The 57,671-nt window shown below is 44.2% G+C and carries 59 protein-coding genes, 1 tRNA gene and 1 riboswitch; of the genes, 33 read left to right on the top strand and 27 right to left on the bottom strand.

Annotated elements, in window-relative coordinates; genetic code table 11:
* Positions 1–487 precede the first annotated feature (487 nt).
* The 3 genes from L4B77_RS05045 to L4B77_RS05055 all read right to left on the bottom strand — a co-directional run bounded on the left by L4B77_RS05045 (position 488) and on the right by L4B77_RS05055 (position 2,699).
* The gene (locus L4B77_RS05045; RefSeq protein ID WP_102506520.1) at positions 488–1,318 is read right to left on the bottom strand and encodes a BsaWI family type II restriction enzyme; all 831 of its coding nucleotides are present in this window, start codon (positions 1,316–1,318) and stop codon (positions 488–490) included.
* A 6-nt stretch (positions 1,319–1,324) separates the two neighbouring features.
* A complete protein-coding gene (locus L4B77_RS05050; RefSeq protein WP_429748892.1) occupies positions 1,325–2,497 on the bottom strand; it encodes a DNA cytosine methyltransferase in 1,173 nt (390 codons plus the stop codon).
* A gap of 117 nt (positions 2,498–2,614) precedes the next feature.
* Positions 2,615–2,699, bottom strand: a tRNA-Leu gene (locus tag L4B77_RS05055).
* Positions 2,700–3,038: 339 nt separating this feature from the next.
* On the opposite strand from L4B77_RS05055, the gene L4B77_RS05060 reads away from it, so the two are divergent.
* Positions 3,039–3,515: an RDD family protein gene (locus L4B77_RS05060; protein WP_429748894.1), complete on the top strand. Its 477-nt coding sequence runs from the start codon at positions 3,039–3,041 to the stop codon at positions 3,513–3,515.
* A 64-nt stretch (positions 3,516–3,579) separates the two neighbouring features.
* Here L4B77_RS05060 and lptG read toward each other — a convergent pair whose 3' ends face one another.
* Together lptG and lptF are read right to left on the bottom strand one after the other, a co-directional pair.
* Positions 3,580–4,650, bottom strand: coding sequence for an LPS export ABC transporter permease LptG (lptG, locus tag L4B77_RS05065; RefSeq protein WP_372040570.1), 1,071 nt, complete (start codon positions 4,648–4,650; stop codon positions 3,580–3,582).
* Positions 4,651–4,653: 3 nt separating this feature from the next.
* Entirely contained in the window at positions 4,654–5,754 is a 1,101-nt protein-coding gene (lptF, locus tag L4B77_RS05070; protein ID WP_261838166.1) for an LPS export ABC transporter permease LptF, read from the bottom strand.
* A gap of 191 nt (positions 5,755–5,945) precedes the next feature.
* Between lptF and pepA the strand changes: the two genes are divergently transcribed.
* The 5 genes from pepA (at position 5,946) to L4B77_RS05095 (ending at position 12,647) form a co-directional block, all read left to right on the top strand.
* Positions 5,946–7,466, top strand: coding sequence for a leucyl aminopeptidase (gene pepA / locus L4B77_RS05075; protein WP_261838167.1), 1,521 nt, complete (start codon positions 5,946–5,948; stop codon positions 7,464–7,466).
* Positions 7,467–7,550: 84 nt separating this feature from the next.
* Positions 7,551–8,000: a DNA polymerase III subunit chi gene (locus L4B77_RS05080; RefSeq protein WP_429748897.1), complete on the top strand. Its 450-nt coding sequence runs from the start codon at positions 7,551–7,553 to the stop codon at positions 7,998–8,000.
* Between the two features lie 102 nt (positions 8,001–8,102).
* A complete protein-coding gene (locus tag L4B77_RS05085; RefSeq protein WP_429748900.1) occupies positions 8,103–10,976 on the top strand; it encodes a valine--tRNA ligase in 2,874 nt (957 codons plus the stop codon).
* Between the two features lie 227 nt (positions 10,977–11,203).
* Positions 11,204–11,608: a DUF2061 domain-containing protein gene (locus L4B77_RS05090; protein ID WP_372040574.1), complete on the top strand. Its 405-nt coding sequence runs from the start codon at positions 11,204–11,206 to the stop codon at positions 11,606–11,608.
* A 133-nt stretch (positions 11,609–11,741) separates the two neighbouring features.
* Positions 11,742–12,647 (top strand): bifunctional helix-turn-helix transcriptional regulator/GNAT family N-acetyltransferase, encoded by a 906-nt coding sequence (locus L4B77_RS05095; protein WP_261838171.1) that lies wholly within the window; start codon positions 11,742–11,744, stop codon positions 12,645–12,647.
* Between the two features lie 61 nt (positions 12,648–12,708).
* Here L4B77_RS05095 and L4B77_RS05100 read toward each other — a convergent pair whose 3' ends face one another.
* Together L4B77_RS05100 and rraB are read right to left on the bottom strand one after the other, a co-directional pair.
* Positions 12,709–13,506, bottom strand: coding sequence for a glycosyl hydrolase 2 galactose-binding domain-containing protein (locus tag L4B77_RS05100; RefSeq protein WP_429748903.1), 798 nt, complete (start codon positions 13,504–13,506; stop codon positions 12,709–12,711).
* A gap of 126 nt (positions 13,507–13,632) precedes the next feature.
* Complete coding sequence (gene rraB, locus L4B77_RS05105; RefSeq protein WP_261838173.1) at positions 13,633–14,049, bottom strand: ribonuclease E inhibitor RraB; 417 nt, start codon at positions 14,047–14,049, stop codon at positions 13,633–13,635.
* A gap of 576 nt (positions 14,050–14,625) precedes the next feature.
* Here rraB and arcA point away from each other — a divergent pair.
* From arcA to L4B77_RS05130, 5 genes are all read left to right on the top strand, one after another.
* Positions 14,626–15,846 carry an arginine deiminase gene (arcA, locus tag L4B77_RS05110; protein WP_429748906.1) on the top strand — a complete coding sequence of 407 codons (1,221 nt, stop codon included), beginning with the start codon at positions 14,626–14,628 and terminating at the stop codon, positions 15,844–15,846.
* 156 nt (positions 15,847–16,002) lie between these two features.
* On the top strand, positions 16,003–17,007 hold the full coding sequence (locus L4B77_RS05115) for an ornithine carbamoyltransferase (protein ID WP_372092590.1): 1,005 nt from the start codon (positions 16,003–16,005) through the stop codon (positions 17,005–17,007).
* A 266-nt stretch (positions 17,008–17,273) separates the two neighbouring features.
* Positions 17,274–18,203 (top strand): aspartate carbamoyltransferase, encoded by a 930-nt coding sequence (pyrB, locus tag L4B77_RS05120; protein ID WP_429748908.1) that lies wholly within the window; start codon positions 17,274–17,276, stop codon positions 18,201–18,203.
* A gap of 12 nt (positions 18,204–18,215) precedes the next feature.
* Positions 18,216–18,677: an aspartate carbamoyltransferase regulatory subunit gene (gene pyrI, locus L4B77_RS05125; protein WP_429748910.1), complete on the top strand. Its 462-nt coding sequence runs from the start codon at positions 18,216–18,218 to the stop codon at positions 18,675–18,677.
* A 136-nt stretch (positions 18,678–18,813) separates the two neighbouring features.
* Positions 18,814–19,203: a RidA family protein gene (locus tag L4B77_RS05130; protein WP_429748912.1), complete on the top strand. Its 390-nt coding sequence runs from the start codon at positions 18,814–18,816 to the stop codon at positions 19,201–19,203.
* A 179-nt stretch (positions 19,204–19,382) separates the two neighbouring features.
* Here the strand turns inward: L4B77_RS05130 and L4B77_RS05135 are convergent, their stop codons facing one another.
* From L4B77_RS05135 to mlaF, 8 genes are all read right to left on the bottom strand, one after another.
* Complete coding sequence (locus tag L4B77_RS05135) at positions 19,383–20,108, bottom strand: 1-acylglycerol-3-phosphate O-acyltransferase (RefSeq protein ID WP_429748914.1); 726 nt, start codon at positions 20,106–20,108, stop codon at positions 19,383–19,385.
* Positions 20,109–20,258: 150 nt separating this feature from the next.
* Positions 20,259–21,524 carry a UDP-N-acetylglucosamine 1-carboxyvinyltransferase gene (murA, locus tag L4B77_RS05140; protein ID WP_429748916.1) on the bottom strand — a complete coding sequence of 422 codons (1,266 nt, stop codon included), beginning with the start codon at positions 21,522–21,524 and terminating at the stop codon, positions 20,259–20,261.
* An 8-nt stretch (positions 21,525–21,532) separates the two neighbouring features.
* A complete protein-coding gene (ibaG, locus tag L4B77_RS05145) occupies positions 21,533–21,787 on the bottom strand; it encodes a BolA family iron metabolism protein IbaG (RefSeq protein WP_261838179.1) in 255 nt (84 codons plus the stop codon).
* Positions 21,788–21,800: 13 nt separating this feature from the next.
* Positions 21,801–22,109 (bottom strand): STAS domain-containing protein, encoded by a 309-nt coding sequence (locus tag L4B77_RS05150; protein ID WP_429748919.1) that lies wholly within the window; start codon positions 22,107–22,109, stop codon positions 21,801–21,803.
* Positions 22,110–22,715: an ABC transporter substrate-binding protein gene (locus L4B77_RS05155; protein ID WP_429748975.1), complete on the bottom strand. Its 606-nt coding sequence runs from the start codon at positions 22,713–22,715 to the stop codon at positions 22,110–22,112.
* A 76-nt stretch (positions 22,716–22,791) separates the two neighbouring features.
* The gene (gene mlaD, locus L4B77_RS05160; RefSeq protein ID WP_261838181.1) at positions 22,792–23,283 is read right to left on the bottom strand and encodes an outer membrane lipid asymmetry maintenance protein MlaD; all 492 of its coding nucleotides are present in this window, start codon (positions 23,281–23,283) and stop codon (positions 22,792–22,794) included.
* A gap of 2 nt (positions 23,284–23,285) precedes the next feature.
* A complete protein-coding gene (gene mlaE, locus L4B77_RS05165; RefSeq protein WP_429748921.1) occupies positions 23,286–24,065 on the bottom strand; it encodes a lipid asymmetry maintenance ABC transporter permease subunit MlaE in 780 nt (259 codons plus the stop codon).
* 1 nt (position 24,066) lies between these two features.
* Entirely contained in the window at positions 24,067–24,861 is a 795-nt protein-coding gene (gene mlaF / locus L4B77_RS05170; RefSeq protein WP_372092585.1) for a phospholipid ABC transporter ATP-binding protein MlaF, read from the bottom strand.
* Between the two features lie 264 nt (positions 24,862–25,125).
* Between mlaF and L4B77_RS05175 the strand changes: the two genes are divergently transcribed.
* From L4B77_RS05175 to mgtE, 12 genes are all read left to right on the top strand, one after another.
* Positions 25,126–26,094 carry a calcium/sodium antiporter gene (locus tag L4B77_RS05175; RefSeq protein ID WP_429748923.1) on the top strand — a complete coding sequence of 323 codons (969 nt, stop codon included), beginning with the start codon at positions 25,126–25,128 and terminating at the stop codon, positions 26,092–26,094.
* Between the two features lie 34 nt (positions 26,095–26,128).
* Positions 26,129–27,100 carry an arabinose-5-phosphate isomerase KdsD gene (gene kdsD / locus L4B77_RS05180; protein ID WP_429748925.1) on the top strand — a complete coding sequence of 324 codons (972 nt, stop codon included), beginning with the start codon at positions 26,129–26,131 and terminating at the stop codon, positions 27,098–27,100.
* On the top strand, positions 27,100–27,657 hold the full coding sequence (kdsC, locus tag L4B77_RS05185) for a 3-deoxy-manno-octulosonate-8-phosphatase KdsC (protein ID WP_261838186.1): 558 nt from the start codon (positions 27,100–27,102) through the stop codon (positions 27,655–27,657). Before kdsD ends, kdsC begins: the two co-directional genes overlap by 1 nt.
* Complete coding sequence (gene lptC, locus L4B77_RS05190; RefSeq protein ID WP_261838187.1) at positions 27,654–28,217, top strand: LPS export ABC transporter periplasmic protein LptC; 564 nt, start codon at positions 27,654–27,656, stop codon at positions 28,215–28,217. The genes kdsC and lptC overlap by 4 nt, the downstream gene beginning before the upstream one ends.
* On the top strand, positions 28,198–28,692 hold the full coding sequence (gene lptA, locus L4B77_RS05195) for a lipopolysaccharide transport periplasmic protein LptA (RefSeq protein WP_261838188.1): 495 nt from the start codon (positions 28,198–28,200) through the stop codon (positions 28,690–28,692). The genes lptC and lptA overlap by 20 nt, the downstream gene beginning before the upstream one ends.
* Before the next feature lie 2 nt (positions 28,693–28,694).
* On the top strand, positions 28,695–29,420 hold the full coding sequence (lptB, locus tag L4B77_RS05200) for an LPS export ABC transporter ATP-binding protein (RefSeq protein ID WP_261838189.1): 726 nt from the start codon (positions 28,695–28,697) through the stop codon (positions 29,418–29,420).
* 54 nt (positions 29,421–29,474) lie between these two features.
* Positions 29,475–30,935: an RNA polymerase factor sigma-54 gene (locus tag L4B77_RS05205; protein WP_429748929.1), complete on the top strand. Its 1,461-nt coding sequence runs from the start codon at positions 29,475–29,477 to the stop codon at positions 30,933–30,935.
* 72 nt (positions 30,936–31,007) lie between these two features.
* Positions 31,008–31,295: a ribosome hibernation promoting factor gene (hpf, locus tag L4B77_RS05210; protein WP_261838191.1), complete on the top strand. Its 288-nt coding sequence runs from the start codon at positions 31,008–31,010 to the stop codon at positions 31,293–31,295.
* Position 31,296: 1 nt separating this feature from the next.
* On the top strand, positions 31,297–31,758 hold the full coding sequence (gene ptsN, locus L4B77_RS05215) for a PTS IIA-like nitrogen regulatory protein PtsN (protein WP_261838192.1): 462 nt from the start codon (positions 31,297–31,299) through the stop codon (positions 31,756–31,758).
* A gap of 1 nt (position 31,759) precedes the next feature.
* The gene (rapZ, locus tag L4B77_RS05220) at positions 31,760–32,620 is read left to right on the top strand and encodes an RNase adapter RapZ (RefSeq protein ID WP_372092577.1); all 861 of its coding nucleotides are present in this window, start codon (positions 31,760–31,762) and stop codon (positions 32,618–32,620) included.
* Positions 32,621–32,631: 11 nt separating this feature from the next.
* Positions 32,632–32,907 (top strand): HPr family phosphocarrier protein, encoded by a 276-nt coding sequence (locus L4B77_RS05225; protein WP_261838194.1) that lies wholly within the window; start codon positions 32,632–32,634, stop codon positions 32,905–32,907.
* A gap of 148 nt (positions 32,908–33,055) precedes the next feature.
* Positions 33,056–34,411 (top strand): magnesium transporter, encoded by a 1,356-nt coding sequence (gene mgtE / locus L4B77_RS05230; RefSeq protein ID WP_429748933.1) that lies wholly within the window; start codon positions 33,056–33,058, stop codon positions 34,409–34,411.
* A 97-nt stretch (positions 34,412–34,508) separates the two neighbouring features.
* Here the strand turns inward: mgtE and pmbA are convergent, their stop codons facing one another.
* On the bottom strand, positions 34,509–35,852 hold the full coding sequence (pmbA, locus tag L4B77_RS05235; RefSeq protein WP_261838196.1) for a metalloprotease PmbA: 1,344 nt from the start codon (positions 35,850–35,852) through the stop codon (positions 34,509–34,511).
* 118 nt (positions 35,853–35,970) lie between these two features.
* Here pmbA and yjgA point away from each other — a divergent pair, with 118 nt between their 5' ends.
* A complete protein-coding gene (gene yjgA, locus L4B77_RS05240) occupies positions 35,971–36,495 on the top strand; it encodes a ribosome biogenesis factor YjgA (RefSeq protein ID WP_261838197.1) in 525 nt (174 codons plus the stop codon).
* Positions 36,496–36,620: 125 nt separating this feature from the next.
* On the opposite strand, the gene thiQ is transcribed toward yjgA, so the two are convergent.
* From thiQ to mpl, 5 genes are all read right to left on the bottom strand, one after another.
* Complete coding sequence (thiQ, locus tag L4B77_RS05245) at positions 36,621–37,325, bottom strand: thiamine ABC transporter ATP-binding protein (RefSeq protein WP_429748936.1); 705 nt, start codon at positions 37,323–37,325, stop codon at positions 36,621–36,623.
* A complete protein-coding gene (gene thiP, locus L4B77_RS05250) occupies positions 37,325–38,938 on the bottom strand; it encodes a thiamine/thiamine pyrophosphate ABC transporter permease ThiP (protein ID WP_261838198.1) in 1,614 nt (537 codons plus the stop codon). The genes thiQ and thiP overlap by 1 nt, the downstream gene beginning before the upstream one ends.
* Before the next feature lie 119 nt (positions 38,939–39,057).
* Positions 39,058–40,050, bottom strand: a complete 993-nt coding sequence (gene thiB, locus L4B77_RS05255) for a thiamine ABC transporter substrate binding subunit (RefSeq protein WP_429748938.1) — start codon at positions 40,048–40,050, stop codon at positions 39,058–39,060.
* 53 nt (positions 40,051–40,103) lie between these two features.
* A riboswitch (TPP riboswitch) is annotated at positions 40,104–40,223 on the bottom strand.
* 43 nt (positions 40,224–40,266) lie between these two features.
* Positions 40,267–40,890, bottom strand: a complete 624-nt coding sequence (locus L4B77_RS05260) for a flavin prenyltransferase UbiX (RefSeq protein ID WP_261838200.1) — start codon at positions 40,888–40,890, stop codon at positions 40,267–40,269.
* 37 nt (positions 40,891–40,927) lie between these two features.
* A complete protein-coding gene (mpl, locus tag L4B77_RS05265) occupies positions 40,928–42,286 on the bottom strand; it encodes a UDP-N-acetylmuramate:L-alanyl-gamma-D-glutamyl-meso-diaminopimelate ligase (protein WP_429748941.1) in 1,359 nt (452 codons plus the stop codon).
* A 271-nt stretch (positions 42,287–42,557) separates the two neighbouring features.
* Here mpl and fbp point away from each other — a divergent pair, with 271 nt between their 5' ends.
* The gene (fbp, locus tag L4B77_RS05270; RefSeq protein WP_429748943.1) at positions 42,558–43,568 is read left to right on the top strand and encodes a class 1 fructose-bisphosphatase; all 1,011 of its coding nucleotides are present in this window, start codon (positions 42,558–42,560) and stop codon (positions 43,566–43,568) included.
* A gap of 98 nt (positions 43,569–43,666) precedes the next feature.
* On the opposite strand, the gene L4B77_RS05275 is transcribed toward fbp, so the two are convergent.
* The 4 genes from L4B77_RS05275 to tamA form a co-directional block, all read right to left on the bottom strand.
* Positions 43,667–44,023, bottom strand: a complete 357-nt coding sequence (locus tag L4B77_RS05275) for a DUF2799 domain-containing protein (protein ID WP_429748945.1) — start codon at positions 44,021–44,023, stop codon at positions 43,667–43,669.
* Between the two features lie 77 nt (positions 44,024–44,100).
* On the bottom strand, positions 44,101–44,460 hold the full coding sequence (locus L4B77_RS05280; RefSeq protein ID WP_261838204.1) for a gamma-glutamylcyclotransferase family protein: 360 nt from the start codon (positions 44,458–44,460) through the stop codon (positions 44,101–44,103).
* Positions 44,461–44,513: 53 nt separating this feature from the next.
* Positions 44,514–48,266, bottom strand: a complete 3,753-nt coding sequence (tamB, locus tag L4B77_RS05285) for an autotransporter assembly complex protein TamB (protein WP_429748948.1) — start codon at positions 48,264–48,266, stop codon at positions 44,514–44,516.
* The gene (gene tamA, locus L4B77_RS05290; RefSeq protein WP_429748950.1) at positions 48,263–49,975 is read right to left on the bottom strand and encodes an autotransporter assembly complex protein TamA; all 1,713 of its coding nucleotides are present in this window, start codon (positions 49,973–49,975) and stop codon (positions 48,263–48,265) included. The genes tamB and tamA overlap by 4 nt, the downstream gene beginning before the upstream one ends.
* A 195-nt stretch (positions 49,976–50,170) precedes the next feature.
* Here tamA and msrA point away from each other — a divergent pair, with 195 nt between their 5' ends.
* A complete protein-coding gene (msrA, locus tag L4B77_RS05295; protein WP_429748952.1) occupies positions 50,171–50,800 on the top strand; it encodes a peptide-methionine (S)-S-oxide reductase MsrA in 630 nt (209 codons plus the stop codon).
* A gap of 108 nt (positions 50,801–50,908) precedes the next feature.
* Here msrA and L4B77_RS05300 read toward each other — a convergent pair whose 3' ends face one another.
* Positions 50,909–51,109: a DUF1107 family protein gene (locus L4B77_RS05300; protein ID WP_429748954.1), complete on the bottom strand. Its 201-nt coding sequence runs from the start codon at positions 51,107–51,109 to the stop codon at positions 50,909–50,911.
* A gap of 252 nt (positions 51,110–51,361) precedes the next feature.
* On the opposite strand from L4B77_RS05300, the gene L4B77_RS05305 reads away from it, so the two are divergent.
* The 7 genes from L4B77_RS05305 (at position 51,362) to L4B77_RS05335 (ending at position 56,866) form a co-directional block, all read left to right on the top strand.
* Positions 51,362–51,913 carry a YtfJ family protein gene (locus L4B77_RS05305; RefSeq protein ID WP_372040596.1) on the top strand — a complete coding sequence of 184 codons (552 nt, stop codon included), beginning with the start codon at positions 51,362–51,364 and terminating at the stop codon, positions 51,911–51,913.
* A gap of 90 nt (positions 51,914–52,003) precedes the next feature.
* Positions 52,004–52,294 carry a DUF2607 domain-containing protein gene (locus L4B77_RS05310; RefSeq protein ID WP_261838209.1) on the top strand — a complete coding sequence of 97 codons (291 nt, stop codon included), beginning with the start codon at positions 52,004–52,006 and terminating at the stop codon, positions 52,292–52,294.
* 41 nt (positions 52,295–52,335) lie between these two features.
* Positions 52,336–52,965, top strand: coding sequence for a zinc uptake protein ZrgA (gene zrgA, locus L4B77_RS05315; protein ID WP_429748957.1), 630 nt, complete (start codon positions 52,336–52,338; stop codon positions 52,963–52,965).
* Positions 52,966–53,104: 139 nt separating this feature from the next.
* Positions 53,105–53,821: an ABC transporter ATP-binding protein gene (locus L4B77_RS05320; RefSeq protein WP_429748959.1), complete on the top strand. Its 717-nt coding sequence runs from the start codon at positions 53,105–53,107 to the stop codon at positions 53,819–53,821.
* Positions 53,818–55,077, top strand: coding sequence for an ABC transporter permease (locus tag L4B77_RS05325; RefSeq protein WP_429748961.1), 1,260 nt, complete (start codon positions 53,818–53,820; stop codon positions 55,075–55,077). The genes L4B77_RS05320 and L4B77_RS05325 overlap by 4 nt, the downstream gene beginning before the upstream one ends.
* 14 nt (positions 55,078–55,091) lie before the next feature.
* Positions 55,092–55,607, top strand: coding sequence for a DUF3299 domain-containing protein (locus tag L4B77_RS05330; RefSeq protein WP_261838213.1), 516 nt, complete (start codon positions 55,092–55,094; stop codon positions 55,605–55,607).
* Between the two features lie 350 nt (positions 55,608–55,957).
* Positions 55,958–56,866 carry a TIGR03899 family protein gene (locus L4B77_RS05335; RefSeq protein WP_429748963.1) on the top strand — a complete coding sequence of 303 codons (909 nt, stop codon included), beginning with the start codon at positions 55,958–55,960 and terminating at the stop codon, positions 56,864–56,866.
* A 164-nt stretch (positions 56,867–57,030) separates the two neighbouring features.
* On the opposite strand, the gene cysC is transcribed toward L4B77_RS05335, so the two are convergent.
* Positions 57,031–57,651 (bottom strand): adenylyl-sulfate kinase, encoded by a 621-nt coding sequence (gene cysC / locus L4B77_RS05340; RefSeq protein WP_261838215.1) that lies wholly within the window; start codon positions 57,649–57,651, stop codon positions 57,031–57,033.
* Between the last annotated feature and the right edge of the window lie 20 nt (positions 57,652–57,671).

The raw sequence follows: 57,671 nt of genomic DNA on the forward strand, positions 1-57,671 counted from the left end.
ATAATATACTTACTTTACAAATTGTAATTTTGATGTTATATAATTAATATTCTTCTTGGCGGAAGTTTAATTTTAAAAAGTCGCAAATCATTATGCGGCTTTTTTTGTATCTGTAATATATCAAATCACAATTGAAAGCTTTGTCAAATTGTAACAAAATGCAGGGGACTAATGTGTCAAAATGCAGGGGACTAATGTATCAAAGTGCAGGTGGCAAATGTTTCAAAGTGTAGTCCTAATAATATATATACAAAACTAATTTAAATTTTTTAATATAGATTCTTTTTATATATGTAAATTTATAGCTTCAATTTTTTATTTTTATCGGCCTCAGGCCAAAGCATAAAAAACTTGCTGATTTTCCGAAGGAGCTTGCGAATGAGGATATAAAAACCATTTTAAGCCAATCAAATAAAAAGCCTATCCAAATGGATAGGCTCGTAATAATTTAAGTCAAAACCTGTATTATCGCTATATAATTAATGCACTACGGCTTCCAATCAGAATTAATCCATTGTCGTTGTGTTAACCAACTTTTAGATCCTTTAACCATATCATTGGTAAATGTTTCCATATCTAAATTAATAATTTTAATTCGGTCATCGGCAATATTTTCATTTGTTAAAACATAAACTGAGTGCCAGCCATTTGTTGGGAACTCTTGACTTCCACCATTAACCATATGATTAAATTTAGGTAACTTTAGAAATTCACCATCCAATACTAGAGCTATTGAAACAAAGAAAGCATTCATAGCATTCATTGAAGGTTCTCTATCCCTTGTGACTCGATCTCTTACTGAAGTTTTAGATTGAATACAACCATAAACATAGCGTTTTTCATCTTGAATAACCGAAATATACAGATCAAATATACTTGTTTTAACTTGTTCTTTTAACCAAGAAATATCTCTTACTTCATTAGATATCTCATTGGCTTTAAGAAGAGTATTCAGATCTTTCTGAAGTAATATCTCTATATTATGTTCTTTTAAATATAGATTACCTAATTCCTTTATCATTTCTTCAAATGCGTGACCACTTGATTTTTTCCAACTATTATCTGCTGATATAACAAGGTTAATAACGTCAGGATCGTTAATACCTGAAAAATTGTTAACGTGAGCGATGTATATAACCTTCCAAATGTCTTTAGGTTCAACATTCGGATACTTATTCATAGCTGACAATGAGGTTTCTAAAATGGAGCGTTTCTGTGCTTCTCTTCGCTTATCATCATTTTTTTTCTTCTCACTCTCATCATAAAATTTAATGAAGTTATTTTTATACTCTTGTATACTGTAATCTTTATAATCCATATAAACCTACCAACCTAATATATCTATAATTGTTCTACCCCAGTTATACGATAATATAGGAGGAACTGCATCACCAATTTGTTCGTATTTATCTTGGGTTTCATACATATGTGGACATATATAAGGTCCACCAAAAAAATCATAATGATCAGGAAAACTTTGTAACCTTGCTACTTCTCGCACTGTTAATGCCCGATCTAAATGCGGGTGTATTAACTCATCAAGGCAATGTGAAGTAACGGTCTTAGATGGCTTATTTGGCGTTAACCTCATATTTCTTTGTATAAACCATTTTTTAGGCAATATTTTCCTTTCTTGTAAGTCTCGTAATTCTTCATCCGTATGCTTAGTAAAAGCATCCTTTAAATTCTCACCATGATTTATTAATTTAAATCTTTCCAGTGTGTTTTCTCTATGGTTAGGTGCTTTATGATATGTTAAATTTTCATTTGAAACATTTTTTGCTTTCCAAAATTTAGTATCTCTCAACAAGTCAACATATGGAGAAGATTCATTATGATTATAACCAGAATGTTCCTCCTGACAGTTCGCACCAATTATTGGTAATTTAGAAAATGCCTCATCAACTGTAACTATATTTTCATGAGTAGACACGGGGACTTTTAATTGCAACTTCTCATCGTTTGTTGCAATTAGAAAGTAACGTTTTCTTGTTTGAGGTATGCCAAAATCTGTTGAATCTAATACTGTGTCAATAAAATGCGTATAGCCAATTTCCGCAAGATCATCGTGAATATCATCAATAATTAACCTATCCGATCCCTTGACTACTTTTTTAGACAAAATACCCGTGACATTTTCAAATAAAATTAATTTGGGTTTTAATAATACAGCTAATCTTAAGGTTTCAAAATAAAGTTGCTGTCGATGATCGTAAGAACTTCTAGACTTAGAACCTGCTGTGCTAAAAGTTTCACAAGGCATACCTGACGTTATCAAGTCGATACTCTGCCCATTTAAAAAGTCAAAGTCACTGGCAGTAACTTCTCTAATATCTTTGTTTATAACCTTAACTTCAGGGTGATTTGCTCTATAAGTATCAACACAGCTTTCTACTTTTTCAACCGCAGCAAGCGTTTGAAAACCAGCCGCTTTAAGTCCAGTACAAAAGCCTCCCGGACCAGAGAAAAAATCAATATGTGTTAACTTATTGTTCACTTTACTACTTCTCACTTCAAGCAACTCTTTCAATAGTTTTTATGATAGAAGAGTATACAATTTTATGAATCACAGATACAAAAAAAGCCGTTCCGAAGAACAGCTTTTCTTTAAATTTGGTACAGGTGGTGGGACTTGAACCCACACATCTTTCGATATTGGATTTTGAATCCAACGTGTCTACCGATTCCACCACACCTGCATTATTTTTTATACAACTCTATACAACTTTTTGAAAGAGTGTAAAAGAGCTTTAAGCCCTTGTATCTCCAGCATATTAATTGATTTTAGACGTAGAGACAAGCAATTTTGAATCCGTCGTGTATACCAATTTCACCATACCGGCATTATCTTGGGGCTTTGCCCTTTCGATGTTTGGCATTATACGTATGCGAACTGATGTGGCAAGTATAAAAACTTGAATTCATGTGTGTTTGCCGATAATTTCGCCACTAAGTGATAAGCTGTGCGTTATGTCTCTTTTCACGCCAAGCCTTAGACTATATTCTGACGCCTAAATTTTTGAAGAAGTAATAACACCATGACATCAACAAACACAATGCCACCCGCAGGAGTCATGCGCCGATTTGGTGCTTTGTTCTATGACGCCCTTATCGTAATCGCTATTGAGATGTTGGCGGCTGGCTTTATTGTCGCTCTATTACACGCTCTCATGGCTCTTGGCATTTTTAACCATAGTGGTTATGTCGATGTCAGTGACTTCTTAACCAACCACCCGATTTGGAGCCCTGCTTACACCTTTTATTTAGTGGTCGTTTGGATGTCTTTCTTTGTTTTCTTTTGGACAAGAGCTGGCCAAACACTTGGAATGAGAGCTTGGAAGCTTCGCGTTCAAAATAAAGATGGCTCCGCGATTACCGTAACCCAAGCGCTGATTCGTTTAGGAACCTCAGGATTTGGACTGGCAAACTTATGTGTACCATTCGACCCTCAAAAACGTGGCTTCCACGATATCTGGGCGAAAACGGAAGTGGTCGTATTAGCTCAACCTCACTAGTTCGATGCAAGCAAATAATTAATAAGATCAAAAAAGGAAGGTGTTATGCCTTCCTTTTTTCTATTTACAGTTTGCGTCTCAACAATAGGACCGCAATTCCGAGGAACACCACACTCGGGGCGAGCGCGCCAAAGGCTGGAGGTATCTGATAAACCAAACTGACGGGACCGAAAAACTCACTGGATATATAGAAGGTAAAACCTGCAATAACACCAGACAAAATCCTAGCCCCCATCGTCACACTACGCAAAGGCCCAAAGATAAACGACAATGCCATCAACATCATGACCGCTATCGAGATCGGTTGAGTTATTTTTCGCCATAACGCCAATTCATAACGCGAAGCGTCTTGCTCTGACGCTTTCAGGTAAGAAACATAATCATACAACCCACTTAACGACAGCTCTTCTGGTTTAACAGTCACTATCGCTAACTTATCTGGAGCCAGTGACGTTTCCCAAGTGTAAGTCGGTAGACTCTCTTTAGTAATTTGAATTTCATTTTCGAACGACGTGATTTCGACCTCCTTCATCGTCCAAACGTTATCTCCAACATAGTCGACTTCTTTTGAATATATTGCCTTCTTCAATACCTTATTTTCATCAAAGCGCCACATGTTTAGACCATATAGTTTTTCATTGTCAATTTTGACAATGAATATAAAGTCATTGGCATCACGTGCCCATACCCCACTTTGGGTAGAGATAATATTACCACCAGCAATCGATATGGTTCTTAAATCACGAGCCATTTTTTGTGCTTGAGGAGCCCCCCACTGACCAAGCAGTGTTACAACTATCATTAGTGGTATCGCGGTTTTGAGAACCGATAGACCAATATCTAACTTAGAAAAACCCGCCGCCTGCATGACCACGAGTTCAGAACTCGCTGCTAGCATACCTAGCCCAATCAGAGCACCAAGCAGGGCCGCCATTGGAAAAAACATTTCGATATCACGAGGGACACTCAATAGAACGAAATACAGCGCTTGTAATAGATCATAGGTACCACGACCAACCTTTCTCAGCTGTTCTACATACTTGATGATCCCAGAGAGGCCAACAAACGTCACCAATACTAATGACGTCGTTGCGATGATGGTTCTGCCTATATATAAATCGAGAATCTTAAACACGGCTTAAGCCAACCTCTTATTCTTAAATTTTTCTTTCAAATTTCTGACCGGCAAGCTATCCATAAAATTGGCACCAATCGCGACACATAATAATAACGCATTGATTGGCCACATGCCGACGACCGCCGGGATACTCCCCTCCTCGATCGCAGATTTGGTTGCACTAATGGCTAAGAAGTAAGTCAGATAAATCAGTATTGCTGGGCCGATTTTTGCGAAACGACCTTGTCGAGGGTTCACTGCTGACAAGGGTACAACGAGCATGGTTAACAATGGAATACAAAGTACTAAGGACATACGCCACTGCAACTCAGCTTTCGCCCTATTATCAGGGTTACCAATAAGGTCTAGGGTTGGAATCGCTTCCCAGTCTCGACCTTTTTTCTCAACTTCGCGTTGCCCTATCAGACCTTCGTATTCTTTAAAATGCGTCACCATATAATCTAAACGAGTAGGGACACCCTCATGGCGAATCCCATCGTACATAACAATCACTTGTCGGCCATCACTGAGTTCTTTTACGTCTCCCGACTGAGAAAACATTACACTAGGAAGTACCGATCCTCTAGGGCGCATTTGAGCAACAAATACATTTTCTAACTTATTGCCGTCAATATCATCAATGAAGACCACAGAGGAACCATCGGGAGTACCTTCGAACTTCCCCTTAGGCAGCAAGTCAACACTGTTCTGTGCAGCCACCTCCTCGTACATTTGCTCAACTTTATCCTGTGACCAGGGAGATAACCAAAATGAGTTAAATGCAGCAATCGATGCGGTAATCAAAGCCAAGTAAAGCGCAGATTGGATCAGGAATTTATTACCAATACCTGTCGCGTTCATTACCACTATTTCACTTTCGGCATAAAGGCGCCCAAAAGTCAGCAAAATACCAATATAGATACTGAGAGGAAGCATCAATAAACCCATTGCTGGCATATTAAGACCAACAATCGATAATATGAGACGCGCCGGAATATCACCATCAGACGCATCCGCTAAAACACTGATGAATTTTTGGCTGAGAAACACGAGAAAAAGAACAAAAAAGATCGCAAATTGGCTCTTGATTGTCTCTCGGATCAAATATCTAACAATAATCACACTCAAATTACCTATACAAAACTTGTTTTTTTGATTGAATCACTATAATTTCCCGTTGAACCTTTTATTTTTTTAATTTCTAGCTAAGTGTTAGCGCTCTTCATTAAGGTTAGTTCCATTATAGGATCCAACAAGTAAGAGTCTATTATCTAACATTTAGTTTGATTTGTCTTCAGGATGTAGGAGTACGCATGGAGTTCAGTGTAAAAAGTGGCAGCCCAGAGAAGCAGCGCAGCGCATGTATCGTTGTTGGTGTGTTCGAACCGCGCCGCCTTTCTCCAGTAGCCGAGCAATTAGATAAGATTAGCGATGGCTACATTAGCTCACTGCTTCGTCGCGGTGATCTAGAGGGTAAACCTGGCCAGATGCTACTACTGCATCAAGTACCGGGTGTACTTTCAGAACGAGTTTTACTGGTTGGTTGTGGTAAAGAACGTGAGCTCGGTGAACGTCAATACAAAGAAATCATCCAAAAAACCATCAGCACACTCAACGAAACAGGTTCTATGGAAGCGGTATGTTTCCTGACTGAACTGCACGTTAAAGGTCGCGACACTTATTGGAAAGTTCGTCAAGCCGTTGAAGCAACGAAAGATGGTCTTTACACATTCGACCAATTCAAGAGCAATAAACCAGAGACTCGTCGTCCACTGCGTAAATTGGTATTCAACGTACCGACGCGTCGTGAATTGAGCCTGGGTGAGAAAGCGATTTCTCACGGCCTCGCGATTGCTTCCGGTGTCAAAGCGTCTAAAGACTTAGGCAATATGCCACCGAACATCGCAAACCCGGCTTACCTTGCATCTCAAGCTCGTCGTTTAGCCGACGATTACGAGACAGTGAAGACTAAGATCATTGGCGAAGAAGAGATGGAAAAACTGGGTATGACATCATACCTAGCGGTTGGCCGTGGCTCGAAGAACGAATCTATGATGTCTATCATGGAATACAAAGGTGCTGCTGACCCAGATGCAAAACCTATCGTCCTCGTCGGTAAAGGTCTGACTTTTGATTCAGGCGGTATCTCACTCAAGCCAGGAGAAGGCATGGATGAGATGAAGTACGACATGTGTGGTGCTGCGTCTGTATTTGGTACAATGAAAGCATTGGCAAAACTTAACTTGCCGATCAACGTTGTCGGTGTTTTAGCCGGTTGTGAAAACATGCCAGGTAGCAACGCCTATCGTCCGGGTGATATCCTAACGACAATGTCAGGTCAAACGGTTGAAGTACTCAATACTGATGCTGAAGGTCGCTTAGTTCTGTGTGATGCTCTAACGTACGTCGAGCGTTTTGAACCAGATTGTGTTGTCGACGTTGCAACACTAACTGGCGCGTGTGTTATTGCTCTAGGTCACCACATCAGTGGCGTTCTATCAAACCACAACCCACTTTCTCATGAACTGGTTAATGCTTCAGAGCAAGCAAGCGACCGCGCATGGCGTCTACCTATGGCAGACGAGTACCATGAGCAACTGAACAGCCCATTTGCTGATATGGCAAACATCGGCGGCCGTCCTGGCGGTACGATTACTGCGGGTTGTTTCCTGTCTAAATTCACTAAAAAGTACCATTGGGCACATATAGATAGTGCAGGTACGGCGTGGAAATCAGGCGCTGCAAAAGGCTCGACAGGTCGCCCTGTCTCAATGCTAGTCCAATTCTTATTGAACCGCAGCGGCCAAGAAACTGAAGAGCAATCTTCAAAATAATGAGAAGGGCCTACGGGCCCTTTTTTCATAACCACTATTGCTGAGTAAGATTGGTATCCACGATTTTCAGTTAGAGTATTCAAGATGCAGACTGCCACGTTTTACATAGTGTCTTCAGACAGCCCACAAGCAAGTGAAGCCGGTCTCGCTCACTATGTACTGTTTCTTGCGCAGCACTTTGCAAAACAAGGCGCTAAACTTTACCTCAACTGTAACGATCAAGCTCATGCTGAGCGTATCGCTGAAGTTTTTTGGCAGGCAGAGCCTAATGAATTCATCGCGCATAACTTAGTTGGCGAAGGCCCAAAGTATTCAACAAATATTGAGATAGGCCATCAAGGTGTCAAACCAAATTGGAACCGCCAATTGGTAATAAATCTGGCCGATAATCATACAACCTTTGCGAACGCCTTTGCTCAGGTGATAGACTTCGTCCCTTACGAAGAAAAACCTAAGCAACTCGCTCGAGAAAGGTATAAAATTTACCGTCAGGCTGGATATCAGCTACAAACTATCGAGATTCAACATCCATAGTCAAACCTCATAGTTAAAGCTATCTTTGGATTTAGATTCAAGAAGCTTCACTTATGAAGTTTGACCACGATTAACCATTCACAGTATCCGTTTAAGAGCACTATGGAAAAGACATACAACCCAACATCAATCGAACAAGCTCTGTATAAGACTTGGGAAGAGAAAGGCTACTTTAAGCCACACGGTGACACATCAAAAGAAGCTTACAGCATCATGATCCCGCCACCGAACGTCACTGGTAGCCTACACATGGGTCACGCGTTCCAAGATACGATCATGGATACGCTTATCCGTGCTCAACGTATGAAAGGTAAAAATACGCTTTGGCAAGTCGGTACTGATCACGCTGGTATCGCCACTCAAATGGTGGTTGAGCGTAAGATCGCCGCTGAAGAAGGCAAAACTAAGCACGACTACGGCCGTGAAGCTTTCATCGACAAGATCTGGGAATGGAAGAACGAGTCTGGTGGCACTATCACTCAACAGCTTCGTCGCCTTGGGGCATCGGTAGACTGGGACCGTGAACGCTTCACGATGGATGATGGCCTATCTAATGCCGTTCAAGAGGTGTTTGTTCGTCTATACGAAGATGACCTCATCTACCGCGGTAAACGTCTAGTTAACTGGGATCCAAAACTGCACACGGCGATTTCAGATCTTGAAGTTGAAAACAAAGACAAAAAAGGTTTCATGTGGCACTTCCGCTACCCGCTAGCAAATGGTGTGAAAACCGCTGAAGGTAAAGACTACATCGTTGTGGCGACGACACGTCCTGAAACCATGCTGGGTGATACCGGTGTTGCGGTAAACCCAGAAGATCCTCGTTATAAAGATCTTATTGGTAAAGAGATCCTATTACCTATCGTGAACCGCCTAATTCCTATCGTAGGCGATGAGCACGCTGATATGGAGAAAGGTACGGGTTGTGTGAAGATCACACCGGCTCACGACTTTAACGACTACGAAGTTGGTAAACGTAATAACCTACCAATGATCAACATCCTAACGTTCAACGCTGATATCCGTGATGCAGCCGAAGTCTTCACCACCAACGGCGAAGAAAGCGACGTTTACTCAACAGATATCCCTGCTAAGTATCAAGGCATGGAGCGTTTTGCTGCGCGTAAGGCTATCGTTGCTGAATTCGACGAGCTTGGTCTTCTTGAGGAGATTAAAGATCACGACTTAACAGTACCATACGGCGACCGTGGCGGCGTGGTTATCGAACCCATGCTAACTGATCAATGGTACGTACGCGCTGCACCTCTTGCAGAACCAGCGGTGAAAGCAGTTGAAGATGGCGACATTCAGTTTGTTCCTAAGCAGTACGAAAACATGTACTTCTCTTGGATGCGTGACATTCAAGACTGGTGTATCTCACGTCAACTGTGGTGGGGTCACCGTATCCCAGCATGGTACGACAACGATGGCAACGTGTACGTAGGCCGTACTGAAGAAGAAGTACGTGCTAACAACAACCTTGCTCCAGTAATCGTTCTACGCCAAGACAACGACGTGTTAGACACATGGTTCTCTTCGGCACTCTGGACTTTCGGTACACAAGGCTGGCCTGAGCAAACTGAAGATCTGAAGACATTCCACCCTTCAGACGTTCTAGTCACAGGTTTCGACATCATCTTCTTCTGGGTTGCACGTATGATCATGATGACCATGCACTTCAACAAAGATGAAAATGGTAAAGCACAAGTCCCATTCAAGACAGTTTACGTAACGGGCCTAATCCGTGACGAAAACGGCGACAAGATGTCTAAGTCTAAAGGTAACGTGCTTGACCCTATCGACATGATCGATGGTATCGACCTTGAGTCTCTAGTTGAAAAACGTTGTGGCAACATGATGCAGCCTCAGCTTGCGAAGAAGATCGAGAAAAACACACGTAAGACTTTCGAAAATGGTATCGAACCCTACGGTACTGATGCACTGCGTTTCACACTTGCCGCTATGGCTTCAACTGGCCGTGACATCAACTGGGATATGAAGCGTCTTGAAGGTTACCGTAACTTCTGTAACAAGCTATGGAACGCAAGCCGTTACGTACTGATGAACACAGAAGAGCACGATTGTGGCATGTCACTGTCTGCTGAAGACCGTGCAAACATGGAATTCTCTCTAGCAGATAAGTGGATTGAATCTCAGTTTGAACTCGCAGCGAAAGAGTTTAACGCCCACCTAGACAACTACCGTCTAGACATGGCGGCAAACACGCTTTACGAATTCATCTGGAACCAATTCTGTGATTGGTACCTAGAGCTAACTAAGCCTGTTCTTTGGAAAGGTACTGAAGCTCAGCAACAAGCGACACGTTACACATTGATCACGGTTCTTGAGAAGACACTGCGTCTTGCTCACCCAGTGCTGCCTTACATCACTGAATCTATCTGGCAGAGCGTTAAGCCACTCGTCGACGGTGTTGAAGGTGAGACGATCATGACTCAAGCGCTTCCTCAGTTTAACGAAGCTAACTTCAATGCTGAGATCGTAGAAGACATCGAATGGGTGAAGACTTTCATTACTGCTATCCGTAACCTACGTGCGGAATACGACATTGCACCAAGCAAAGGTCTAGAAGTCATGATCAAGGTTACTAATGAGAAAGACGCTACGCGTATCGAAGCAAACAAGATCGTTTTGACTTCGCTAGCGAAACTAGATGATATTAACGTTCTCGCTGATGGTAAAGAGACTCCACTTTGTGCAACTAAACTGGTTGGCAAATCTGAGCTGATGATCCCAATGGCGGGTCTTATCGACAAAGATGCTGAACTTGCTCGTCTAGATAAAGAAGTCGCTAAAATCCAAGGCGAAATCAAACGTATCGAAGGTAAGCTAGCTAACGAAGGTTTCGTAGCTAAAGCCCCTGAAGTTGTTATCGCCAAAGAGCGTGAAAAGCTTGAAGGCTACCAAGAGACTCTTGTGAAGCTTGAAGAGCAAAAAGCGACCATCGCTGCGCTTTAAAGCTGATGGAATGAGAAGGCTTCGAACTTCTTGCTCTCACTAGAAAGGTTGGTCCTCGTGACCAACCTTTTTTTATACCTCTGATTCCAATATTCCAATGCTTCTCACTCTAGCCTCACTTATTGATAGGTTTCATCTATCAAATTAATCTCCACTTCCCATTACACTTAATGATAATAATTCTCAATAATAGAACTATCAAAACAACACAAGCTCGAGTCATTATCATGAAAAAGACACTCACCTTTGCTGCATTACATTTTACTATCGCATTTAGTGTCGCTTATCTACTAACCGGCGACATCTTAATTGGTAGCTTAATCGCGATGATTGAGCCCTCTGTGAATACTGTTGCCTTCTATTTTCATGAAAAGGCGTGGGCTCAAGTTCCGGCTCTTAAAGCTCGTCAGTGGATGACCAAATTAAAAACAGCAAGCTTTGCTAGCATCCACTTTAGTGTTGCCTTTACCGTTGTCTACTTGTTGACTGGGGATGCCTTTATCGGCGGTGTAATGGCTTTGCTCGAACCCAGTTTGAATACCATTGCATACTACTTCCACGAAAAAATTTGGTTAAAAAGAGCAGAAAGCCCGAATGCACCACCTCAGTTTTGTGGACACCAACATGCGTAATCTCAAGCGCGCTGAGCCATCAAGGTAAACCGCATCGAATAACAAAATTCAGCTAACTATTGACAAAGTTGCGCAGCGCAATTAAATTAATTGCGGTACGCAACTTTATTTCTTAATCCAAAGGTAGGTAGTTATGAATTCTCAACAGTTAAGAGACTATTCTCGTCAAACGGTTCGTTTACTTGGCATGCTTGATAAGCAGTGTGGTGATGTCGACCTCACTCCAGTTCAGGCTCATGCTCTTGGTGAGATCCAGTTGCAGCCAGTCACCATCAACCAATTGGCGCAGCAACTCAACGTCGATAAATCGAATGCAAGCCGCACTATCACAGGGCTAATCAAACTTGGCTTAGTTGAAAGCCTAGAGAATCCAACCGACAAACGTAGCCAATTAATCGCTCTGACCACTCAAGGTGTGGATGCGTTATCTCAACTCGACCAACAGCAAAGCCTTTTCTTTGAAAAAGTACTGTCGACTCTGAATGACAGCGAACAACAACGACTGAAACAAGGGCTCGAGAGTTACTTAAAAGGGCTAACGAAAGTATGCCAAGCCGATGAGTTTGTATTACGCCCACTCACCGAGTCAGATAACCAACAATTAGCAGAAGTCATTCGCCAAGTTTCAGCAGAACATGGCTTAACTGAAGATAAAGGTTATGGCGTGGCCGATCCAACCCTCGATGATATGTACTCTGTCTATAGCCAAGCGAATGCTATGTACTGGGTTATCGAACACAATGGAAAAATCGTCGGAGGAGGTGGCTTTGCCCCTTTAGCTGGGAAACCTAATGTATGTGAGCTACAAAAAATGTACTTCTTACCGCAAACTCGCGGGCATGGCCTAGCTAAGCGAATTGTAGGTTTGAGCTTAAAGCAAGCGAAACAACTTGGGTATCAACACATGTATTTAGAAACAACAGAGTGCTTAGGTGCTGCGGTCAAACTCTATGAAAAGCTAGGATTTGAGCACCTTGAGTCAGCTTGGGGTGATACAGGCCACGACGCTTGTGAGGTTGTCATGGCCAAAACGCTATAATGTGTCTTAAAATTGGGGTTAGCGTTGGGGTTAATTAATTGAAAAACCTATTGAAAACAAGCTAACAACGTAAAAAATTGCTGACGCAAGAAGCAGGGTTCAAGGCAACAAAGGAACTCTCTTCTTGTCCATCAAGTACCACTTCTAACGAATATAAATGTGTAGGGTTAGGATTCTCAATATCAAAAAGGATCGGCGCCTCAACCTGGAACACAACACCGGTATGGTCTGCGCGCACATCTATCGGCATCACTAATGTCATGCCATTAAACTTGATAGAGGCAGACACCAGTCCCGGCTTTAGTGTCTGATAAATAACATCCACTTTAAACTCACACCCCCCACCGTGGTGCCAGATTTGCTCTGTGACAACTTGCTCTAGCTTGACGTTTCGAACGAACTGCAAATATGGCACTTGCCAGATCCCGATACGAGAATCAGATTTAGCGACCGCCGATGAAGAGACTGACTTATCTATATCCTCTTCAAGCAATAGGCTCTCCTCCTCTTCAAGGAAAAGGATTTCAAAACGGTTACGGCCTAGCTGCATGTAAGGTCGAATATCTTTACAGTATTTAGCTTGGCTACCATCACAATCAAATACAGCGACACCATTGAGTCGCACTTCAGCAAAATAATCAATGCCAGCCATCACTAACTCAACAAACGGACACGCCAACATCGCATCATCCACTTCGATATCATGCATCAGATGCCACTCTTGCTCTGCAATCTCACTTTCACTCAAGTTATCAGGAAGCTTGGAACTTAACGGAGCCGGAAAGGTAATATCATCTTGTGGAATAGAGAGATCCGTCAATGGCGATATTTGCCAAAGACCATCGAGAGGTAATCGCATAGCATTCCTTGAGCTAGATCAATTTTGAACGCATTATAATGAATGAATGCCGATAAAGACATTCATTTTTCTGAGGATAAAAAAAATGCCAGCTCATGGCCGGCATTCTTAAAAACAGGGAAGAAATTACTCTTCGTCTTCATCATCTTCGTCTGGGTAGATAGCATCTTCACCTTCGTAGTAAGTGCCCCATCCGTCATAGATAATGTCAAACTTCTCAGCAAGATTGACAAGCTTCTCAACTTGCTCATCAATCACTTCGGCATTCAGAGTACATTGCATCGTTGCATCACAGCAAAGTAGCTTGTTGCCATCTTCGTCTTCTGTCTCTTCAGCTTCAAGCACTTCAAAACCCATTTTGAAGGCTTCAACAACAGCTTTCTCAAGTACTGAGAAATCTTCAGCAAATAGATGATGCTCGATATCGTATAGAGCTTCAGGATCGCTACCATCTTCAATGAGTGCTTCAATGATGTCGCGAGTCTCTCCTTTTTGAAATTCAATTAATTCCGCTACTGATAGATATTCATCTTCGTGAGACATGTGTCTGCTCCAGAGTGTTGACTATGAAAAGATCAAATTTGATTGCCACGAAATATGGCATGGATCGCTCAAAAAAGCCACCCAGAACAGCCCTTGAAAGGTAAGTTTATCGCGGGATAACAGGCGTATTATCAATTAAAAAGTGAAATCAAAATCACAGAAACAAATCTTCAACATTTTATTAACCAAGGCGTGTTTTAGCATTTCGTTTTTATTGCCACTTGAAGACTTATTGAATAAAACTTGCGTGATTAGTCAAGTTAGATGCATATGCTCAATCGGTTTGGGGGTGCATAAATGCTCAGGTTACTATCGGAAAATGCATAATAGCGCATAATAAGTCACGATTAATAAGCAAAATCCAATTCTACCGCCCCTTAGGTTGGGCATAGATAGTCAAAAATTCAGTTCCATTCGCAATGACCATAATTGGAGTTTGCTATCTAAATTTTCGAAAAATACAGTATTTATCACCAAAAAAAGGAGAAACACCTTGTATTAACTCAAGCCGAGAAACTTGCATATTACCAACAAGCTTGTCATAAATAGACGCTGGATTAATAGTAAGGATGCAAAATGAGTAAGCTGTACGTTGGCTCCGAAGTCGGTCAATTAAGACGAGTTCTCCTAAATCGACCTGAAAGGGCACTCACCCACCTCACCCCTTCTAACTGTCATGAGCTGCTTTTTGATGATGTACTTGCAGTAGAAGCGGCAGGTGAAGAACACGATGCCTTTGCAACAACACTTCGTAATCAAGATGTTGAAGTGTTGCTACTGCATGACCTACTGGTTGAGACGCTCACTGTTGCTCAAGCTCGTGAGTGGCTGCTTAATACTCAAATCTCAGATTTCCGTTACGGTCCTACATTTGCTCGTGATTTAAAAGCGTACCTTGCTCAAATGGACAATGAGCACTTGGCCACGATCCTACTTGGTGGTTTAGCTTATTCAGAGCTTCCGATTAAATCTTCTTCAATGCTACCGAAAATGCACCGCCCGCTCGATTTCGTTATTGAGCCGCTCCCCAACCATCTATTTACCCGTGATACGTCTTGCTGGGTTTATGGCGGTGTCTCTCTAAACCCTATGATGATGCCAGCTCGTCAACGAGAAACGAATCACTTGCGAGCAATATACCGCTGGCACCCTGTATTCGCAGGTCAAGATTTCATTAAGTATTTTGGTGATGAAGATCTTCACTATGACAATGCAAACATTGAAGGTGGTGATGTACTGGTTATCGGTAAAGGTGCCGTTCTTATCGGTATTTCAGAACGAACGAAACCACAAGGGGTCGAAAATCTAGCGGCCAGTTTATTCAAATCCGGTCAAGCGAAAGAAGTGATTGCAATAGATTTACCCAAGCATCGCTCTTGTATGCACCTTGATACAGTGATGACGCACATGGATATCGACACTTTCTCTGTCTATCCAGAAATCGTTCGTAAAGATCTCGACACGTGGCGCTTAACGCCGCAAGAAAAGGGTGAAATGCGAGTTGAAAAAGCCGACAACTACCTATCCGCGATTGAAGGCGCTCTTGGGCTCGATCAACTGACGATCATTACGACCGGTGGTGATAATTACGAAGCTGAACGCGAACAGTGGAATGACGCTAACAACGTACTGACCGTGAAACCCGGTACCGTAATCAGTTATGAGCGCAATGTTTATACCAATGAAAAATATGACAAAGCGGGTATCGAAGTTCTGACGATTCCAGGTAACGAACTCGGCCGTGGTCGTGGTGGCGCTCGCTGTATGAGCTGCCCTATCGAAAGAGACGGTATCTAAGTCAAAGAGCTCAGTTAGACAGACGCAAAAACTCATCTAAGCCAGTACCATCATACTGGCCTTTTATATCAAACCAATAAAATAAGTATTCACAAATACAGCATTTTTATGTTTAACTAAGTTCTTCTTTGATTCTATATACGCAAGGAGCGAGAGATGGCCTTTAATCTTCGCAATCGTAACTTTCTAAAACTTCTCGACTTTACCCCTAAAGAGATTCAGTTTTTACTCGACCTGTCTGCCGACTTAAAAAAAGCAAAGTATGCAGGTACAGAACAGAAGAAACTCAACGGCAAGAACATTGCTTTGATCTTCGAGAAAGCATCAACTCGAACACGATGTGCGTTTGAAGTGGCCGCCTTTGATCAAGGTGCTCAAGTCTCTTACCTTGGCCCTTCTGGCTCCCAGATTGGTCAAAAAGAATCAATGAAAGATACGGCGCGTGTTTTGGGGCGTATGTACGATGGTATCGAATACCGTGGTTTTGGCCAGAGTATCGTTGAAGACTTGGGCGCTTATGCGGGCGTGCCGGTTTGGAATGGCTTAACCGATGAGTTCCACCCTACTCAGATCTTAGCTGATTTCCTTACGATGCTTGAGCATGGTCGTGGTAAACATCTACACCAAATCCGCTTTGCTTATCTAGGTGATGCACGCAATAACATGGGTAACTCTCTGTTAGTCGGTGCTGCGAAAATGGGCATGGATATTCGCTTGGTCGCGCCAAAAGCGTTCTGGCCAGAAGAACAGCTCGTTGAAGAGTGCCAAGCTATCGCACAAAGTTCAGGGGCTAAAATCACTCTAACGGAAGACGTGGCGAAAGGCGTGAAAGGATGTGACTTCCTATACACCGATGTTTGGGTTTCGATGGGTGAAGCGCCAGAAGCTTGGGACCAACGAGTTGCGCTGATGACTCCTTACCAAGTAAATATGGATGTCATTAAGCTCACCGGTAATCCTCAAGTAAAATTCATGCACTGCTTACCCGCTTTCCACAACAATGAAACCGTGATCGGCCAGCAAGTCGCAGACAAGTATGGAATGAACGGTTTAGAAGTGACGGATGAAGTCTTTGAATCGGATTACTCGATTGTGTTTGATGAAGCAGAAAATCGCATGCATACCATCAAAGCAATAATGGTGGCGACATTAGGTCAATAGAGAATCACTTACATCAATAAAAGCTTGATGTAATCGCTTGCGCTCACAAATTGAAAGCGTATAATTCTCGGCAATTTGTCTGAGAGTAGTGAAAATGGCGCCAACCAATATTGTAAAAACACATAATAACATTGTGAAAACACCCAATATTGCTCGTAAGCTAAGATGCTTATCAGGCCGTCTATTCTGCTTTTCAGCACTTTTTTAAAGCCTCCCATTATGGGGGGCTTTTTTATGGCCAATACATTATTGTGAGGAAGAAGATCATGGCGAATTCGCTCTATCAAAAGCACATCATCTCAATTCCAGAGCTTTCTCGTGAAGAGCTAGAATTAATTGTTCAAACGGCAGGTCAGCTGAAAGCTGAACCAAACCCAGAACTCATCAAGAACAAAGTTGTTGCCAGCTGCTTCTTCGAACCTTCAACGCGAACTCGTCTCTCTTTTGAAACGGCGATTCAACGCATCGGTGGTGATGTGATTGGTTTCGACAGTGGCGGTAACACTTCTTTAGCAAAGAAAGGTGAAACGCTAGCAGACTCGGTACGGGTTATCTCTTCCTACGTTGACGCTTACGTGATGCGTCACCCTCAAGAAGGTGCAGCACGTCTGGCTTCGGAGTTCTCAAACGGTGTACCGGTTATTAACGCGGGCGACGGCGCAAACCAACACCCAACACAAACGTTATTAGACCTGTTCTCTATCGCTGAAACGCAAGGCCGCCTCGACAACCTAAACGTAGCCTTCGTTGGTGACCTTAAGTACGGCCGTACGGTTCACTCGCTGACTCAAGCACTCGCGAAGTTCGACAACATCTGTTTCTACTTCATCGCTCCAGAAGCACTGGCGATGCCTGACTACATTTGCGAAGAGCTTGATGAAGCGGGCATCAAATACCAACTGTTGACGGAGATGGAAGATGTCATTCCTGAACTGGATGTCTTGTACATGACTCGAGTTCAAAAAGAGCGCTTTGATGAATCGGAATACGCGCACATCAAATCCGCGTATATCCTGACCGCTCCGATGCTGGAAAATGCCCGTGACAACCTAAAGGTTCTGCACCCTTTACCACGCGTTGACGAAATTACCGTTGATGTCGATAAGACGCCTTACGCATACTACTTCCAGCAAGCTGAGAACGGTGTTTATGCGCGCGAAGCATTGTTAGCCCTTGTTCTTAATGAAACGCTGTAGAGGAGAGATATCATGTCTAAAGAGACTCAATTAAAAGTTGAAGCCATCAAAAATGGAACGGTTATCGACCACATCCCTGCGAATATCGGGATCAAGGTGCTCAAACTGTTCGACATGCATAACTCGAATCAACGAGTTACGATCGGCCTAAACTTACCCTCCTCTGCACTAGGCGGAAAAGATCTACTCAAGATTGAGAATGTGTTTATCACAGAAGAGCAAGCCAGCAAGCTGGCTCTTTACGCACCTCATGCGACCGTTAACCAAATCGAAGATTACGCAGTGGTTAAGAAGCTCGCACTAGAGCTTCCTGAGCAAATCAACGATGTGTTTGAGTGTCCAAACACCAACTGTATTACTCACAATGAACCGGTTGAAAGCAGCTTTAAGATCTTTGAAAAGAAAGAAGATATTCGATTGAAGTGTAAGTATTGCGAAAAAGTCTTCTCTCGCGAGATCGTGACAGAAAGATAACGTCATACGGCCACGCTCACCGAATGCAAAAACCATCAAATACCTCGCCTATGCGGGGTATTTTACGCTTTACCTATCTCACATTTGAAGGCACACTGAAAATCACTTTTTATCTAATAATTGATGGAATAAACCAATGACTAAAGTACTTCACACAGAATCAGCTCCAGCGGCAATCGGCCCATATGTACAAGGCGTTGACCTTGGCAACATGGTTCTGACTTCGGGTCAAATCCCGGTAAACCCAGCAACCGGTGAAGTATCGGATGATATCGCAGAGCAAGCTCGCCAATCTCTAGACAACGTTCAAGCGGTTGTTGAAGCTTCAGGCCTGACAGTAAAAGACATCGTAAAACTGACGGTATTCGTTAAAGACCTCAACGACTTCGGCACAGTAAACGAGGTTTACGGCAAATTCTTCGATGAGCACGGTGTAGCAAACTACCCGGCACGTTCATGCGTTGAAGTCGCTCGTCTACCAAAAGATGTCGGTATCGAGATCGAAGCTATTGCGGTTCGCAAATAGGCTTTATACTAATAGTAGTAAATAACGGGTCATCCTAGCTTGTAAAAAGCCTCGATAACTTCGTTAGAATTTTTGTTTGTAGAATAACTACTTATCGAAAAATGCTGGACGTTTATCAGATGCAAAAAAGGTTGCCCCGTTGGCAACCTTTTTTATTGTTCATCGTTTCGCTTAGATAATTACTTTTTATTAAGCTCAGCCACTTCTTTATCTAACACTTCAAGCTTAGCAGCCATTTGCTCACGAGCTAGGTTAGCGAGTTGACGAACATTAGACTTGTCGTAACCTTCAGTGCTGATAGGTGGCAGCATTTCAACAATCACATGACCATTATTCCAACGGTTTAGCTTTACGCCACCGGTTGAACTGCACACGATAGGAATGATCGGTAAGCCAGCACCAATCGCTGCATGGAAAGCACCGGTCTTAAATGGCAATAAGCCACGGCCACGAGATCGAGTGCCCTCAGGAAACATCCACACTGACACATCGCTCTCTTTTAGACTCGTCACGACCTGATCAATCGTACCGACCGCTTTACTGCGGTTAGCTCGGTCAATGAGGATGTTACCCGTCAACCAGTACAACTGACCAAAAAGAGGCATCCACGCTAGGCTCTTCTTACCAACGGTGACAACCTTAGGTGTGACGGCTGATGAAATCGTGAATAAGTCCCAGCTATTTTGATGGTTAGCAACGTAGACGTGTTGACCACGAGAATAAGCATCTTCTGGGATACGAAGCTCTAATTTGATGCCGAATATTTTCGACATACGACCGAAATAACGGCCAAAGGTAAATACGTGCTTCGGATTACGTGGACTCAGTAGACAGTAACCACATCCAAATACAAACATAAGAATCGCAAATATCGCCACTGCGAAAATACGTAATATTGCTATCATTTTGTTCCTCACCAACCGTAAAGCTCATTCATCGAGTCACACTGAGGTGTACAACAGAGTCATTTGCGGTAAATACAACGATAAAAAAGCCGAAACCAAGGTTCCGACTTTTGTGTTTTTATCTTACGGATTCATGAATCGCTAACCAAGTTAGCTCGACTCACGAAATCGTGTAATGTTTGCGCCTAAAGCGGAAAGCTTATCTTCAATCTTATCGTAACCACGATCGATGTGATAAATACGGTCCACGATGGTTTCACCTTGAGCAATACAACCCGCAATAACAAGGCTTGCAGATGCGCGAAGATCCGTTGCCATAACTTGAGCGCCACTCAATTTATCGGTTTCGCCACAAATCGCCGTGTTACCTTCGATCTCGGCTTTTGCCCCCATTCTCTGTAATTCAGGAATGTGCATAAAGCGGTTTTCAAAGATAGTCTCAGTGATCACACCGCTGCCCTTCGCCATCATGTTAAGTAGCGTAAACTGAGCTTGCATGTCGGTTGGGAAACCAGGGTGAGGTGCCGTTACGATTTTCACCGCTTTCAACTCACGATCTGTCATATCAAGGCTAATCCAATCTTCGCCCGTTTCAATCTTCGCCCCCGCTTCTTCAAGCTTGGCTAATGCCGCTTCAAGAAGATGAGCATGGGTGTTACGACAAACCACTTTACCGCCAGAAACCGCCGCCGCCACCAGGAACGTACCGGTTTCAATACGGTCAGCAACCACAGAGTGGAAACCACCACCAAGACGCTCAACGCCTTCGATCGTAATTGTGTCTGTGCCTGCACCAGAAATTTTAGCACCTAACGTATTAAGAAAATCAGCCGTATCGACAATCTCAGGCTCACGCGCCGAGTTATCAAGAACCGTTTTGCCTTCCGCTAAAGTTGCAGCACACATGACCGTAATGGTGGCACCCACACTGACTTTATCCATTACGATATGCGCACCTTTTAGGCGGCCATCAACACTTGCTTTCACATAACCATCTTCCAACACAATGGTGGCACCTAGCTGTTCTAGGCCATGGATATGCAGGTCAACAGGTCGAGCACCAATGGCACAGCCACCAGGGAGTGACACTTGCCCCTCACCAAAGCGAGCAACGAGAGGACCCAAAGCCCAAATAGAAGCGCGCATGGTTTTCACTAAATCGTAAGGCGCACAGAACTCGTTGATTTCACTGCCATCAACATGAACACTACCATTGCGCGTTACTTTAGCACCTAAACGCTTAAGCAGCTCCATCGTAGTATCGATATCACGTAAGTGAGGGACATTACTCACTTCAACTGGCTCTTCAGCAAGGATTGAAGCAAATAAGATAGGTAGCGCTGCATTTTTTGCGCCTGAGATCGTCACTTCACCGCTTAACGGTTTGTTTGATCCTATAACTCGAAACTTTTCCATCATAAACCTTAAAGTGACATCAGTTTCTTATCGCGTTCCCACTCTTCTGGCGTGAAAGCCTTAATAGAAAGAGCATGGATGTCATTGCGTTGAATGTATTCCATGAGTGGGCCGTAGATGAGCTGCTGCTTCTTAACTCGATTCATGCCATCAAAACATGCATCAACCGCAACAACTTCGTAATGACTGCCTTCTCCCTTCACGATAATTTCCTGAAGGTTCAGTGCTTCTGCTAATAATTCTTGTACTTTTGTGCTGTCCACCAATAGCTCCTGCCTAATTTTTTATGTGTTCTGCCATCATTGGCTGGATATTGCTCAATTGGAACAACGTTCGTAATTGTTCTGGCACGAAACTGAGCATTATATGACAGTTTTGATTTTTTGCATGCTCTAATAAGTGAATTAGCATCACCATTCCTGCTGAATCGACTCGATTGATATGGCTAAGGTCAATTTCAACGCTTAACTCACTTGTTTGCCATTTTTCCAATACTCGCCAGATTGCCGGAACACTATCGCGATCTATGTCTCCGATCAGCTGATAATTTTTAGCGCTTAATCGCTGCCATTGAGAGTGACTCATTTATTTCTTACTCTCAAAATGAATCGGTTGTGCCGCCAGTTTTTCTAGTTCACCAGCAACAGACAAGATACCCTCTTGACGAATCTTAGTGTTCCACTCTGATTGCTTACTCGACAGCAAACTTATGCCTTCTGCAACCATATCAAATGCCTTCCATTCGCCCGACTTCTTGTCTTTACGCAGCTTAAATTCAAGCGTAATGTTGGGCCGCGGCGTATCAATGATATCCAGCTTAATCGTGGTAATACGGCTGTCAGGTTTCACTTTTGGTTCTGGGCCAAACTTAATGATTTGATCCGTATATTGAGTCAATACTTGAGCGTAAGAAGAAACAAGATATTGACGGAATGCATCAATAAATGCACGAACATCTTTTCTATCCGCACCTTTCAAGTTTGGTCCTAGTAGCTTAAGGGCTGCATATTGAGCATTTACATAAGGCATCAACTCTTCTTCCACGATGACCTTAAGTAACTCCGGATCTTGGCGGATGTTCTCTTGCTCACGCTTCAAACGTTCGAAGGCCACTTCAGCAACTTGAGTCATCATCTGATAAGGCTGTGTACGATCAATCGACTCAGCGGCAAAGGCATGAGTTGACATCATTAAAGCAACCAGAGTGAGAAAGGCTTTTTTCAATAGATTATTCGTCTTCAACATAATATTGTTTTTTAACACAAGACTACTCCTTCGCGTCTTTATCATCCGATCCACCAACGCTGTACAACACTTGACCGATCAAATCTTCTAGCACTAATGCTGATTTGGTGTCTTCGATCGAATCACCATCAACTAACATCTCTTCATCTTCAAAAATGAATCCAGGAACCAGACTAATGTACTGCTCACCGATTAAACCCGATGTTAATATTTGAGCACTAGAGGTATCAGGAAACTGTGAGTACTGACTATCAATCGACATTTCCACGACCGGAAGATAACTTTCAGTATCCAGCTCAATACTTTTCACTCGCCCAACAACGACGCCACCAACTTTCACTGGAGAGCGTACTTTTAAGCTGCCAATGTTATCAAAAGTCGCTTTCAAGTTATAAGTATGGTTTGAACCGAGACCTTTTACGTCAGCGACTTGAAAGATCATGATTAAGATTGCGCAAATTCCGGCAATGACAAAGCTGCCGACCCATAATTCTAATTTTCGAGTTTGTTGCATGATTAATTCCCAAACATCAATGCGGTAAGAACAAAATCTAGCCCTAATACCGCTAGAGAAGAGTGCACAACTGTGCGTGTGGTTGCTTGACTAATCCCTTCCGAGGTCGGTACCGCATCATAACCATTGAAAAGCGCAATCCATGTTACGGTAATAGCAAAGACCATACATTTGATCATACTGTTGCCAATGTCTCGACCTAACTCCACCGAAGACTGCATCGCTGACCAAAAGCTACCGTGGTCAATGCCTTTCCAATCGACACCCACTAACTGCGCTCCCCAAATACCGACCGCCATAAAGATCATCGCCAGCAGAGGCATCGAAATAAGACCCGCCCAAAGACGTGGTGCAATAATGCGTTTAAGGGGATCTACCGCCATCATTTCAAGGCTAGAGATTTGCTCCGTCGCCTTCATTAGTCCAATTTCCGCCGTCAATGCTGAACCAGCTCGTCCGGCAAATAAAAGCGCCGTCACCACAGGGCCGAGTTCACGAAGCAACGACAATGCGACCATTTGCCCGAGATTACCCTCAGCGCCGTAATCAATTAATACGACATAGCCCTGCAGGCTGAGCACCATGCCGATGAACAGACCCGAAACTAAAATAATAGCCAATGACTGAACGCCAACGCTATAAAGTTGTTTAACGAATAAAGGGAAGTTTTTTAGTCGCGGAATGCCAAACAAAGCCCCAAATAACATCAAGCTTGCTCGACCAAACGACTCACAGATCGCTAGTGTGCGCTTACCGACACCCGCAATGGCTTTAACAATCATATTAAAACAAATCCTTTTCTAAGCTCTTTGCAGGGAATCTAAATGGCACCGGACCATCGGCTTCGCCTTGCAAAAATTGCTGCACTCTCGGATCGCTATTATTGTACAACTCGTCAGGAGACCCCGCTGCGATGATTTTGCTATCAGCCATGAGGTAAACCCAGTCAGCAATACTCATCACCTCAGGCACATCGTGAGAGACAACAATGGAGGTTAAGCCCAAAGCTTGATTGAGATTCCGTATCAGTTCAACTAAGACCCCCATGGTGATAGGATCTTGACCGACAAAAGGCTCATCGTACATGATAAGTGCCGGATCCAAGGCGATCGCACGAGCCAATGCTGCACGTCTCGCCATTCCACCAGACAATTCGCTTGGCATTAATTGTGCCGCCCCTCGTAATCCTACCGCTTCAAGCTTAAGTAATACGATGGTACGAATGAGTTTTTCGTTCAGTTCTGTGTGCTCTCGCAGCGGAAACGCTACATTATCAAAGACATTAAGATCCGTAAAAAGCGCCCCTGATTGGAAAAGCATGCTCATTTTTTTACGCGCTTGATAGAGTTTTCGACGCGATAAGGCTGGGATATTGTCCCCATCAAACCAAACTTCACCACTATCTGGCGGCAGTTGTCCACCAATCAAACGCAATAAGGTGGTTTTACCTATCCCTGATGGCCCCATGATTGCGGTTATTTTCCCTTGAGGAACGTCTAAACTGATGTCATCAAAGATAACGCGCTCACCTCGAGAGAAACTTAGGTTCTTCACTTTTACAAGCTCAGTATTCAACATGATCTTGTTGTTTCCTTGCTCTAAAAAACGCCAATTATGGCTGCAATAATAATGAGTCTACTTTAGAATTAAAAGCACTGTTCAATTAATTACAAAAATCAGAAAACCATGGCGGAGATCTGAAAGCATTGAGAAATTGCTTATTCAGCGACATTTCTTTACGACTAACTGGCAATTAATTTGTTGAGTGGCTTCCCTTTTACCCAGCAACAAGTCAAAATTAGCGGTTAATTCTCCGTTTTTATTATTTTTTTAGGAACCATTATGCTTCTTGAAGCGATTGCTTTTCTCGTTATCGGCCTAGGTTTTTTGGTGTGGAGTGCAGATAAGCTAGTTTACGGCGCTGCGGCTCTTGCTCGCAATGTCGGTATCTCACCATTAGTTATCGGCATGACGATTCTTGCAATGGGATCTTCGGCTCCTGAAATGATGGTTTCTGCAACTGCAGCCCTAGATGGCAAAACAGATACGGCTGTCGGTAATGTTTTAGGCTCGAACATCGCCAACATCGCACTGATTTTAGGCATTACAGCGCTTATTAAGCCGCTCTCTATCAGTTCTGGTATCATTCGCCGTGAACTTCCATTAATGATAGGTGTTACCGTATTAGCAGGCGCACTGCTTTGGGACAACCATTTAGGCTTTTATGAAGGCGTGTTGTTGTTTGTTCTTTTTGCCGCTTTCTTATTTGCCATGTTACAAATCAGTCGCAATGAAAAAAAGAATGGCGACGCCTTTCTTGAAGAGCAAGAGTCAGAGATCCCTGAAGGTGTCAGTAACCCTAAAGCTGTAATGTGGGTGATCATTGGCCTAATCGTTCTGCCTTTGTCGGCGAATATGCTGGTGGATAACGCGGTTGTTATCGCAAAATACTTTGGTATGAGTGATCTTGTAATTGGTTTAACCATCATTGCGGTTGGTACCAGCCTACCAGAACTTGCAGCATCACTTGCCGGCGTGATGAAGGGAGAAGACGACATGGCCGTGGGTAATATCATTGGTTCGAATGTGTTTAATATCCTTGCCGTTATGGGGATCCCAGGCATCCTCAACCCTTCAATGTTGAATGAGTTTGCAATGGGGCGTGACTTCTGGGTAATGCTAGGTGTATCCCTTCTCCTGGTGATTATGGCACTCGGCAAGTCTCGCAGAGTGAATCGAATTGAAGGTGGTATATTGATTGCGACGTTTGTGGCCTATCAAAGTTATCTACTCATGCACATGTCAGCTTAATTATTGATTTAACCTCCCGCATTTGGAGTATTTTATGTCTCAGCCATTCGATTATTGCAGTGTTGCAAAACAAGTTTTAGAAACCGAAGTTGCAGGTCTTACTCAATTAGACCAATATTTTAATGATGATTTTAGCAAGGCTTGTGATCTGATCCTAAACAACGAAGGCAAAGTGGTTGTGATGGGCATGGGTAAATCCGGTCACATTGGCAACAAAATAGCAGCAACGCTAGCAAGCACAGGAACATCCGCTTTCTTTGTACACCCAGGAGAAGCGGCGCACGGCGATTTAGGTATGATTGAACCGGGTGATATTGTGATTGCCATATCCAATTCAGGCGAATCAAATGAAATACTCAGCCTATTTCCAGTCTTAAAGCGTTTAAACATCAAGATCATCAGCATGACAGGTAAGCCGACATCAAACATGGCGACCTTATCTGATATCCACTTACAAATTTCGGTACCGGAAGAAGCTTGCCCACTCGGCTTAGCGCCAACAACCAGTACCACCGCGACTTTGGTTATGGGTGATGCATTAGCCGTTGCACTTTTGCAGGCTCGAGGCTTTACCGCTCAAGACTTTGCTCTGTCTCATCCCGGTGGCGCTTTAGGTCGTCAATTGCTGTTAAAACTCGATGATATAATGCACACAGGTGACGCTCTTCCAGTTGTCACGCCAAACGCGCTAGTTCGAGACGCCCTATTAGAGATATCTCAAAAAGGCTTGGGCATGACGGCAATCGTTGGTAAAGATGGTCAAATGACCGGTATTTTTACCGATGGTGATTTACGCCGTATCCTAGACAAGCGTGTTGATATTCATAACACCAAAATCGGCGATGTGATGACATTGAACCCGACGGTAGCTGAACCAAATATGCTGGCAGTCGAGGGGTTAAACTTGATGCAAGCGAAAAGCATTAATGGCCTGATGTTATGCCACGAAGGTAAACTGGTTGGAGCCTTAAACATGCATGACTTACTGAAAGCAGGAGTAATGTAATGACACAGACAATCGACACCCTATACGGCACCGTTGATGCTGATGTATTCGCTGTAGCAAAAGAGATCAAACTGCTGATCTGCGATGTCGATGGCGTCTTCTCTGATGGTCGCATCTACATGGGTAACAACGGTGAAGAGCTGAAAACCTTTCACACTCGTGACGGTTACGGCATTAAATCACTGATGAACGCGGGTATTGAAATCGCAATCATCACCGGCCGTCAATCTCAAATTGTTGAGAATCGAATGACCGCTCTCGGCATCAAGCTGATTTATCAAGGTCAAGACGATAAAGTTAAAGCATACCAAGACATTTGCGATAAGCTTTCAGTTAACCCTGAAAATACAGGTTATATTGGAGATGATTTGATCGACTGGCCGGTAATGGAAAAAGTTGGCTTGAAAGTCTGTGTAGCAGATGGTCACCCACTGCTAGCAAAACGAGCCAATTACGTAACAACCATTAACGGTGGCCACGGCGCGGTACGTGAAGTTTGCGACCTTATTTTACAAGCCAGAAATGAACTCGACGTGCACAAAGGTTTAAGCATATGAGTTTTACTCGTATTATCTATTTAATACTCATATTTATCGCTTGTTGGTCAACCTACTACTTGTTTGACAAACAGCAAACATCGACGATACAAGTGCCTCCGAATGTAGAGCTCCCTTCATTTAGTGGCAAGAGTTTGAACAACATTAGCTATAGCCAAACCGGTATTCGTAGCTATCTGGTTGAATCAACATATTTAGAGCACTACTCAGAGGTTGGCGATACACATTTTCAAAATCCGGTTCTCTCGGTATACCGAGATGGACAAACTATTGAATGGCGAATCACCGCTGATCGCGCAATTATGGATAAAAATCAAGTCGTCACTTTTTATGGCAATGTTGTAGCAAAGAACCTGTTGCCAGAAGCCAGTTTCGATACCATGACCACGGATAAGATGGTTGTTGAACTGACTAGCCGAGATTTTTATTCAGAGACTCCGGTCCATATGATCGGTACATTTTTTGAAACTGAGGGACAAGCAATGAAAGGTAATTTCGGTACCAACAATGCGACCCTCTTTAATTCTGTTCAAGGTAGATATGAAACTCTTACACCTTAGTTTATTCGCTTTGGCCCTTGCTGCACCAAGTGTCTATGCCCTATCTTCAGATAGCGAGCAGCCCGTCTACATCGACTCAGACAGCCAGCAATTGGACATGAAAAGTAACCAAGTGACATTTCTTGGCGATGTAAACCTGAAACAAGGTAGCATCAATATCAATGCCGATAAGGTTATTGTTACCCGTAATGCTGCCAACGGCGAAATCGAAGCCATTCAAGGCTTTGGCAAGCCCGCAACCTTCTCACAACTGACTGATGAAGGAAAAACACTTTACGGTGAAGCTAACGACTTACATTACCAACTGGTTGCTGACACATTAATCATGACTAAGAATGCGATGCTGTCTCAAGATGGCAGTATCATTCGCGGTTCTAAAATTACTTATGAGATCGGCTCTCAGAAATTAGTCGCTGACAGTGGTAAAAACAAACGTGTGTCAACGGTTTTACAACCAACGGAAGTGAATAAGTAACGATGGCTGTTCTAAAAGCAAAAAACCTAGCGAAAACCTACAGCAAGCGTAAAGTGGTCACCGATGTAAGCTTGCAAGTCGAATCGGGTCAGATTGTGGGTCTGCTTGGACCGAATGGTGCAGGCAAAACCACATCGTTCTATATGATTGTTGGTCTGGTTGCGCGAGATGAAGGCACCATCAGCATTGATGACCGAGACATCAGTATCTTACCCATGCACAGTCGCTCTCGTCTTGGTATCGGCTACTTACCTCAAGAAGCTTCTATTTTTCGTAAGTTGTCTGTAGAGGACAACATCATGGCGGTTTTACAAACGCGTGATGAAATGACCAAAGAACAGCGCCAAGATAAGTTGGAAGACCTGCTGGAGGAGTTCCACATTCAACATATCCGCACCAGCAATGGTATGGCTTTGTCCGGTGGTGAACGTCGTCGCGTTGAGATAGCTCGAGCTCTGGCAGCCAATCCGCAGTTCATTCTACTGGACGAACCCTTTGCCGGCGTTGACCCAATCTCTGTTATCGATATCAAAAAAATTATCGTTCACCTGCGTGATCGTGGTTTGGGTGTTTTAATCACTGACCACAACGTTCGTGAGACATTAGACGTATGTGAAAAAGCTTACATCGTAAGCCAAGGACACCTGATCGCTGAAGGTACGCCTGAGGACGTTCTCAATAACGAACAAGTTAAACAAGTTTATCTAGGCGAACAATTCCGTCTATGATTAGATAGAGAGTATCGAGAGTTCTAAGAATAATAACTAGGTAAGTAATACTGAATGAAACCCTCATTACAACTTAAGTTAGGCCAACAGTTAGCAATGACGCCTCAATTGCAGCAAGCGATTCGTTTGTTGCAATTGTCGACATTAGATTTGCAGCAAGAGATTCAAGAAGCACTTGAGTCTAATCCACTACTCGATGTCGAAGAAGGCAATGAAGAAGCACCGACGTCAGAAGAAAAACCTAGCAGTGACGAGAAAGAATCAGTTGATACCACAGAGCAAGACTTAGCCGATAGCTCAGACTTAATCGAAAAATCAGAGATTGGCAACGAACTCGAGATCGACACAACTTGGGAAGACGTTTACAGCGCAAATACTGGGAACACTGGCATTGCTCTTGATGACGATATGCCTGTGTACCAAGGTGAAACGACGGAAAGCCTGCACGATTACCTGCTTTGGCAACTCGACTTAACACCATTTACAGAAACAGATAGAAGCATAGCTTTAACACTGATTGATGCGATTGATGACTACGGCTACCTCACTGTAACTTGTGAAGACATCCTTGAAAACTTCGCCAATGAAGAGATCGAGCTGGATGAAATTGAAGCCGTACGTAAACGAATTCAGCAGTTTGATCCGCTAGGGGTCGCTTCAGTCAATTTGCAAGATTGCTTGTTACTGCAACTGGCCACCTTCCCTCAAGATACGCCTTGGCTCAACGAAGCTAAGTTAGTACTGACTAGCCATATCGATCAGCTTGGTAATCGCGATTACAAACTGGTGATCAAAGAGACCAAGTTGAAAGAAGCAGAACTGCGTGAAGTTTTGCAACTGATTCAACAACTGGACCCTCGCCCTGGTAGTAAGATTACTCCGGATGAAACTGAGTATGTGGTTCCGGATGTATCGGTATTTAAAGACCTTGGTAAATGGGTCGTGACCATAAACCCGGATAGCGTGCCGAAGCTGAAAGTGAATCAGCAATACGCCAGTCTGAGTAGCAAAGGCAACAGCGCCGACAATCAATACATCCGCTCAAACTTGCAAGAAGCTAAGTGGCTAATTAAAAGCCTAGAGAGCCGAAATGAGACGCTACTCAAAGTTGCGAGATGCATTGTTGAACATCAACGTGATTTCTTCGAACATGGCGAAGAAGCGATGAAGCCAATGGTTCTAAACGATGTTGCACTCGCCGTTGATATGCATGAGTCGACAATATCTCGTGTTACGACTCAAAAATTCATGCATACGCCACGTGGTATTTTCGAACTCAAATACTTTTTCTCAAGCCATGTCAGTACTGACAATGGTGGTGAATGTTCATCGACAGCAATTCGCGCGCTCATTAAGAAACTTGTCGCGGCAGAAAATACGGCGAAACCTCTCAGTGATAGTAAGATTGCTGCCCTACTGGCTGACCAAGGGATACAGGTCGCTAGACGTACGATAGCGAAGTACCGTGAATCTCTGGGCATCGCCCCATCGAGTCAGCGTAAACGCCTACTATAAGTAAATTACGTTCGCTGTTTAGTCAGCGATGTGTTTGCTTTTAACCTGGCAACTAACTGAAAAGGAAAGTCTATGCAAATCAATATTCAAGGCCATCACGTTGATCTTACCGATTCAATGCAAGACTATGTTCACACGAAATTCGACAAACTTGAACGCTTTTTTGAACATATAAATAGCATTCAGGTTGTTTTAAAAGTTGAGAAAATCAATCAAATTGCAGAAGCGACCCTTCACATAAATCAAGGTGAGATTCATGCCGCAGCAACAGATGAAAATATGTATGCTGCGATTGATTCACTGGTTGACAAACTCGTCCGTCAACTCAACAAGCACAAAGAAAAACTAAGTAATCACTAACATGCAATTAAGCGAAGTACTTTCATTGGACTGCACCAAAAGTGCAGTCCAATGCACAAGCAAAAAAAGAGCCCTTGAGCTCATTAGTCAGATCGCAGCAGAAAGCTGTGGTCAAGATTCAACAGAACTGTTTGAGTGTATGTTGAGCCGCGAAAAAATGGGCACTACCGGTATTGGAAATGGTATCGCGATTCCCCATGCGCGTATGAACGTCAGTGACAAAGCCATTGCTGTGTTAATGCAATGCCAAGATCCCATTGAATTTGATGCGATTGACAATCGGCCTGTCGATCTACTCTTTGCTCTATTTGTTCCAAGTGAGCAGTGCAAGGAACACCTAAAAACCCTTTCTTGTATGGCAGAACGACTTAACAACAAACAGGTACTTAAACAATTGCGCAATGCTCAAAGTGATCAAGAGCTTTACGACATCATGGTTCAAGTACCCACTGGCGAGCAATAACATGCGACTAATCGTGGTTAGTGGCCAATCAGGGGCTGGAAAAAGTGTAGCGCTAAGAGTCCTTGAAGACTTGGGGTATTATTGCGTTGATAACCTACCCGTCAACCTATTAAACGACTTTGTAGAATCAGTAAATGAGAGCAATCAAAACGTTGCCGTTAGCATTGATATCCGCAACCTGCCGAAAGATCCTCAGTTGGTCTCCGAAACACTAGAACAGCTTGAATCTGTCCACGGCATTAACATGAACGTGCTGTTTCTCGATGCAAGCAAGCAGACCCTACTCAAGCGCTATAGCGAAACACGCCGAATTCACCCTCTGTCTATTGGCCAAGACAAGCTCTCTCTTGAACAAGCGATTGATATTGAAAAGACGCTCTTGGCACCTCTTGCAGAGCAAGCTTGCATTGTTATTGACAGTAGTGACTGCAACCTCTACGAATTGAGCGAAAAGGTTCGATTTAAAGTGGAAGGTAAAGAGAAGCAAGAGCTGATTATTGTCTTTCAATCTTTCGGCTTTAAATATGGCCTGCCAAGTGATGCTGACTACGTATTTGATGTTCGCTTTTTGCCTAACCCTCACTGGGAACCTTCTCTACGCCCATTAACGGGCCTTGATGCTCCCATCCATTCATTTTTAGAGAAGCACCCTGAAGTTCTTGAACTCAAACAACAGATCCAAAGCTTTATTGAGCATTGGCTGCCTATGTTAGAAAAAAATAATCGTAGCTATTTAACCGTTGCGATTGGCTGTACTGGCGGTAAGCACCGTTCAGTATACCTTACTCAAAAAATAGGTGATCACTTCGAACAACTTGGCCATCAAGTTCAAATCCGACATGCCTCATTAGAGAAAAATTAGCAGGGCTCGCCATGGAATTAACTCGTACTGTACTGATCCAAAACCGTTTAGGTCTTCACGCGAGAGCGGCCGTCAAATTGGTTGAGCTTGCACAAAGCTATGATGCCACTATCACCATCCATAGCGAAGAAGATAAAGTCGCGACCGCAGATAGCGTTATGGGGCTACTGATGCTGGAATCAGCACAAGGGCAACACATCACCATTCAAGCAGCAGGCAGTGACTCACAACAAGCACTGGATGCCGTCTGCCATCTTATTGAAGATAAGTTTGATGAGGGTGAGTAGCAAAAACGCTTCACTCACAACACCTAAAACTCAAACAACGAACTAACCAATATTAAATCTTAGTTCTATCTAAGTTTATGATTTAAATAAGACCCAGAATTAAGTTACTATTCCACGCATTGTTAGAATAATGAGATAGGAGGAAAATATGGCAGAGCAATTAGAATTCGACCAAGCTCACCAAACCCTCCAAGAAGTCAGCGAAGCCCTAGAAAACGGCCGATTTGTTCACGTACGCCGACAACTTCAGGACATGGAACCTGAGGATATTGCACACCTTTTAGAAGCCTCCCCTCGCAAAAGTCGTGACGTACTCTGGCAACTCACCGATCCTGAAGACTACGGTGAAATTCTTGATGAACTAAACGAAGACGTCAAAGATGCTCTTGTGTCGAAAATGGCACCGGAGACCTTAGCTGAAGCAACCGAAGGCATGGACACCGATGACGTCGCGTACGTACTTCGAAGCCTACCTGACGATGTTTCTCGCGAAGTCCTTTCTCAAATGGACTCCGTCGATCGTGCATTAGTTGAAACTGCCCTATCGTACCCAGAAGATTCAGCGGGTGCGCTGATGAACACCGATGTGATCACCATTCGTGGTGATGTCGATGTCGACGTTGTATTGCGCTACATGCGTATGCGTGGCGAACTGCCCGATGCAACCGATGCTCTGTATGTTATTGATGAAGAAGAACGTCTTATCGGTAACCTCTCGCTTACGACACTGGTAACGACTCAGCCTGATGTGGCGGTTTCCGAAGTGATGGAGGATGCCGACGAAGCAATTGCGGTTGAAACCAGCGCTTCTGACATTGCAAGCCTGTTCGAACGTCGTAATTGGGTTTCAGCGCCAGTTGTCGATAGCAATCAACACCTTGTTGGTCGTATCACTATCGATGACGTGGTTGATGTTATCCGTGAAGATGCCGAGCACTCAATGATGAGTATGGCGGGTATGGACGATGACGAAGATACCTTCGCCCCCGTCGTCAAATCCGCTCGCCGTCGCAGTGTGTGGCTTGGTGCTAACGTACTCGCGGCCCTTGCTGCGGCATCAGTATCGAATATGTTTGAAGCAACGCTCGACCAAATGGCCGCGATTGCGGTACTGATGACCATTGTACCGTCAATGGGTGGTGTCGCCGGCAACCAAACCGTTGCTCTGGTCATTCGTGGTTTGGCACTCGGTCATATCGGTGACAGTAACAAACGCGAACTACTACTCAAAGAGGCGGCCATCGGCTTCCTAAATGGCGTTCTCTGGGCCGTTATCATTGGTGGTATCGTGGTCGCTTGGAAAGGCAACTGGATACTGGGAGGCATCATCTCCGCAGCGATGATGACCAATTTGATTGTCGCAGGTATTGCCGGGGTCACTATCCCTGTGATGCTGAAGAAGATGAATATCGATCCAGCCCTTGCTGGCGGTATGGCACTGACCACAGTAACCGATGTAATTGGCCTATCGGTGTTCTTAGGCTTAGCCACCATACTTATCTAGCTTGATTACCGACCCAGTTAATACAGAAAGGGAGCCATCGGCTCCCTTTTTAATGCATCAGATTTAAGCTTCAGGCTCATGTTTAAACTGAAGCAAATTACTCACCCGCGACTTTCATCGACTCAAGCAGGATAGAACCGGTTTGAATTTGCGAACGTGTTTCAACGTCGTTGCCAACCGCAACAATCTGAGTAAACATCTCTTTTAGGTTACCTGCGATTGTGACTTCTGATACTGGGTATTGGATCTCTCCGTTCTCGACCCAGAAACCCGCTGCGCCACGAGAGTAATCACCCGTTACAGTATTAACGCCTTGGCCCATCACTTCAGTCACTAGGAAACCCGTACCCAACTCTTTTAGCATCTGCTCAAAATTTTGGCCGGTCGATTTAACGAACCAGTTATGAATACCACCCGCATGGCCTGTTGGTGTCATGTCCATTTTACGTGCTGCGTAACTCGTCAGTAGATAAGTCGCCAGAACACCATCAGTGATGATTTCACGATCTTGAGTGAACACACCTTCGCTATCAAATGGGCTTGAAGCCAAACCACGTAAGATATGTGGTCGCTCAGAAATGTTAAACCAGTCAGGTAAAATTTTCTGACCGAGATGATCCAATAAGAACGATGATTTACGGTAAAGATTACCGCCACTGATCGCCATCACAAGGTGGCCAATCAAGCCAGTAGCAACATCGTTAGCAAACATAATTGGGTATTGGCCTGTTGGTAGCTTTTTCGCATCCAAACGGCTAATGGTCTTTTCTGCTGCTTCTTGACCTACGCGCTCAGGCGTCCATAACTCATCACGGTGACGTGCAACGGTGTAGCTGTAGTCTCGTTCCATTTCACCGTTAGCGCCTTGTCCAATTACACAGCAGCTCGTGCTATGACGGCTTGAAGCGTAGCTTGCTAGTAAGCCATGGCTGTTACCATAAACCTTAACGCCATAGTGGCTGTCGTAGCTTGCGCCATCACTCTGTTTGATCTTATCGCTATAAGCTAACGCTTGCTTCTCAGCAGCAATCGCAATCTCCGCGGCATAGTCAGGGTTTGGTTCATCAGGGTGGAAAAGATCCAAGTCTGGAATGTCTTTTACCATGTATTCTTTTGCTGCAGGACCGGCGAATGGGTCTTCAGAAGTGTACTGCGCGATATCAAGCGCAGCCGCGACGGTTTGAGCAATCGCCTTTTCACTCAGATCAGATGTAGATGCGCTGCCTTTTTTCTGGCCGCGATAAACAGTAATACCTAGCGCACCATCACTATTAAATTCAACGTTTTCCACTTCACACATACGTGTTGAAACACTTAAACCCGTTGACTTAGTAATCGCGACCTCAGCGGCGTCAGCACTCACTGATGCCATATCCAACGCTTTAGCTACTGCGGCTTCTAGCTCAACTCTTTGCTGGGCGACTTGCTGTTTTACATCCATATCTATTCTAATTTTTTAGGTCAATATTGCGTAGGATAACAAGAATTTCGCTTTCTCCCCAAGATTCTTGCTAAAATAGGCAATATATTCGTTTGAGATAGTGACATAGGCAGAAAAGATGGCTCGCAAAAACCAAAAAGCCCCATGGGAACCAGAAGAAGAAATCATCTGGGTAAGTAAGACAGAAATGAAAACGGACATGGATGCCCTGCAAAAGCTGGGAGAAGAGCTTGTTGGTCTTAAGCCTTCGGTATTAGACAAATTTCCGCTGTCTGAAGATTTGGCACAAGCGATTAAAGATGCACAACGCTTTAAAAATGAAGCAAAGCGCCGTCAACTTCAATACATTGGTAAAGTAATGCGTAATGTCGATCCAGAGCCTATTCAAGCGGCTTTGGATAAGATTCGTAACAAGCACTCACAAGCAACCGCCGAGCTACATAAGCTTGAGCAACTGCGTGATCGTGTTGTTGCAGAAGGTGATGCGGCTATTTCAGAAGTCATGGAAATGTACCCTGAAGCAGACCGTCAGCGTCTTCGTCAGCTGGCTCGCCAAGCTAACAAAGAAAAATCCGCGAACAAGCCTGCGAAGTCTTCTCGTGAGATCTTCCAAATCTTAAAAGAGCTAAAGCTAGAAGACTGATCGTTATCTCGCTTTACTCATAGAGTGAATAAAAGACCTAGCATGCGCTAGGTCTTTTTGTTTTTGACGCACTCGATATCAAGAAGCACTCAATATCAATAAGTACTCACAAGAGTGCTAAATCGTCACTCACCCGCTTTAATAAATGAGCTTAACTCAGGCTGCGGATGATCCGCCGTCAGTGCCTCTATCGAGTCTTCAACCAACACCTTACCTAGCGCCACAAACACAAACTTATTCGCGATACTGCGTGCGTCACCTAAATGGTGAGTCACCATCAAAACCGTAATATTCCGCTCTGCTGCTAATCGTTTTACTAAGCTAAGCATCTCTTCACGCAGCAAAGGATCAAGCGCAGAGAAAGGTTCATCAAGCAGCCAAATATCATGAGGTTGGACAAAACAACGCGCTAACGCGACACGCTGTCGTTGACCGCCGGATAAGTGCTCTGGCAATCTATCCAAATACTCAGCGACGCCAACTTGCGCAGCAGCTTGTTCCACAGCTTGCTTTTGGGTTACGCTAAGCTTCAAACCTGGATGCAACCCTAAGCCAATATTTTCACGCACAGTCAGATGAGCAAACAGGTTGTGTTCTTGAAACAACATCGCCAACGGGCGTTGGTGTGCCTCTTTACCAATAAGCGATTGCCCAGCCACTGAAATCTCTCCTGATGTAGGCTCGATGAATCCAGCAACTAACGCTAACAGTGTGGATTTACCAGCACCACTCGGTCCCATCAGTGCCACAATATCGCCCTGCTCCGCTTGAAAATCAAAGTGAAACAACTCTCGGTGATAGTGGTAATCCACCGCTTTCATTACTAACATCATCGGTTCCTCAACTCTTTAGCATCGAGCTTAGATCTTCGAGTAAATAAAAATTCAATCAGGCTAAAGCTGCCGACACTCAGTAACAGTAAGCTCACCGAAACGACCGCCGCCGCTTCCATTTGATAGCTGCCTAACAATTGGAATAGGTACAAAGGCAGAGTTCTAAAATCTTGGCTACCAAACAAAGCAATCGCGCTTAGGTCACCCATCGCTAGCATAAAGCTAATAGAGAAAGCTTGCGCCATCGGCTTACGCAATGCCCGCCACTCGACTAGCCTAAAACGCGTAAAACCTGCCATTCCTAAGCTTGCGCACACATACTGGTACTGCTGAGATAAATGCAGCATAGGTTGAGCTAAGGTTTTAATGACATAAGGCAGCGCCATTAAGCTGTTAACGGCAATCACAATAAAGAAAGCCAAGCTAAAAACATCGGTGAATGAACGCAGCAATAAGAAGATACCCGTACTGATCACCAGCCCCGGAGTCACTAAGATAATAGTGCCAATCAACTCAATTTTATCGGCTTTAAAATTCTGATTCTGTAAGCGCCATGCTCGACTGGTCAGCAGTATCGCAATCCCAATACCAACCGCGATAACACTCGCCAAGGACGCGACTTTAACTGAGGTCATTAACGCTGCCCAAAACGGCTCGCTGCTGAGTACAGTCAGTGCTTGCGAATTAATACCACTGACGATAACCATGGCTAATGGCGGCAATACCAGCATTGAGACTAGGATGATCCAAAAGCCATCCCAAGCTTTTGACCACCCGCTGTCCTTAACCAAATATTTCTCTTCCGACAATTGACTGGCCGTTACTGAAATAGGTTTCGATAGCCGTTGAATGCTCACCGCGAGTACACCACACAGCAGCATTTGCCATATCGCGAGCAAAGCACCAGCCTGTAGGTCAAAGTCGAATTTAATCGCCTGATAAATGGCCAGTTCGATGGTGGTTGATTTCGGACCGCCACCGAGTGCCATCACGGTAGCAAAGCTGGTAAAGCACAGCATGAAGACTAAGCCACACACATGAGGCAGTTGTTGTCTTAAACGAGGCCATTCGACCCACCTGAATTTATTCCAGTGACTCATACCCAAATGAGCACACAGCTTATGTTGCTCGGCAGGTACGCTATCTAAGGCTTGTAAAAGTAAGCGACTGGCATAGGGCAGGTTAAAGAAGACATGTGCGAGCAAAATGCCAGTCAATCCATAAATCGAGAATGGCAGTTCAATATCGAAGTTCGCCAAAAATTTAGCTAGCCAACCACTATTGCCATAAATGGCAAGCAAACCAAACACACCGACTAACACCGGCAGGACTAAGGTCGAGGCGAACAGCCTTAACAACAAAGCACGTCCCCAAAATTGCCTGCGACACAACGCATGAGCAATAGGTATAGCAAAGCCAACGCTCAGCACTGTTGAGAGTGTCGCTTGATAAAAGCTGAATTTCGTTACATGCCAATAGTAAGGGTCTGACCATACTTGGCTGATATCAAGAGAAGGGGCATTGCTAAGCAATGCCCCAACTGCTGAAACCACGAAGGCGGTAATGAGTAGTGCAACCCATACCCCAACCTTAGGTGTTTTCTTTATCATAAATTGATTTTTTACCGTAAATGGTCCACTCAGTGAATATCGAATGAACCTTTAAATACAGAAGTCAGAAAGCTGAGTTTTTTAATGTCAGTCAAAAAGCTCATTGTTTAAATAGTCAGTTAAAAAGTCAGTGCACTCTGCCATTCACGAATCCAAGGCTTACGCTTAGCGGCAATTTCTTCAGACGTAAAGCTTAACGCTTTCTGCGGTACCGTTAGTTGTTCAAACCCTTTTGGCAAATCAATGTTGGTGACTGGGTACATCCAGTTACCTGTTGGTATCGCCGATTGAAACTCGTCACTTAAGATAAACGCCATAAACTCATCGGCAAGCTTTTCATTCTTGCTACCTTTGACCTTAGCTGCAACTTCCACTTGCATGTAATGACCTTCTTCAAAGTTAGCGGCGGCGTACTTAGTGTCACCTTCTGCAATGATGTGGTAAGCAGGAGATGTTGTGTAAGACAATACTAAGTCCGACTCACCCTTTAAGAACATAGAGTAAGCTTCAGACCAACCTTTCGTCACCGTCACTGTTTTCTGCGCCAGCTTTTTCCACGCGGCAGGCGCCTGCTCACCGTATACCGACTTCATCCATAACATCATGCCTTGGCCCGGCGTTGAAGTTCGAGGATCTTGGTAAATAACCTTGAGGTCATCCCGCTGCTCAACCAGTTCTTTCAAGCTCTTAGGTGGGTTTGCTAATTTCTCTTTGTTATAGATAAACGCAAAGTAGCCAAAGTCGTAAGGGACAAAAGTGCTATCGTTCCAACCATTAGGAAGTGTCACTGAAGACGTATCAACATTATGCTCAGCCAATAAGCCCGTCGCTTTCGCTTCCGCCATCAGATTGTTATCCAAACCTAAAACGATATCTGCTTTGCTATTACCGCCTTCAAGGCGCAAGCGGTTGAGAATCGACACACCATCTTCTAGTGCGACAAAATTCACATCACAGCCACACTTTTCTTCGAATGCTTTTTCAATGACTGGACGAGGGCCCCAATCGGCTGCAAAAGAGTCATAGGTGTACACGGTTAAGGTGTTATCTGCGGCAAAGGCAGAAAAAGAGATGGCTGTAGTAACAGCAAGAGTTGTTAATGTGAATTTCACTGGACGCTCTCCATGGTCTGAGCGGCACAGGTTTGAGGGAGGAGAACGGTAGAGGTTGTTCCTAACTCAATTCCTACGCCAGCATTATCTGGTTCAGGTTTACGGGTCCCAAGCGCTTGCTTGATCTCAGCTCGCATTCATTATTTGAATGGTCTGCTCCCCGATGAGTGTTCAGAATTGTAATTCGATTTTTAACAATAAGCTATCAAGTTTAGATCAAAGACGTTGATCGTACCCCCAACGTGGCACTAAACCTTGTTCGATACCCAGATGATCGAGGATGCGAGCGACCATAAAATCAACCAGATCTTCGATCGACTGAGGTTGATGATAAAACCCTGGAGCCGCAGGCATAATCGTCACCCCCATCGTTGAGAGCTTATGCATATTCTCTAGATGCAGTGTCGAAAATGGCGTCTCACGAACCACCAACAACAGTTGACCTCGCTCTTTCATGACAACGTCGGCCGCTCGTTCAATCAAGTTATCCGACAAACCATGAGCAATGGAAGCCAAGCTGCCCGCAGAACATGGACAAACCACCATCTGCTTCGGTGCGGCTGAGCCAGAGGCAACGGGTGAGAACCAATCATCTTTGCCACACACCACCAGCTTTTCTGGATCGCAACTTAAATGCTTAACCAAGGCTTGTTTTGCCGCATCAGGCCCAGCAGGTAACTTAAGTTCATGCTCTGTTGCCAATACAACGCGCGCTGCAGACGATATCAATAAGTAGACTTGATAATCAGCGGCCAATAGGCATTCAAGTAAACGCAGTCCATAAGGCGCACCGGATGCGCCAGTGAAAGCGAGTGTTATCGCTTTATTGTGTTTTGTCATGTTCTCAATTACTTCAAATAATAAGGTTATGGGCCTGTTAACCTTTGAGTGCCAAGGCATCCAACAGTTTCTGATGAATACCACCAAAACCACCATTACTCATGACCAATATTTGGTCGCCCGCTTGTGCTTCTGAGGCAATTTGAGCAACAAATGCCTCCATGTCATTATTGACATGCGCAGGTTGGTGACAAGCGTCTGCGACATCTTGTACCGACCAATCAATGTTATCCGGTTGGAATAAGTAGGTAGAATCCGCTTGCTTCAACGAATCGGCCAGTGTTTCTTTGTGCACACCACGTTTCATAGTGGCAGAACGAGGCTCCAACACGGCGATGATCTTCTTAGTGTCAACCTTATTACGTAAGCCGCCGAGTGTAAGTTCAATCGCCGTTGGGTGATGAGCAAAGTCGTCATAAACAGAAACACCAGCGACTTCGCCTTTAAACTCCAAACGACGTTTTGTATTAATAAAGGTTGCCAACGATTGACAAGCGAGATCGGGAGTCACACCCACGTGTCGTGCCGCGGCAATTGCCATCAAGGCATTATTGACGTTATGGTCACCGACTAAATCCCAGTTTACCGTTCCAACACATTCATTTTGGAAGTAGACCTCAAATTGAGAGCCATCTTTAACCAGCTTCTTGGCATCCCAGTCGCCCTGAGCGCCACTCGATTCCGTTTCACTCCAGCAACCGCGAGCGAGAACATCTTGAATAGCAGTATCTTGCTTAGGTGAGAAAATGCGACCGTTGCTTGGCACAGTGCGCACCAAATGATGGAACTGTCGCTTAATCGCTTCAAGATCGTCAAAGATGTCCGCATGATCGAACTCTAGGTTATTCATCACCAAGGTTCTTGGGTGGTAATGAACGAACTTAGATCGTTTATCGAAAAAAGCACTGTCATACTCGTCGGCTTCGACCACAAAGAACATGCTTTCACCAAGACGAGCAGAGATACCAAAGTTACCTAACACACCGCCAACTAAGAAGCCTGGCGCATAGCCACAGTCTTCTAAAATCCAAGCGAGCATGCTTGATGTCGTGGTCTTGCCATGTGTGCCGGATACCGCCAGAACCCAGCGGTCATGCAGTAGAAATTCTTGCAACCACTGAGGACCAGAGGTGTATCTAAGATTATTATCCAATACATACTCAACACATGGATTACCACGACTCATCGCATTGCCAATCACCACGAGATCCGGTCTTGGCTCTAACTGGCTTGGGTCAAACCCTTCAATAATTTCAATCCCTTGAGATTCCAACAAGGTACTCATTGGAGGATAAACATTCGCGTCACTCCCCGTAACCTTGTGACCTAATTGACGAGCCAATACCGCAGCACCACCCATGAAGGTGCCACAAATTCCTAAGATATGAATATGCATATATTGTTTCCAAACGCTTGGCTCAATGAACCATGTCTAAATCAAACTACTTATGCCCATTATCATTAAATGGTGATTAAAAGCGAGTAGCAATGCAAAACAAATTGAGTCGACATAGTAAGTGAGATCTGTATCGCTTAGTTCATTACCATTAAAAAGATCTTAGCTTTAGAATTTAGGGTAAGCGTCTAGATGAATAAAGCCCACTCAAGAGGCAAATTCTACTGTGCTCAAATCCCCCCTAATATTCAGAGAAGTTTAAGGAAATAACATGTCTGAGATTCGCACCCTTGGTGAGTTCATTGTTGCAAAACAAAATGACTTTCCCCATGCAAGTGGTGATCTTTCATCCCTTTTGTCATCCATTCGTCTTGCTGCAAAAATTGTTAACCGAGAAATCAACAAGGCCGGCCTGGTCGACATTACTGGCGCTGTTGGTACAGACAACATTCAAGGTGAAGAGCAACAAAAGTTAGACCTTTACGCGAATGACAAATTTAAAGCGGCTCTAGAAGCTCGAGACCAAGTTTGTGGCGTAGCAAGTGAAGAAGAAGATGAAGCCGTTGCTTTCAATAAAGAGCTCAACAAAAATGCAAAATACGTGGTTCTAATGGACCCACTTGATGGCTCTTCAAACATTGACGTGAATGTATCGGTTGGTACCATTTTCTCAATCTATCGTCGAGTATCCCCTATTGGTACTCCCCCCACACAAGAAGATTTCCTTCAACCCGGACACAAACAAGTCGCCGCAGGCTACGTGGTTTACGGCTCTTCTACCATGATTGTCTACACAACCGGGGCCGGAGTGAATGGTTTTACCTACGACCCATCGCTGGGGACATTCTATCTATCTCATGAAAACATGATGATTCCAGATAAAGGTCAGATTTATTCGATCAACGAAGGTAACTACTTCCGCTTCCCGACAGGGGTTAAAAAATACATCAAATACTGCCAAGAGAATGAGCCTAACGATAACCGTCCTTACTCATCCCGCTATATCGGTTCGCTGGTCTCAGACTTCCACCGTAACCTTCTAAAAGGCGGTATCTATTTGTACCCAAGTACTCAAAGCCACCCTCAAGGCAAGCTACGTTTACTTTATGAGTGCAACCCAATGGCATTTATTATAGAACAGGCCGGTGGTATCGCTTCAGATGGGGCTCAACGCATTCTGGATATTAAGCCAACCGAACTGCATCAACGAGTTCCTTTCTTTGTCGGTTCAACCAGTATGGTACGAAAAGTCGAAGAACTTCTTGAGCTTTACCAAGACTAATTATCTCGCTTATTGATCGAAATGAGCGCCATTAAAAAGCCAGCATTCACATGCTGGCTTTTCGTTGTTCGTGATATCTTTTTTAGGGTAAAGCCGGGTTATCGAACACTATATTTGGATTCTGCCCCCCGCTCAAAGTGGAAGCGGAACCATTTATCGATATCATCACAGATACCAAAGTAACTCTCACCGCGACGCCCTAACGCCCTTGGATTTTGAGAGCAATACTGAGCTTTTCCCACTTCATAGCCTTGACCATAAGCAGCATACAAGTTTGCATCAATGGATGGTGTAGACGCCGCTTCAGCCAGGCTGGCTTCCGTTTGTTTGGTTTTGCCTTTCAACGCAGTTTCTTCACCAAAAGTCTGCCAATCCATGGTATTAGATGATGTTGGGGGTGGAGTTTGCGCACAACCAAATAGCATTACTGATAATACTACTAGTAGATATCTCATAATTTCCTCCTAATGAAAATATGATTAGCCCATGTCGAGACTGTTCACTAATACGTCAGAATGCTCCCAGTAGTTCATCAACTAAAGCGGTTGTTTGACTTACACCAGTCACCTGAAAGTATTGGTTCATTCCTTGTGAGATCACGCTGATATAAATATACCCACGCTACTCCAAATATAGTCTCGATTTGCTCACGACGATACTCAACCGGAACTTCTTCTAACCGATCGAGTAATGCCAAAACGTCGTCGTTAATGAGATAGACCTCGCCAACGATACTTTTATTTCCAGAAATCATCGCCGGATATGCACCTAAATCAAAAAGCGCATAACTTTCTGGCGTGTTAAACGTGCCTAAATACTCAGACTGTTCCAAATAGTGATGGTTAGATTGCGCTTTTCTCAATGTTCCATAGACGAAAACAAGATGCTGCATAAATACTCCATAAGCCTTTCGATTTGCATGCCAACGAATGGATGCCAATACCTCTACTCGAATTCAAATTGATAAAGAAGGTCAACGGCACTGTCTAAGCCCGATACCGCTTCAACGTAAAGGTCCTGCATCAATCGATAACGCACCGTAAACTCCCCTAACGAGTTAAAGATACCCACACCATACTTGACCTGTAAGCCTGGAAGAATATAACCACTCACCGTCACTTGAGAGTCATCCCCCGAGCCTGCTGTATCCAGTTGTAAGTCCTGTACACCAAATGCTTCACCGATTTCACCAACCACCTTACCGCTCTTCGCTAAGCTTAAGCCAATTAAAGTCGTTGTCATCGCGTTCCCTGACTCTCCATCGATATCTTGACCACGCAAAAGATAAGATAGCGCGTTCGCTTGTGGCATGGCGGGCTCAGAATAAATCTCGATGTTCGGTTCTGTCGCCGGGCCTGTCACCCGAATCCCAGCAGTCACATCATCTTGAGTATTATCTGGGTTGCGTATCGCACTGATTGCTACGTAGGGCTGATCCGGAGGTCCATTCATTAAAATCTTACCCTTTTCGATCAACAGATCTTGTCCAAATGATCGATAAGTACCGTTGACGATGTTCACTTCACCCGTGATAAATGGGCCTTGATCTTTTTGAGCGACATTCAGCTTACCGACTAAGCCCCCCTTGAGGCCAAAAGCAGAAAGTTTAACGTCATTACCAGTCAAAAGATTAATATTGGTCACCACATCAAATGGCATCGTATCTTCGTTTGCTGGCTTAAGATCTTTATTCAAGATGACTTGATCAGAAGAAACACCCACCGCAGAAGGCGGTAAGTCTTCGACAACAATTCGCCCCCAAGGTAAAGCAATATCACCCGTAATTTTCGCAAGGCCCGGAGTGACATCAATAGTCATATCAGGAACGACCTTGACCTTAACCATAGGGGGAATATCAACCATCAACCCATCAGCAAAAACTCTAACATTGGAGTGCCATGCTTGAAGGTCTTGCCAATCCCCTCCACCTTCGATATCGAGGTGACCATCAGGCGTCTCAATATTGGCATCCAGCTTTGCACGATAGCCGTCAAAGTCGAGGTCAATCCGGCCATCTTCAATATCAACGGGTGTGAAATCACCATGAACCTGAATCTCATCAACGGCAAATTGACCAAAGACTTGAGGGTGCATCAAAGAACCTTTCACTTTGAGATCGCTCTCAAGAACCGCTTTCAACCGACTATATTCGCCGAGAATAGGCTGTAAGAAATCCAAATGAAATGCCGTCAATTTAATTGCCGCATCGAGCTGTTTGTCTTCAACACGAATATCCGGTAACGACACCACTCCTGATAAATCACCATTATCAGACACATCCAGGTTAAAGTCGGCTTTCAACTGGTTGTCTTTTAATTGAGCATTCAATACAACGCTGTCCCAACCGAGCGTGATCGTCTCTCCGATTTGTTGAGTAACCTGACCTTTTGGCATATCAACACTTACGGTTACCTCTGGTTGCTGTTGTTGCGACCATTTGGCATGGGCCGTGGCATTGACGAAACCTTGCAGTTGCGTCTCTTTAGGTAAAAAGGCTTTAATCTGCTCGAAGTCGAATTGTTTAATCGTCAACTTCACCTCACCTGACTGACCAACATGAACATCTTCATCCAAACACACGCGCGAATTAGACTGTTTCCAACAATGTGCTTGTACATCGGCAAACTGCTTGTCGACATCAGCCTTAATCGCGACGGGTTGCTCTAATACCCAAGGTCCCTGCTCTGTGGTGATTTTGACTCGATCTAATGAGCCATTCCAAATAAGAGACGGTTTTTGAATCAGCTCACCAGAGACCGCCAAACTTGCAGACACAATGTCCGATACGACGTCCAGTGCCACGGTGTGTTGTTTCTCGCCCCCACTCACCGTTAAGTCGATGCTTTCTACACTTTGGTCTTGATAAGTTAAGTGCTTGGCTTTTAATTCGAGATCGGCCAGAGGGTGCGGCAGTGGCACAAAAGAACCATTAAGCGACAGCGAATCAAGTGTCGCTTCGTTCTTCCAATCAACCTGATTAACATTTAAAGACAGATTGACTTCCGGCTCTTGTGTGGGGCCGCTCAATTGAATGTTCCCCATCACTTTGCCTTTCAGATCAGGGATACTTTTGGCGAGTTCAGGGAAATGAACAGCAATCCCCATATTCCATTGCTTATCAAGTTGCCCCTGCGCCGTAATCGAGTTCACACCATGAGCTATGCGCAAACCACTGGTTTTCAGTTTCGGTTCACCACTCGCATTGCGATCCGATGCCGACAACTGCCCTTCAATGTCCAGTGGGTATTCTCGCAAGATCCCTTCAATATCGAGTTTAGGCAACTCAACCGCCCATCCTCCAGCTTCCGTCAGTTCGCCCGAAGTCACAATGCTTCCACTCATTCTACCTTCGGCTTCAGGCCACTGTATCCCTGGTTGAATGTCGTGTAATGTCACCTTGGCTTGCCAGTGAACTAATGTCTTCCAATTGGCTTTGACCACACCATTTAGCTCTCCTCCCAAAGTCTTCAGGTTAAGGCGCTCAAGATCAATATTCTCCTTTGAACCTTTGCCTTGTAGGTCGATGGCGAGAGCCGGAATATCCTTACCATCCGCTTCGCCTTTAAGCTGCACATTAAAACCATCTAACGTTCCATCGGCTTTGAGTTTCTCAATCGCCGCTTGGTAATCACTTTTACCGGTAAGAGGCCACTGCGCTTGGCCACCTTCTAAAAGGAGGTCAAATGGCAGTGTCGGTTCTAAAGGTTGAATATCACCCGAAATTTTTGCCTCAATCAATTCAGAAAGTTGAGAATCAAGGCTCAGCTTAGCCACGCTGCCGTGCGCGTTCAGCGATAATTTCTGGCCAGCAAGATCCGTTTCTTTGACTAATGCATCTAAAGAAAGATCTAGTGGGTAGCCCCCTTTGAGCTCAACCTTCGTCGCTAGGTTCGCGTTTATTTGTGGCATATCGAGTTCAAGCATTGACACATCCACCGTATGTTTACCCGCGCGCCCCTCAAGCCCAAGGTGGTTCACAACAATGGGGGTTTCTTGCTCTAAGGTAAAACGGTTGAGATCAAATCGCTCTAACACGACCTGTAAAGGTATCCAGACTTCAGGCAATTCGATCGCTGTTTTAGTGGCGGTCTCAGGCTCCACCGTTTCTGCTTGTGGTTCTTCTGTCGATTCAGCAAGCTTAACCTTGAGGTCATTGAATAAGGTGGGTGATACCGTCAGCTTTTCACCCTGCATGCTCAAAGCGGTAGAAAACAGACCCCACTCAATTTTATTCCCCAAAATATTCAGCTTAATATCAGACAAGGCAATACGATTAATCACAATCGGTAGCGGAATTTTAACCGAGGTTACCGGCGGAGTGGGTTCGGTGTCTTCAGAAGAGGCTGGTGGCTGTTTCGTTAAGGTAAAGTCGAGCCCTTGAATGGCGAAGCGGTCAACACATAGCTTAGGGTCAAGCAGGCAACGAGGGTTAATAGCCAAGGCCAATTTTTCAACCTTAGTATCGATATGCAGGCTGTCATCTTTGAATTGGACATTATTCAGCGTAAAGCTTGGGAACAGAGCCCCTTTAGTACTTTCAACCTTGAGTTGTGGTAATGCTTTTTCTGCGCCCCAAAGTACAGTGTTCAACCCTGGGTTGGTGAACAAAACAAAACCGATCAGGGCGATCAACAACAGCAAAATAGACGTCAATGAAATCGACGTCCACTTAATGTATTTGCCCATCACTTTGATCATAATTCTGGCCCTAAACTAAAGTGTAACCGGAACTCATCACCTTTCTCCGCATCTAGGCCCCAAGCAAAGTCTAAACTCACGGGACCGACAGGCGATGCCCAACGAACCCCAACCCCAGTACCATGCTTCCATTCCGGTGAATCATTGAATGCGTCACCCATATCATAGAAGACGGCCCCCCACCAGTTTCCTACCAAACGATATTGGTATTCAAACGAACTGGTTGCTATGTATTTTGCTCCCGTCAATGCACCACTTTGATCTCGAGGAGAGATAGACTCATACCCATAACCACGGATACTGTTATCCCCCCCGGCAAAGAACCTCAGTGAGGGCGGCAGTTTGTCAAACTCATCAGCAAAGTTTCCGCCAAACTGAAGTCGAGTTAAACCTCGGTGATTGTTACCGAGACTTCGGATCCATGACGTTTGCCCTTGAAAACGTACGACTCTAGTTTCAGACAACAAGGAGTCATCGCCGGCTTCAACCATGATGGTTTGCTTATCTCCCCACATTGGCATCGCCCCCCCACGAGTTCGAGTTCGAGAGAAAGAGATACCCGGCAACACAAATTGTGCTAAATCGTCTTGTAAACCTTGCTCATAGTTCTCGACCAAATATCGAATGGACACCGTGCGTTGCCAACCATTATCCAGACGCCAATGTCTTTCTAACGCCAGGTTTGATTCCAAGCTCTTCGTATCACGATTATCCAAGTTTTTCATGCCGTACTTGATTTGATAATAGTCATGAAGCACATCATCCAACGGAATTTTATAAGTTGCCGTAATGGTCTGCTCTGGCTTAGAAATAGATAGGCTACTATTGAAACTGTGACCTTGTTCGTTAACCCAAGGCTTCTTCCATTTGAGGGTTCCTTTAATACCAAGGTCGGTTGAAACCCCGATGCCGGTTTCGATTTGATTACGCGCCTGCGGTGCAAGACTTACCCTCATTGGAATTTCTCGACCTCCACCTAATTGGCTTAAATCAGGCTCAACAAACACAGAAGAGAACCAATCCGTATTAGATAAGTTTTGGTTATACTCGCCAACTTTAGTAATCGAATAAGGTTCGCCATCTTCAAAGGGTTTGAGTGATTGAACCTTATCATCATTGATTTGGCTTCCGGTAACCTGAGTCGCACCAAAGTGATAACGAATGCCACTGTTATAATGAAGACGAACATAAGCACGATTTAATTCGGGAGCCACCTCTAGCTTACTGAGTTCATACGCACCATCAAAATAACCTTTCGCTAATCCAAGGTTACGTATTGATGATTTCAAAGAATCATAATTTCCATGATTCAGGGTCGAACCTTTAGACAGTTGACTCTTAGCGATCAACGCTAGGAAATCAGGATCATCGCTCGCTTCACCACTCAGAACGATATCCGAAACATAGATAAGAACAGGAGCGCCAGGTTCAACGGTAACAGTAAGCTCAGTGCCATCTTCTGAAGGAAAAAAGGTGATACTCGGTTGGTAGTAACCCAACGCACTCAACGCATCTTTAATCATAGATTCCAAGCGAGATTGGAACCTTAATGAAACCGAATAGTCTTCTTCAGGGATCGCACTCAGATAAGCATCGACATTATCCTCAAGCGCGCCATCAAGCCCTTGAATATCTAGGGATGTGTCAGCATAAGCAAGTGTCGATGACAGTAGAGTGCCAATCAGAACTGGTAAAGTTTTTCTTATCATGTTTAATTGGTGAAGACGTTCTCAAAACGTTAATAAGTGAAAAGAAATAATACCGCTAAAAAGGCATTGAGTCTGTAATAAATCCGGGAATAACACGGTCTAATTTCAAGGCTTATTCAATATTGACCGACCGTTAATATGAGCTCACAGTAAATAAAAGACAGCGCGGTAAACCTATGCGAAAAGGAATATAACATGCTAAATAAACAACAACGGGTTTCTGCAGCAACCGCATTACCGGGGAATGCTGACCCAATCCAGATCACCGAACGTCATTTCGTCAATCAAACTGACCTACTGGACTCGCCAACAGGCTCTCAACAAGAAGTCCTGATCGGTATGGGGTGCTTCTGGGGAGCTGAACGTTTGTTTTGGCAATTGGATGGCGTTATTTCAACATCCGTTGGTTACGCTGGCGGGCACACAGCGAATCCCACGTATGAACAAGTATGTACAGGGCAAACCGGTCATACCGAAGTGGTTCGCGTGATTTTCGATAACGAAAAAACTTCATTAGCAACGTTGCTTGAGACCTTTTGGGAACGTCATGATCCCACTCAAGGGATGCGCCAAGGCAACGATTTAGGAACTCAATATCGCTCCGCGATCTACACCTTCAATGAAGAGCAACAGGCTATCGCTGAGCACTCTAAACTTCAATATCAACAAGCCATAACTGAATCATTAGGCAACGAGATCACCACGGAAGTTCTGCCTGCTGGAAAATATTTTTTCGCAGAAACATACCACCAGCAATACTTAGCTAAAAACCCGAATGGTTATTGCGGGTTGGGTGGAACGGGTGTCTGCTTCCCGCCACAATAAAGTGCAGCTAGCATACCAACAAGAACGACACGCATTAAAAAAGGGCTTCCATTAGAAAGCCCTTTTCGCTGTTCATCTATTTGATAAAAACCACTCAATGAACGTCAGTTACACCGGCAGTGCTGCAATTGTGCCGTTCACTTCTTTAAAAATCGTGAGCTTTTGTTTGTCAGAGACTTCAGGAAGCAACACCTTGCCTTGATCAAAGCGAAACTCTCCCACACCTTCAATCGCAAACTGGCCCTTGAACAGGACTTTAACGAAACGCGCCATCTGATGTGGGCGGTAAGTCGAAAATTTTCTTAACATAAGCAACCTCAATTCCATTTGAGTACAACAGTGATCAACCAGGCACCATCACCAAGTTCCAAGCACATACAATCGCTAAATCCGTTAGCAAACAGCGAGATAATCTATGGTTCATCTCGACATTGATGCAATATACATTCCAGCAACATATATGCAACTTGCTTTCACATCGTACGATAAAAAGTTAAAGAGGCATTTTTAAAATTTCATATTATACTTCCAGAGCAACCCCATAAGCGGAACAAAAATATAATGAAAAACAAAACTCTACTGGCTTTATTAGCCGCAGCCTCTCCACTCTTTGCTAATGCTCACAATCTATCAGTAGGGGCTCCCCTACCAGCGGTTGATGTTAGTCGCTATGGTGAAATCATCCTCAACGATGGAAAGACCGATTATCAATCTTGGTCAACCCATGATCTTTTAGGTAAAGTTCGCGTCATTCAAGCTATCGCTGGCCGCAGCAGCTCTAAAGAACTTAATGCACCATTGATGGCAGCCATTACAGCATCGAAGTTTTCAGAAGACAGCTACCAAACCACCACCATCATCAACCAAGATGATGCGATTTGGGGGACAGGGTCTTTTGTTAAATCTTCTGCCGAAAGTAGCAAAGAAGAGTTTCCATGGTCTTCTATGGTCCTAGATGAAGACGGTACCGTCGCGTCATCGTGGGCATTAAAAGAACAAAGCTCAGCGATTATCGTGCAAGACAAGCAAGGTAACCTCTTGTTTGTTAAAGAAGGTGCATTGAACGAATCAGAGGTCAGTCAAGTGATTGAGTTGATTAAAGCGAATCTTTAATCAGATATTCACGTCTTTTTCGAGACCTGACCAAAGGATATTGTTATATTATAACAATATCCTTTTTAAATTCTGTGGTTAATCATCCTCATGTGGCAAAACACACCGAACAATGTGAAACGCAAAACAGGCTTCTTGCTTGGGTTGATGCTCATGCTCAGTGTGCTAGCAGCAACACACATTGTAGATATCATCCCAGAGCACCATACTTCGCATCACTGTGAGCTATTTTCGATAAATCAGCTCATTACGCCACATTCACTTCCCCAGCTTCCAGAATTTCCTTCAGCATTTACGGTCGCAATCACAGAGTCTGTCATTCCGTTACAGCGCCTGTATTTCGCTTATTTAGCCCGTTCACCTCCTGTCAAGATCGCTTAATTACCACTATTTTTTAATTAATCTTTATTCAGGAAAAAAACATGAAACCTACTATTTTAGCCGTTGTTATCGGCATGACTGTCTCAACAAATGTGCTAGCTAACGAAGAATTCCGCTCTCACGAAGCACACGAGCACGGTAAAGTTGAAGTGAATATTGCTCAAGATGGACAAGAATTGCTTGTTGAAGTGACGGCTCCCGGTGCTGATGTCGTAGGCTTTGAGCATGATCCAAAAACTGCGGCGCAAAAGACAGTGTTTAAACAAGCTGTCGCGCAATTAAACAAGCCAGAAGAGCTCTTTGCTTTCAACAATGCAGGCTGTACGCTGAAGTTCAAGTCGGTGACGAACACCTTGGAGAGCGAGCATGATGACCATGAAGGCCATGAAGGCCATGACCACGCTGAACACGATCATGACGATCACCAGAGCCATGACCATGCAGAGCACGATCATGACGACCACGAAGGCCATAATCACTCAAAAGACGGTCACGGCGAGTTCACTGCCGAGTATCACTACCAATGCTCAGACATTGCGAAGCTGGATACCGTGAGTACTCAATGGTTCTCTCAATTCAGCAACACAAAATTAATGACTGTGAACCTGCTTACTGACAGTGCACAAATTCAAGAAGTGCTTAACGCAGAGCGTGTTAGTTTTCGATTCTAACCAGTCTTAGATTGAATTAAACGTAGATAAACAGCCAAGTTAGTGAACACTTACTTGGCTGTACAGATCGGTGTTGTCTGAGTATTGATTATGTGAATCACACTCCAGTCGCGACACCGCTTTAATTATTGGAGCGAATATGTCTTCTGACCGTTCATCACTCGTGGTCAAACTCGAAAATATCAGCTTTCGTTGGAAACCAGAATTGCCGCCAACGCTAACGATCCCTGCACTGCATATCCAAGCCCAAGAGCACCTTTTCATCAAAGGGCCTAGTGGCTGTGGAAAATCAACATTGTTAGGACTACTGACTGGAATCAACCAAGCCGAGCAAGGGGTAGTATCTATCCTTGGCCAAGATCTCACACAGCAAACTCCTCGCCAAAGAGATAAATTCAGAGCCGACCATATTGGTTATATTTTTCAACAGTTTAACCTACTTCCTTACTTGTCAGTAATCAACAACGTGACACTTCCTTGCCAGTTTTCAAAGATTCGCAAACAGCAAGTAACAGAAAGTAACCACAGCCTACAAGCCACCGCTCAAGATCTATTATTACGACTAAAACTTCCTCAATCCTTAATGGATAAACCCGTTACCGAGTTGAGTATTGGCCAACAACAACGGGTCGCGGCAGCACGAGCCTTAATCGGCCAACCCAAAATCATCATTGCTGATGAACCAACCTCCGCTTTGGATCACGACAACCGAGAAGCCTTTATTGAACTGTTGCTAGAACAAGCCAATCAAGCAGGGTCGACTCTGATCTTTGTGAGTCACGATCCAACACTAGAAAAACTGTTCACTCGAAGCATAGATTTAAAAACCCTTAACCAAGCTAAGGTCGTCGTATGAAAGTTATTACTCACTTAGCCTTAAAAAGCGTGCTCAACCGTAAAGCAACTGCCATTCTCACGATTCTCACCGTCGCGGTGTCCGTCATTCTGTTACTCGGTGTAGAACGTGTCAGAACCGAAGCCAAGAGTAGCTTTGCGAACACCATTTCAGGTACAGACCTGATCGTTGGAGGCCGCTCTGGTCAGGTAAACCTGCTGCTTTATTCAGTATTTCGAATCGGTAATGCAACCAACAACATCGACTGGAAAAGTTACGAGGAATTTAGCCAACACAAAGCCGTAAAGTGGACGATACCCATTTCATTGGGGGATTCACACAAAGGCTTCCGTGTCATGGGAACAAACCACAGCTACTTTGAAAACTATCGCTATGGAAGTAAGCAACCACTTACTTTTAAACAAGGGAAAGAGTTCAACCAATTATTTGATGTGGTAATTGGTGCCGATGTTGCAAAGAAGTTGGATTACAAGATCGGTGATCACATCATTCTGGCACACGGTATCAGTGATGTTGCCTTCAGCCGCCACGATAACCTTCCCTTTACGATTGTGGGAATACTGGCGCCCACTGGAACACCAGTAGATAAGACCGTGCATGTCTCATTGGAGGCAATAGAAGCGATTCACGTTGGCTGGGAATCCGGTGCCAACCTGGGGCACACGCCAGATGCAGAAACATTAAAAACTTTTGATTTCCAACCCAAGCAAATTACCGCAATGATGCTTGGGCTTAACTCGAAGATCCAAACCTTCGCACTGCAACGAGAAATTAATAACTATCGCAAAGAACCATTGAGTGCCATTATACCAGGCATTGCGCTGCACGAATTGTGGGGCATGATGGCCGTGGCAGAACAAGCTCTGCTGATTGTTTCAGGATTTGTTGTTGTCGCCGGTTTATTGGGCATGCTCAGCAGTCTACTCACGAGCTTACAAGAAAGACGCCGAGAGATGGCCATTCTGCGTGCGATGGGCGCGAGACCTCGTCATGTGTTTGGTTTATTGATCAGTGAAGCCAGCGCCTTGACCTTCCTTGGCATAACATTAGGTGTTGCGGTGTTGTTTGCACTGATTGCTGTGGTTGCTCCTATTGTGCAGCAAAGTTATGGTATCAACATATCACTATCAGCCATCACATCGCATGAGTGGACACTGCTTATGCTGGTACAAGTGGCCGGAATCATTATCGGCTTTATTCCCGCTTTCAGGGCTTACCGTCAGTCATTATCTGATGGTATGACGATTCGAATCTAAAATAGGAACCTATAATGCAACGCAAATTCCTACTGATACTTGGACTACTTCTGTTCCCGTTTATCAGTACTGCTCATGCAGACACCACTTCGACTGACGAGTCAGTATTAACTCTCGACTGGATTGACTTGATTCCCGAGTCAGAGCGAGCACAACTCGATTCAGTTGGCATGCCGATAGTCAACCACAATAGTATGGATAAACCCCAACAATCGACAATTGGCGCGGTTCGCCCAGAGCTGAATGGCAGCACAGTCAAGATCCCCGGTTTTGTGATTCCATTGGAAGGTGATGAGAACATGATCACTGAATTTCTTCTGGTTCCATACTTTGGCGCATGTATCCACGTTCCGCCACCGCCACCGAACCAAATCATCTATGTAAAGTTTCCCAAAGGTGCCCCAATCCAGCAACTATGGGATGTGATCTATGTCGTCGGTACACTGAAAACAGAATCCATAAGCCATGACTTGGCTCAAACAGGTTATCTTATTGAAGGGACTGCGATAGAAGAATATGATGACATGTGATGATTAAAAGGATGGCTCAAGGATGAGCTCCCTTTATTGTAAAACACACAATAAAACAACATTTAAGCAACAAGGCTATTTGTCTAAATTATACGATGTAATGAGATAAATAGGCTAGAGCAACCACATAAATAGCCAGTAACACCCCTATTCCTAGCTGTTTTTTTAGCCTATTATTATTAACCTGGCTCATAACCCCTCCTTAACAAGGTCATTTAAATTTAACATCTTATTAGCATTATCAAAAGTAAAACTTGGTTAAACTCTTCAACTTTGCATGCAAAATCTAGCCACCAATAAGATAAAGAGTTACATTTTAGACAGTTAAGTCGTCTCCTAACGGTACTCTTATGTCAGAACCCCAAAAGCCAGTAATCATTGAGCATGCCAGTAATACACAGCACAAGCATGAAAAAAAACCTCATCTTGCTGACAGCGCAAGTAGAATGTTGCACATCGCACAAAGCTTCGGTTTAGATGCCTTAATTACTCCTAATGCAAAAGCTAATGATAAAGGTGAGATCACTCTTATCGAGCGGGCGCTATTGCGAGAGAAAAAACGCAAAGAGCTCCGCCAAAAGAACCTCGAACAGATTCTAAAACTGGCGCACTCTTCCTGTAAGGATGAAGCCGCTGGAGAACCCGATCAGGATTGGCTGTACCGCTTCTTCGATATGGCACAAGAGATTCATAATACGTCTATGCAAAGGCTTTGGGGGCAAGTATTAAAAAGAGAGGTGACTAACCCAGGCTCGACGTCAATGAAAGCACTGAAGCTCTTACAAGACATGACACCAAAAGAAGCGCTGACCCTACAAAGATCAGCATCGCTTGGCTGTTGTTTTGGGGGGGATAACAGCAGAAAATTATTACTCGGTTTTAAATCTCATACTGGGATATTCGGATTTGGTAAAAGAGACACAACCAATGCCATCAACCTTGGTGGGCACAACCTTCCCTACTCTAGCTTACTCCACTTGATAGAGCTTGGGATTATTCTGGGCACAGAATTAGAATCCGGAGAGATTGATTTCGATCCAGCCCTACACCTAACCTATCAGGGTAAGAGCATGTCACTGGCACCGTTATCAAAAGGGGTGAAGCTGATTTACTATCGATTCAGTCCAACAGGCAATGAGCTTTGCTCCTTGCTTGGCAACAAGCCAAACACGCAATATTACGACCAACTGATTACGCTCTTAAGCCAAAAATTCACGATTCAGACCGAAGTGAAAAGCAGTGTGAATTACACCGTCTAAACAATCGACAGTGCAATAAATAGACGGTGTAAAAAGTGAAGAGTATTGATAGGAATCTAGAGGTCTAGAAGATAGGTTTCTTGTCTCGGTAAACTAAGGCTGTACGACTTATCGTTATGGATAAGTCGATAAGTAAGTAAACAGCCTCAGTCATACCAACGATCTCAATTGGCTAAAATATTTCGCTTCTCCAACGCGTCAATACACAGTTCGACCAATTCATCGAGTGTCTTCTCTCCTGCAGGCAAATCAATCTCAGGGCTCTGAGGCGCTTCGTAAGCCGAACTAATACCAGTGAAGTTCGGGATTTCTCCAGCACGTGCTTTCTTATACAGACCTTTCGGGTCACGCTGCTCGCACACTTCCAGTGGTGTATTGACAAACACCTCAAGAAATTCCCCTTGCGGCAGTAAGTCTCGTACCAACTGTCTTTCCGCTTGATGCGGAGAAATAAAAGCAGACAACACGATCAGGCCTGCATCTGCCATCAATTTAGCCAACTCACCAATTCGGCGAATATTCTCGCGGCGATCTTGCTCAGAGAAACCCAAATCGCTGCATAATCCATGACGGACATTATCGCCATCCAACAAGTAAGTATGGTAACCAAGTTGTGCCAAGCGATTCTCTAATGCTCCTGCAATGGTCGATTTCCCTGAACCGGATAACCCCGTGAACCAGAGTACCGCTGGTTTTTGTGATTTCAGTTCTGAACGGAATGTTTTATCAATCGAGTGTTGATGCCACACAACATTCTCATCTTTGGGTTTGAGTACTGCGGTCATAATTAGTCCTTTAAATAAAC

This window comes from Vibrio minamisatsumaniensis, assembly GCF_050337445.1.
Taxonomy (GTDB): Bacteria; Pseudomonadota; Gammaproteobacteria; order Enterobacterales; family Vibrionaceae; genus Vibrio; species Vibrio artabrorum.

Excerpts from the sequence above, each read along its gene's own strand:
- L4B77_RS05045 (WP_102506520.1), bottom strand. The coding sequence starts at position 1,318 with ATGGATTATAAAGATTACAGTATACAAGAGTATAAAAATAACTTCATT.
- L4B77_RS05060 (WP_429748894.1), top strand. The coding sequence starts at position 3,039 with ATGACATCAACAAACACAATGCCACCCGCAGGAGTCATGCGCCGATTT.
- pepA (WP_261838167.1), top strand. The coding sequence starts at position 5,946 with ATGGAGTTCAGTGTAAAAAGTGGCAGCCCAGAGAAGCAGCGCAGCGCA.
- L4B77_RS05080 (WP_429748897.1), top strand. The coding sequence starts at position 7,551 with ATGCAGACTGCCACGTTTTACATAGTGTCTTCAGACAGCCCACAAGCA.
- L4B77_RS05085 (WP_429748900.1), top strand. The coding sequence starts at position 8,103 with ATGGAAAAGACATACAACCCAACATCAATCGAACAAGCTCTGTATAAG.
- L4B77_RS05090 (WP_372040574.1), top strand. The coding sequence starts at position 11,204 with ATGAAAAAGACACTCACCTTTGCTGCATTACATTTTACTATCGCATTT.
- L4B77_RS05095 (WP_261838171.1), top strand. The coding sequence starts at position 11,742 with ATGAATTCTCAACAGTTAAGAGACTATTCTCGTCAAACGGTTCGTTTA.
- L4B77_RS05100 (WP_429748903.1), bottom strand. The coding sequence starts at position 13,506 with ATGCGATTACCTCTCGATGGTCTTTGGCAAATATCGCCATTGACGGAT.
- rraB (WP_261838173.1), bottom strand. The coding sequence starts at position 14,049 with ATGTCTCACGAAGATGAATATCTATCAGTAGCGGAATTAATTGAATTT.
- arcA (WP_429748906.1), top strand. The coding sequence starts at position 14,626 with ATGAGTAAGCTGTACGTTGGCTCCGAAGTCGGTCAATTAAGACGAGTT.
- L4B77_RS05115 (WP_372092590.1), top strand. The coding sequence starts at position 16,003 with ATGGCCTTTAATCTTCGCAATCGTAACTTTCTAAAACTTCTCGACTTT.
- pyrB (WP_429748908.1), top strand. The coding sequence starts at position 17,274 with ATGGCGAATTCGCTCTATCAAAAGCACATCATCTCAATTCCAGAGCTT.
- pyrI (WP_429748910.1), top strand. The coding sequence starts at position 18,216 with ATGTCTAAAGAGACTCAATTAAAAGTTGAAGCCATCAAAAATGGAACG.
- L4B77_RS05130 (WP_429748912.1), top strand. The coding sequence starts at position 18,814 with ATGACTAAAGTACTTCACACAGAATCAGCTCCAGCGGCAATCGGCCCA.
- L4B77_RS05135 (WP_429748914.1), bottom strand. The coding sequence starts at position 20,108 with ATGATAGCAATATTACGTATTTTCGCAGTGGCGATATTTGCGATTCTT.
- murA (WP_429748916.1), bottom strand. The coding sequence starts at position 21,524 with ATGGAAAAGTTTCGAGTTATAGGATCAAACAAACCGTTAAGCGGTGAA.
- L4B77_RS05150 (WP_429748919.1), bottom strand. The coding sequence starts at position 22,109 with ATGAGTCACTCTCAATGGCAGCGATTAAGCGCTAAAAATTATCAGCTG.
- L4B77_RS05155 (WP_429748975.1), bottom strand. The coding sequence starts at position 22,715 with ATGATGTCAACTCATGCCTTTGCCGCTGAGTCGATTGATCGTACACAG.
- mlaD (WP_261838181.1), bottom strand. The coding sequence starts at position 23,283 with ATGCAACAAACTCGAAAATTAGAATTATGGGTCGGCAGCTTTGTCATT.
- mlaE (WP_429748921.1), bottom strand. The coding sequence starts at position 24,065 with ATGATTGTTAAAGCCATTGCGGGTGTCGGTAAGCGCACACTAGCGATC.
- mlaF (WP_372092585.1), bottom strand. The coding sequence starts at position 24,861 with ATGTTGAATACTGAGCTTGTAAAAGTGAAGAACCTAAGTTTCTCTCGA.
- L4B77_RS05175 (WP_429748923.1), top strand. The coding sequence starts at position 25,126 with ATGCTTCTTGAAGCGATTGCTTTTCTCGTTATCGGCCTAGGTTTTTTG.
- kdsD (WP_429748925.1), top strand. The coding sequence starts at position 26,129 with ATGTCTCAGCCATTCGATTATTGCAGTGTTGCAAAACAAGTTTTAGAA.
- kdsC (WP_261838186.1), top strand. The coding sequence starts at position 27,100 with ATGACACAGACAATCGACACCCTATACGGCACCGTTGATGCTGATGTA.
- lptC (WP_261838187.1), top strand. The coding sequence starts at position 27,654 with ATGAGTTTTACTCGTATTATCTATTTAATACTCATATTTATCGCTTGT.
- lptA (WP_261838188.1), top strand. The coding sequence starts at position 28,198 with ATGAAACTCTTACACCTTAGTTTATTCGCTTTGGCCCTTGCTGCACCA.
- lptB (WP_261838189.1), top strand. The coding sequence starts at position 28,695 with ATGGCTGTTCTAAAAGCAAAAAACCTAGCGAAAACCTACAGCAAGCGT.
- L4B77_RS05205 (WP_429748929.1), top strand. The coding sequence starts at position 29,475 with ATGAAACCCTCATTACAACTTAAGTTAGGCCAACAGTTAGCAATGACG.
- hpf (WP_261838191.1), top strand. The coding sequence starts at position 31,008 with ATGCAAATCAATATTCAAGGCCATCACGTTGATCTTACCGATTCAATG.
- ptsN (WP_261838192.1), top strand. The coding sequence starts at position 31,297 with ATGCAATTAAGCGAAGTACTTTCATTGGACTGCACCAAAAGTGCAGTC.
- rapZ (WP_372092577.1), top strand. The coding sequence starts at position 31,760 with ATGCGACTAATCGTGGTTAGTGGCCAATCAGGGGCTGGAAAAAGTGTA.
- L4B77_RS05225 (WP_261838194.1), top strand. The coding sequence starts at position 32,632 with ATGGAATTAACTCGTACTGTACTGATCCAAAACCGTTTAGGTCTTCAC.
- mgtE (WP_429748933.1), top strand. The coding sequence starts at position 33,056 with ATGGCAGAGCAATTAGAATTCGACCAAGCTCACCAAACCCTCCAAGAA.
- pmbA (WP_261838196.1), bottom strand. The coding sequence starts at position 35,852 with ATGGATGTAAAACAGCAAGTCGCCCAGCAAAGAGTTGAGCTAGAAGCC.
- yjgA (WP_261838197.1), top strand. The coding sequence starts at position 35,971 with ATGGCTCGCAAAAACCAAAAAGCCCCATGGGAACCAGAAGAAGAAATC.
- thiQ (WP_429748936.1), bottom strand. The coding sequence starts at position 37,325 with ATGTTAGTAATGAAAGCGGTGGATTACCACTATCACCGAGAGTTGTTT.
- thiP (WP_261838198.1), bottom strand. The coding sequence starts at position 38,938 with ATGATAAAGAAAACACCTAAGGTTGGGGTATGGGTTGCACTACTCATT.
- L4B77_RS05260 (WP_261838200.1), bottom strand. The coding sequence starts at position 40,890 with ATGACAAAACACAATAAAGCGATAACACTCGCTTTCACTGGCGCATCC.
- mpl (WP_429748941.1), bottom strand. The coding sequence starts at position 42,286 with ATGCATATTCATATCTTAGGAATTTGTGGCACCTTCATGGGTGGTGCT.
- fbp (WP_429748943.1), top strand. The coding sequence starts at position 42,558 with ATGTCTGAGATTCGCACCCTTGGTGAGTTCATTGTTGCAAAACAAAAT.
- L4B77_RS05275 (WP_429748945.1), bottom strand. The coding sequence starts at position 44,023 with ATGAGATATCTACTAGTAGTATTATCAGTAATGCTATTTGGTTGTGCG.
- L4B77_RS05280 (WP_261838204.1), bottom strand. The coding sequence starts at position 44,460 with ATGCAGCATCTTGTTTTCGTCTATGGAACATTGAGAAAAGCGCAATCT.
- tamB (WP_429748948.1), bottom strand. The coding sequence starts at position 48,266 with ATGATCAAAGTGATGGGCAAATACATTAAGTGGACGTCGATTTCATTG.
- tamA (WP_429748950.1), bottom strand. The coding sequence starts at position 49,975 with ATGATAAGAAAAACTTTACCAGTTCTGATTGGCACTCTACTGTCATCG.
- msrA (WP_429748952.1), top strand. The coding sequence starts at position 50,171 with ATGCTAAATAAACAACAACGGGTTTCTGCAGCAACCGCATTACCGGGG.
- L4B77_RS05300 (WP_429748954.1), bottom strand. The coding sequence starts at position 51,109 with ATGTTAAGAAAATTTTCGACTTACCGCCCACATCAGATGGCGCGTTTC.
- L4B77_RS05305 (WP_372040596.1), top strand. The coding sequence starts at position 51,362 with ATGAAAAACAAAACTCTACTGGCTTTATTAGCCGCAGCCTCTCCACTC.
- L4B77_RS05310 (WP_261838209.1), top strand. The coding sequence starts at position 52,004 with ATGTGGCAAAACACACCGAACAATGTGAAACGCAAAACAGGCTTCTTG.
- zrgA (WP_429748957.1), top strand. The coding sequence starts at position 52,336 with ATGAAACCTACTATTTTAGCCGTTGTTATCGGCATGACTGTCTCAACA.
- L4B77_RS05320 (WP_429748959.1), top strand. The coding sequence starts at position 53,105 with ATGTCTTCTGACCGTTCATCACTCGTGGTCAAACTCGAAAATATCAGC.
- L4B77_RS05325 (WP_429748961.1), top strand. The coding sequence starts at position 53,818 with ATGAAAGTTATTACTCACTTAGCCTTAAAAAGCGTGCTCAACCGTAAA.
- L4B77_RS05330 (WP_261838213.1), top strand. The coding sequence starts at position 55,092 with ATGCAACGCAAATTCCTACTGATACTTGGACTACTTCTGTTCCCGTTT.
- L4B77_RS05335 (WP_429748963.1), top strand. The coding sequence starts at position 55,958 with ATGTCAGAACCCCAAAAGCCAGTAATCATTGAGCATGCCAGTAATACA.
- cysC (WP_261838215.1), bottom strand. The coding sequence starts at position 57,651 with ATGACCGCAGTACTCAAACCCAAAGATGAGAATGTTGTGTGGCATCAA.